This window comes from Streptomyces sp. A1136, assembly GCF_004795055.1.
Lineage (GTDB): Bacteria > Actinomycetota > Actinomycetes > Streptomycetales > Streptomycetaceae > Streptomyces.
The window spans coordinates 1-42,975 of the sequence record NZ_SSBJ01000048.1 but is presented as its reverse complement, the minus strand read 5'-3'; the positions used below and the strand labels follow the sequence as shown (position 1 = coordinate 42,975).

Genomic DNA, 42,975 nt, shown 5'->3' with positions numbered 1-42,975 from the left:
CGGCCCGGGCCAGGAGCGACTCGGACGACAGGGCCTGAGTCCTGTCGGCCCCTGTCGGCCCCTGTCGGGCTCAGTAGTTCCAGCGGGGCTGACTGCCGTCCTGGCGGCAGTAGATGAGGCGGCCGTTCGCGCCGTGCGTCTCGCGGCCGACGTCGGCCTTGCGGCAGAACTGGCCGGCCTTGTAGCAGTTGCCCGAGTTGGAGACGATCTCGCAGGAGGTCTGCGCCGCGTGTGTCGCCTCCCGGGTCGGCTCCTCGGTCGGTTCCCGGGACGGCGGCGGGGGTGGGGCCGGGGCCTTGGTCGTCGGCTTGGCGGAGGGTGTCGCCACGGCGACGCTCGCGGGGGCCGAGGCGGAGACGGACGCCGTGGGCGAGGCCGAGGGGCCGGGGAGCGGGGTGGAGGAGGGCGGCGCGGACGCGACGGCCGAGGGCGTGCCCGGTGCCAGGGACCGCGCCGGGGCGCTCCCGGTGTCGGGCCCGCAGGCGACCGCCACACCGGCCAGCAGCAGGGCCGCCAGCGTCCTTCGGAGCACCGCTCCCGTACGTCTCGCGCGTCTCGCGCCCGTGTCGTCCGCGTTGTCCATGAATACCCCCACCCCTAGCGGTCTGATGCGGGCACATCATATGAACGCCCGGGGGTGTGCCGGAGGCACTTTCCCCGATCCGGCCCCAGACCGCGCGCGCCTTCGTGGATCGACGCCCGCCGCCGGTCGCGACGCGGGGGCACGGCCGCCGGCCCCGCACCATGGGACCGCTGCGCGGAGCGTTCCCCGCCCCGCCCTTCCCCCGTTCCCCGGGCTCCGCCCGGACCCCCGGGCGCGGGCCGCACATTCAGCCCCGCCGGCGTTCGAGGCGCGGGGACCCGGGGCCGGCCCCGGCAACGGAGCCGCACCCGGATGCGGCGGGCTCCCCGACCGGCCCCGGCGCGCGGCGGCTCCGGGCAAGGTCAGCGCCGCCGGCGTTCGAGGCACGAGGCCACAGGGGCGCACATTCAGCCCCGCCGGCGTTCGAGGCGTGGGGCCCGGGGGCCCCGGGGGCCGGCCCCCGCAACGGCGCCGCAGCCCGGCACCGCGAGGCCGGGCGGCCGCATGGTGTTGCATGGGCGTATGACCAGCGACCTCGGCGGCGACGACTTCCGCCGCACCCTGCACTCCCTGCGCGTCTGGGACGTCCCGCTCCCCTCCTTCGACCCGGAGGCGGCGCCCGCCGAGCCGTTGGAGCTGTTCCGGGACTGGTTCACGCACGCCGCCCGCGCCGGGCAGCCGGAGCCGCACACCATGAGCCTGGCGACGGTCGACGCCGACGGCCGCCCCGACGTCCGCACCCTGATGCTGCACGACGCCGACGCCCGCGGCTGGCACTTCGCCTCGCACGCCACCAGCGCGAAGGGCCGCCAACTCGCCGGGCGGCCCGAGGCCGCGCTGGGCTTCTATTGGCCGGCGGTGGGCCGCCAGATCCGCATCCGGGGCCGCGTCACGGCCTGCGGGGCGCGGGAGAGTCGCGAGGACCTCGCGGTGCGCTCTCGGGGGGCGCTGGCGGCGGCCCTGACCGGCCGGCAGAGCGAGGTGCTGGGCTCCCTCACGGAGCTCGCCGAGGCCTCGGCGGCGGCCTGGGCCCGCGCCGGCGCCGACCCCGAGGCGGCGGCGCCGACTTGGACGCGGTACGTCCTGGACGCGGCGGAGGTCGAGTTCTTCCAGGGCGACGCCGCCCGCCGCCACACCCGGCTCCACTACCGGCGCGACCCCGCCGGGGCCTGGACGCGCACCCTCCTGTGGCCGTGAAGCCCGCACAGCACCGCTCCGGCCCCACCCTCCGGCCCGCACCCCACCGGCCCGCGCCTCAGCTCCGCGCGTAGGAGCCGAGCCCGATCAGGCAGTACACGTACTGGTTGATCGGCGCCCCGTTGAGCGTGTAGCTGTACGAGAACGCGTACTCGGTACGCGGCGTGTCGTCGCAGCGGTGCAGGTCCGAGGTGAAGCCGAAGCGCTGGATCACCTTGTAGTGCGCGTCGGACGCCGAGCAGGAGACCTCCTCCACGTTGTCGACGCGCTGCGCGGTCGTGGAGTCGGGCAGTTGCCCGTTCAGGCAGGTGCCCGTGTCGAACGGGCTCGGATCGGCCGTCGTCGGCACGGCGGAGGGGTAGGAGGACGGGTAGGAGGACGGGTAGGAGGAGGGGTACGGGTAGGCGCCGGAGCCGCTGCTCCCCGTGCCGGAGGTGTACGAGGTGTCGGTCGGCAGCGGCGTCGGCGACCAGGGGCTGTACGTCGGCGTCGCAGTGGCCGACGACGAGGCGGTGTGCTTGTCGTCGTCACCGGCGTTCACCACGACCGCCCCGATGATCACCGCCGCGAGGACGCCGAGCGCCGCCAGGCACCCGCCCGCACCGGAGGACTTGGCCGGCCGCGGTTGCCCGGGTACGGCCGAGGCGACGGTCGCCGGCCCCCCGGCGGCGGCGCCGGACCCCGCCGCGGCCGCGACCCGTATGCGGACCAGTACCTCGCTGCCGCCCACCCGGGCCCGTACGAGGTCGCCGTCCCGACAGCCCGCGGGAATCCGCAGGCGCGTCTCCCCGCCGGGCAGGGACACCGGCAGGATCACGCCGTAGGCGGCCTGCTCGGGGGTGATCGTGAGGGGGATCTCCTGCGAGGACACCGGCTGCTCCGAGGGGTGAGGTGGTACGGACCTTCCTGGCGACATCCCAGGATCGCCGGGTTCCGCCGGGGGACGCAGCGGTTCCGCCGGACCGGTGCCCGGCTGTGACATACGGCGTGGGCCTGCGGTGCGCTACGCCGACTCCCCCGCCTCCGCGCCCTGTTGCGGGTCCGAGCGCGGGCCGGGCCGCGGGGCGGGAGCAGGCGCAGGAGCGGGAGCAGGCGCGGGCGCCGACCGCGGGTCCGGGCGGAAGACCGGGACGGCCACGCCCCCGCCGGTCTCGCGGAAGGCGACCCGCAGCGGCATCCCGATGCCCAGCTCCGCCGTTTCGCAGTCCACGAGTTCCGTCATCATCCGCGGCCCCTCCGCCAGGTCCACCACGGCCGCCACGTACGGCACCCGCTCCCCGAAGGGCGGCAGGTCGTTGCGGTGGATCACCGACCAGGTGTAGAGGACGGCCGAGCCGTCGGCCTCCTCCCAGCGCACCCGGTCCTCCCCCGCCCAGCAGAAGGGGCAGAACTCCCTCGGGTAGTGGTGCGCCCGATCGCACCGCGCGCAGCGCCGCAGCAGCAGTCGGCCCCGTGCGGCCGCCTCCCAGTAGGGACGGGTGAAGTCGTCCGCCTCGGGCAGGTCGTACCGCGCCGTCGTCCCGCTCACAGGAAGAGTCCCGTCGCCGCGTCGAGGGACCAGACCTGCCAACCCATGGTGAAGAGCGCGACGACGGAGATGAGCGCCATCATCGCGTTCTGTCCCTGCTCGGCCCAGTCGTGGATCATCAGCACCAGGTACAGCAGGTTCAACAGCAGCCCCCCGACGAGCGCGACGGGGGTGAGCAGGCCGAGGACCAGGCCGAGACCGAGCGCGAGTTCCGCGTACACCACCACGTACGCGATGAGCTTGGGGCGCGGCCGGACGACCCGGTCGAAGCCGCCCTTGACGAAGGCCCAGCGGTGTTCACCCGCCACGTCGGCGGCCCAGGCGATGCCGGTGCCGCGCTCGAACCAGCCCTTCTTGTCCTTGTGCCGCCAGCTCTCCAGCCACCACAGGCCGAGGCCCATCCGGAGCACGGCTGTCCATTCGGCCCCACTGAGCCAGACGGTCCGCATCGGCTGCCCCCATCCTCCACATCTGACGATACGTCAGTTGAACCGATCGGGACCTGTTACCGCAAGGCCCCCGGAGCCGGTCCGTGACCGATCCGCAATCGATTCCCTCCTTGTCCGAGACCCATCAACCCTCCGTGTCGATACGCTCACACCTCATGCCCGGTGCCCCCACGCCCCCCGACCTGACCACCCAGCCGCGCCCCGTGTACGTGATCGGCGCCGGCCCCGGCGGCCTCGCCGTCGCCGCATCGTTGCGCGCCCGCGGCGTCCGCGCCGTGGTGGTCGAGAAGTCCGACGCCGTCGGCGCCTCCTGGCGCGCCCACTACGACCGGCTGCGCCTGCACACCACGCGGCGCCTCTCCGGGCTTCCGGGGCTGGCCGTGCCGCGCCGCTTCGGGCGGTGGGTCGCACGGGCCGACGTCGTGCGCTACCTGGAGAAGTACGCCGAGTTCCACGAGCTGGAACTGGTCACCGGCGTGGAGGTGACCCGGATCGAACGCGCCGCCGACGGCGACGGGTGGACCCTGTACGCCGGCGGCGGCCGCGTGCTGGCCGCGCGGGCCGTCGTCGTGGCGACCGGGTTCAACCACACCCCGGCGCTGCCCGACTGGCCCGGCCGGGAGGGCTACGCCGGCCGGCTGCTGCACGCCGCCGAGTACCGCGACCCCGCCCCGTACGCCGGTCGGGACGTGCTCGTGGTCGGCGTCGGCAACACCGGCGCGGAGATCGCCGTCGACCTCGCCGAGGGCGGGGCCGCACGGGTGCGGCTCGCCGTCCGCACCGCCCCGCACATCGTGCGCCGCTCCAGCCTCGGCTGGCCGGCCCAGCGCAGCGCGATCCTGGTGCGCCGACTTCCCGTAGGGCTCGTGGACCGGCTCGGCGCGCTCGTCGCCAAGGCGACCGTCCCGGACCTGTCGGCGTACGGGCTCCCGCGCCCCACCACCGGGCTCTACAGCAGGGTCCGCGAGGGCGCCATCCCCGTTCAGGACGTCGGGCTGATCCGCGCCGTCCGTCGCGGTGCGGTCGAACCGGTCGCCGCCGTCACCGCCTTCGACGGCGCCGGGGTGGAGCTGGCGGACGGCAGCCGGATCACCCCGGATGTGGTGATCGCGGCCACCGGCTACCGCCGGGCACTGGAGGGACTGGTCGGCCACCTCGGCGTGCTCGACGAGCGCGGCCGCCCCCGCACGCACGGCGCCCGCACCGCCGCCGAGGCCCCGGACCTCTACTTCACCGGGTTCACCAACCCCATCAGCGGGATGTTCCGCGAGATGGCCCTGGACGCGGAGCGGATCGCCAAGGCCGTGACCCGCCGGCGCCGGCGCGAAGGCCGCGACGACCCGCACGGGGGCGGCCCGCTCGAAGGCCGGCGCCGGACCGCCCGCGCCCGCCGCCGGGTCGGCTGAAACCGTCCTGGACCCCCCACGCGGGGATCTGGGACCGTTCCACACACCACCTCCACCATCTTTCCAGCGCAACCCTGTTCCTGACGGCGTGTCAGTTCAGTAATCTGACTGTGCGTCAGCTAGCGAGACTCATGGAGTTCATCGAGCAGGAGCGGGCGGAACGATGCTTGGATCTACTCACGGCACCCTCACCACCGACTTCCGCGCACGGGTCGAGGCCTGCGGCGAGACCCCCCGGACGGCCGTCCATTCCACGACGGCCCCCTCCGCGCAGGACGCGGCCGCACTGGACGTCAGCGGACGGCCGCTGCGCTCAGACGTGCCCGACCTGGACCGGTTCTTCCGACCCGAGTCCGTGGCCGTCATCGGCGCCTCCGACGCCGAGGGCAGACCGAACACCGGCATCACCCGGCAGCTCATCGCCTGGGCGGAGCGCGTCGGGGCCCGCGTCCACCCCGTCCACCCCACCCGCGCCACCGTCTTCGGACTCCCCTGCCACGCCTCCGTGGCCGCCTTGCCCGAACAGGTGGACCTCGCGGTCCTGCTGGTGGCCGACCCGCTCCCGGTGATCGAGGAACTGGCCGAGTCCAAGGTCAGGTTCGCGGTCGCCTTCGCCTCCGGCTTCGCCGAGACCGGTGACGCCGGGGCCGCGGCCCAGGCCCGGCTCTCCGCCGCCGTCCGCCGATCAGGCCTTCGGCTGCTCGGCCCCAACACCAACCTCAACGCCTTCGAGGCGTTCCGCGACGACCTGGACGGCCCGGCCATCGCGCTGATCACCCAGTCCGGTCACCAGGGCCGGCCCGTGTACGCCCTCCAGGAACTCGGCATCCGACTCTCGCACTGGGCCCCCACGGGCAACGAGGCCGATCTGGAGACCGCCGACTTCATCTCCTACTTCGCCGAGCGGCCCGAGGTCGGCGCCATCGCCTGTTACGTGGAAGGACTCAAGGACGGCCGCGCCTTCCTGCTCGCCGCCGACCGGGCCGCGCGGGCCGGGGTGCCCGTCGTCGCCGTCAAGGTCGGCCGCACCGAGACCGGCGCCCGGACGGCGGCCTCCCACACCGGGAAGCTGACCGGCGCCGACGCGGTCGTGGACGCGGCCATGCGCCAGTTCGGGGTGATCCGGGTCGACGGCCTGGACGAGCTCCAGGACACCGCCGCCCTGCTGGCCCGCGCCCGCCGGCCCCGGACGGAAGGGGTCGTCGTGTACTCCATATCCGGCGGCACCGGGGCGCACTTCTCCGACCTGGCGACCGAGGCGGGGCTGACGCTGCCCACCCTCTCGCAGGCCAAGCAGGCCGAGCTGCACCAGTGGATACCGGAGTACCTGAACGTCGCGAACCCCGTGGACAACGGCGGCCACCCCGTCGGCGACTGGCGCGGCCCCAAGATCATCGAGGCGATCCTGGCCGACCCGTCCGTCGGCGTCCTGATCTGCCCGATCACCGGGCCGTTCCCGCCCATAAGCGACAAGCTGGCGCGGGACCTGGTGGACGCCGCCGAGCGGACGGACAAGCTGGTCTGCGTGATCTGGGGCTCCCCCGTCGGCACGGAGGAGGCGTACCGCACCACACTGCTCGGCTCCTCCCGAGTGGCCACCTTCCGCACCTTCGGCAACTGCATCACCGCCGTACGGGCCTACCTCGGCCACCACCGCTTCACCGCCTCCTACCGCTCGCCCTTCGACGACGCCCCGCGGACGCCCTCCCCCTCGTACCGCAAGGCGCAGGCCCTGATGCGCCCGGGCCGGCAGCTCAGCGAGCACGCGGCGAAGCAGCTCCTGCGGGCGTACGGGATACGGGTCCCGCGCGAGCAGTTGGTGACCAGCGCGGCGGCGGCGGTGCGGGCGGCGGGGCTGGTCGGGTACCCGGTCGTCATGAAGGCCTCGGGGCCGCAGTTGGGGCACAAGACGGAGCTGGGTCTGGTCAAGATCGGCCTGACCTCGGCGAGCCAGATCCGTGACGCCTACCGGGAGCTGACGGACATCGCCCGCTACGAGAACGTCCCCCTGGACGGCATCCTCGTCTGCCAGATGGTCGAGCGGGGCGTCGAGATGGTCGTCGGCGTGACCCGGGACGACCTCTTCGGCCCGACGGTGACGGTGGGCCTGGGCGGGGTGCTGGTGGAGGTCCTGCGCGACGCCGCGGTGCGGGTGCCGCCGTTCGGGGAGGACCAGGCGCGGGCGATGCTGACCGAACTGCGCGGGCACGCGTTGCTGGAGGGCGTACGGGGTGCACCGCCGGCGGACGTGGACGCGCTGGTGGAGGTAGTCCTACGGGTCCAGCGGATGGCCCTGGAGCTGGGCGACACCCTCTCCGAGCTGGACGTGAACCCGCTCATGGTCCTCCCCCGCGGCCAGGGCGCGGTGGCCCTGGACGCCCTGGCCGTCTGCCGATGACGCCGCCCCCGCCCGCCACGAAGGGAGTCCGGCCATGACCCGCGCCCCGCAGGACGACGTGCTGCACCGCGTCGAGGACGGCGTCTCGTGGATCACGCTGAACCGGCCCGAGGCCATGAACGCCGTCACCCCGGAGCAGCGGGAGCGGGTCATCGCGTTGCTCGCGCGGGCGTCCGGGGACCCCGGCGTGCGGGCCGTCGTCCTCACCGCCTCCGGGAAGGGGTTCTGCGCGGGCGCCGACCTGCGCGGGGGGCCGGCCGCCGGTGAGCGCGTCGCGGGGGACGTGGCCCGCGTGATCCGGCTCGGCGCCCAGCGTCTGATCACCGCGGTCCTCGACTGCGAGAAGCCGGTCATCGCCGCGGTCAACGGCACCGCGGCCGGTATCGGCGCCCATCTGGCCCTCGCCTGCGACCTGGTCATCGCGGCCGAAGCGGCGCGCTTCATCGAGGTGTTCGTGCGCCGGGGCCTGGTGCCGGACGGCGGTGGGGCGTACCTCCTGCCCCGCCTGCTCGGGCCGCAGAAGGCCAAGGAGTTGATGTTCTTCGGCGACGCCGTCCCCGCCGTCGAGGCCGCACGCCTGGGGCTGGTCAACGCGGTGGTTCCGGCCGAGGCCCTGGAGGCGACCGCCCGCGGCTGGGCGGAGCGCCTGGCCCAGGGCCCGACCCGAGCCCTGGCCCTGACGAAACAGCTGGTCAACGCCTCGCTGGACGGTGACCGGGCGGCCGCGCTCGCCGCCGAGGCCGCCGCCCAGGAGATCAACATGACCACCGCCGACGCCAATGAGGGCGTCGCGAGTTTCGTTGAGCGTCGCACCCCCAAGTACCTCGGCCGCTGACCGCGCGGGGCGGCGGCCCGCGTACGGCGCCGCCGAGCGGCCCTACATCCGGGGGTTGGGCTTCAGCAGCGCGAACGTCGCCCCGAACGGGTCCGCCACCCAGGCGATCCGGCCGACGTCCGGCACGTCCGCCGCCGGCATGAGCACCGAGCCGCCCTTGCCCTGCACGGTGTCCGCGGTGGCGTCCGTGTCCGTGACGTGGAAGTAGGGGACCCAGCTCGGCCCCGGGCCGCCGTCACCCAGCGGCGCGACCCCGCCGAAGGACGCCTCGCGCTGGTCGCCGTCCGCGGTGCTCAGGACCCGGTACGTCATCCCGGGCACCTGCATCTCCTCGCCGCGCCAGCCGAACACCCCGGTGTAGAAGGAGACGGCCGCGAGCGGGTCCGGCGCGTGCAGCTCCACCCAGACCAGCGAGTTCTCGGCCGAGGCCACCTCCAGGCCGGCGGTCTTCCCGGGCTGCCACGAGGCGAACTGGGCACCCTGCGGGTCGGTGAACTGGGCGAGCCACCCCTCCCCCATGACGTCCATCGGCTCCATCCGGACGGTGCCGCCGCCGTCCCGGACGGCCTGGGCGGTGGCCCGCACGTCCGGGCTCATGAAGTGGACCATCCAGGCGGACTTGGCGCCCTCCTCGGTGAGCGGGCCGATCGCGGCGACGGTCTTGCCGCCCTGCCGGAAGAAGCCGTACCCGCCGGCCTCGGGGCCGGCGGAGACGAAGTCCCAGCCGAAGACGCCGCGGTAGAAGGCGACGGCGGCGTCGACGTCGGGGCTCCCGAGGTCCAGCCAGTTGGGTGAGCCGGTACGGAAATCGGTGCCGAGCATGGGGTCTCTCCCGGGTGTCTGCGGTGGTCCGGCGTACGGCGGCACGCCGGTCCCCGCCACCATGCCGAGCCCGCGCGCGGCTGCCCGGCGTACGGGTCGGGGCGGGCCGGGGTTTCACCCGACCGGGGTAGAGCGGGCCCCTCGGCCCGGGCCGTCCCACCCCTTCACATCTGACGAACCGTCAGCTTCAATCGAAGGGTGATGGGACACGCAGGGATGGCGGCCACCGTCGTCCGATACCTCAGGTCGGTCGGCTCCCCCACCTCCGCCGCGGCGGAGCCCGATCCGCTGCCGGGCGACGCGCTGCCGCGCCCCGACCTGCGGGCCGTACGGGAGGACGAGCGGGCGCCGGTCGCCCCCGCCGAGTTCCGGGCCGTCCTCGGGAACTTCGCCAGCGGGGTCACCGTCATCACCGCCCCGGCCACCGACGGCGCGGACGGGCCGGCCGGCTTCGCCTGCCAGTCGTTCGCCTCGCTGTCCCTGGAACCGCCGCTGGTCACCTTCATGGTGGCGCGGACCTCGACCACCTGGCCCCGGATCGCCCGGGCGGGGGTGTTCTGCGTCAACATCCTGGGCGCCGAACAGGGAGCGCTGTGCCGGTCCTTCGCGGTCAGCGGCGCCGACAAGTTCGCGGGCGTCGCGCACGGCCCCTCCCCCGCGACCGGGTCACCCCTGCTCGACGCCGTGCCGGCGTGGATCGACTGCCGTGTCCACGCCGTCCACACGGGCGGGGACCACCTCATCGTGGTGGGCCGCGTCGAGGCCCTGGGCGCGGCCGGCGAAGGCGACCCGCTCCTGTTCCACCGGGGCAGGTTCGGCCGCTTCGCCCCCTGACCGCCCGATCGGGGCCCCTCTTCCCGGGGACGCCGTCCGGGAAGAGGGGGCCCCGGACGGCGTCAGAAGGTGAGCACCCCGCGCGCGACGCGCCCGTGCCGGGCGTCGTCCACCGCCTTCGCGAAGTCCTCCACCGGGTAGACCTCCGTCACCAGCTCGTCCAGCAGCAGCTTCCCCTGCCGGTACAGCTCGGCGTACAGCGCGATGTCGCGTTGCGGCCGGGAGGACCCGTACCGGCAACCCATGATCGTCTTGTCCAGGTACAGGGACGACACCTGGAAGGACGCCTCCTCCTTGAAGCCGGGCACGCCCAGCAGGACCGCCTGTCCGTGCCGGTCGAGGAGGTCGACGGCCTGCCGGATGAGCCGTACGTGGCCCACGCACTCGAAGGCGTGGTCCGCGCCGGTCGGCAGGATCTCGCGGACCGCCGCGGAGGTGTCGCCGGCGGCCGAGGCGTCGATGAAGTGGGTGGCGCCGAACTGCCGCGCCACCGCCTCCTTCGCCGGGTTGGCGTCCACCGCGACGACGGTCCCGGCCCCCGCGATCCGGGCGCCCTGGAGCACGTTCAACCCGATGCCGCCCGCGCCGATGACGACCACCGACTCTCCGTGGCCCACCCGCGCCCGGTTCAGGACCGCCCCCACCCCGGTCAGGACGCCGCACCCGATCAGCGCGGCCGACGTCGCCGGGATGTCCTCGGGGATCTTCACGGCCTGTACGGCCTTGACGATCGTCCGCTCGGCGAAGGCCGAGTTGGCGGCGAACTGGAACAGCGGCGTCCCGGCGCGCGAGAAGGGTCGCCCCGGCATGCCGATCGCCTTGCGGCACATCGTGGGCCGGCCCCGGTCGCAGTCGGCGCACGCCCCGCAGTTGGCGAGGGTGGACAGCGACACGTGGTCCCCGGCCTCCACGTGGGTGACGCCGGGTCCCACGGCCTCCACCACCCCCGCGCCCTCGTGCCCCAGTACCACCGGCGGCGGGAACGGGATGGTCCCGTCGATCACCGAGAGGTCGCTGTGGCACAGCCCGGCCGCCGATATCGCGACCAGCACCTCCCCCGGCCCCGGGTCGCGGACCTCCAGATCGTCGACCACCCGGGCCTGCTTGCCGTCGAACACGACGCCTCGCATCTCGTCACCGCGTCTCTCTGGGCAGGCCGAGCACGCGCTCGGCGATGATGTTCCGCTGGATCTCGTCCGAGCCGCCGTAGATGGTGTCGGCCCGGCTGAACAGGAAGAGGCGCTGTTCCTCGTCGAGCCCGTGTTCGTACGGGCTCTGCCGGTCCCAGTCGGCCGGTCCGGCGGTGGCCGCCGCGCCGCGCACCGCGACGGCCAGCTCGCCGAGCCGCCGGTGCCAGCCGCCCCACAGGAGCTTCGCGACGCTCGGCGCGCCCTGGTCCGCCCGGCCCCCCAGGGTGCGCAGGGCGTTCCACCGCATGGTGCGCAGCTCGGCCCACTGGCGCACCAGCCGCTCCCGCAGGACGGGATCGTCCGCGCCGGAGGCGGCATGGGCGGCCAGGACCCGTTCCAGCTCGGCCGCGAAGCCGATCTGCTGCACGAGGGTGGACACGCCCCGCTCCAGGGCGAGCAGGCCCATGGCCACGGTCCAGCCGTCGCCTTCACCGCCGACGGCCTCGGCGGCGACCGCCCCGTCGAAGAACACCTCGTTGAACTCGCTGGTCCCGGTCAGCTGGCGGATGGGCCGGACCTCGACGCGGTCCGGCTGGTCCATCGGAACCAGCAGGAAGGTCAGGCCCCGGTGGCGGCGGGAGCCGGGTTCGGTGCGGGCCAGGACGAAGCACCAGTCGGCGTCCCGGGCGAGGGAGGTCCAGATCTTCTGCCCGGTGATCCGGTAGCGCCCGTCGGCGGGGTCGCGGACGGCGGCCGTACGGATCGCGGCGAGGTCGGAGCCGGCGCCGGGCTCGCTGTAACCCTGGCACCACAGCTCCTCGCCTCGGGCGATGCCCGGCAGGTAGCGGTCCCGCTGCCGCCGGGTCCCGTAGGCGACGAGGGTGGGCGCGAGGAGGTTCTCCCCGATGTGGCCGACCCGCCCGGGGGCGCGCAGCGCGGCGTACTCCTCCGCCCACACCACCTGCCCCGTCAGGGAGAGCCGGCGCTGTCCGTAGGCGCCGTCGGGGACGTCCCAGCCCTGGCCGATCCAGCCGCCGCGGCCCAGCTCGCGCTCCCAGGCCCGCCGGGCCCCGATCCCCTCGTGTTCGCTGCCGGGCCCACCGAGCCCGCGGGCGTGCGCGTACGGGCCGACGAGGTGCTCGCCCAGCCACGACCGGGCGTGGCCGCGCAGTTCCTCGTCCGCGGGCCCGAAGCCGAAGTCCATGGTTCCCCTCACGCGTTGGGGCGGTCCTTGGCGGCCGCCGCCCTGGCCATGGCCTCCAGCTGCGCGAGCATCGGCATCGGGTCGGTGCCCACCGTCCCGGGCAGGAAGTCGGCGATCTTCTCGGGGGTCCAGGAGCCGTCGGCGTACGCGGCGCGCAGTTCGCGCGGCTGCGCCCAGACGGCGATCTTCGGGCCGGCGACGGTGTACACCTGGCCGGTGATCTCCGCCGCCTTCGCCCGGTCGCTGAGCAGGTACGTCACGAGCGCCGCGACGTCCTCGGGTTCGCCGATCTCCTTGAGTTCCACGGGGACGTTGGCGGACATCCGGGTCCGGGCGACGGGGGCGACGGCGTTGGCGGTGACCCCGTACTTGGCCAGGCCCAGGGCGGCCGAGCGGACGAGGGAGATGATCCCGCCCTTGGCGGCGCTGTAGTTGGCCTGGGCGACCGAGCCCTGGTGGTTGCCGCTGGTGAAACCGATGAGCGTGCCGGAACCCTGCCCGCGCATGACGGCGGAGGCGGCGCGGAAGACGGTGAAGGTCCCCTTGAGGTGGGTGGCGACCACGGGGTCCCACTCCTGCTCGGACATGTTGAACAGCATCCGCTCGCGCAGGATGCCGGCGACGCAGACGACCCCGTCGACGCGCCCGTACCGGGCGAGGGCGGTGTCGACGACGCGCTGTCCGCCCGCCATGGTGGAGACGTCGTCGGCGACGGCGACGGCCTCGCCGCCCGAGGCCTCGATCTCCTCGACCACGGACGCGGCGATCTCGCTGGTGGGCTCGCCGCCCTCGATGCCCACGCCGTAGTCGTTGACGACGACCTTGGCCCCCTCGGCGGCCGCGGCGAGCGCCACGGCCCGTCCGATGCCCCGGCCCGCCCCGGTGACGGCGACGACCTTGCCTGCCAGGAAGTTCCCCACGCCCGACCCCTTTCCGCAGTTTGTGACGGACCGTTAGATTTTAGGGGCCATCCGATACCGCAGCACAAGCCCCGGGAGTTGATGAGGCCATGACCCTGCCGGCCGAGTTCCACGACATCGCCAAGCGCGTCAACAACTGGGGCCGCTGGGGCGCGGCGGACGAGATCGGGACCCTGAACCTGATCACCGACGCGGTGGTGCGCGCAGCGGCCGCCGAGGTCCGCGCGGGCCTCCGGATACCGCTGGCGCTCCCGCTCAAGGAGGACGGGGTGCAAGCCGGCCTGGTCCCCGGGCGGATCAACCCGCTGCACACGATGGTGCAGATCAACCAGGAGCTGTTCGGTCCGGGCACGGTGGCGTGCAGCGACGACGCCGTGACGATGGGGCTCCAGGCCGGGACCCACTGGGACGCGCTCACCCACGTCTCGCACTCGGGCCGGATCTACAACGGCCGCCCGGCCTCCACGATCACCGCGCATTCCCGCGCCGAGTTCAGCGGCATCGACAAGGCCGGCGCGGTCGTCTCGCGGGGCGTCCTGCTGGACGTGGCCCGCGCCAAGGGTGTGGACCGCCTGCCGGGCGACCATGCCGTGACGCCGGAGGACCTTACGGAGGCGGAGGAGTTCGGCCGGGTCGAGGTCCGGTCGGGCGATGTCGTCCTGGTCCGCACGGGCCAGATCGGGGTGTACCTCGCCGGCGACAAGCACGGCTACGGATTCCCCTCGCCCGGCCTGTCCGTCCGCACCCCGGAGTGGTTCCACGCCCGGGACGTGGCGGCCGTCGCCAACGACACCCTGACCTTCGAGATCTTCCCGCCGGAGATCGACAACCTGTGGCTTCCGGTGCACGCGCTCGACCTGGTCGAGATGGGCATGCTCCAGGGCCAGAACTGGAATCTCGAAAAGTTGTCCACAGCCTGTGCGGAAGAAGGCCGGTACGCGTTCCTGCTCTCCGCGATGCCGGAACCCTTCGTCGGCGGCACCGGCACGCCGGTGGCCCCGGTCGCCGTCCTGTGACTCCTCCACCCCGCCGCCTCACCGTTCCGACAGGAGCGTGAACCAGACGACCTTGACGCAGGCACCCTGCGCCACCACCGCCCAGTCGTCGGCGCAGGCGGCGACGAGCGCGAGCCCCCGCCCACCGGTGGCCAGGAGCGGCGGGCCGCCTCCGGCCGGGGGCCGGAGCCCGAGTTCGGGCGCGCGGTCGTACACGTACACCGTCACCCGCTCGTCGCGGAGCGCCACTTCGACGGCGATTTCCGCGGAATCGGTGTGTCGGTAGGCGTTGGTGACGACCTCCGACGCGCACAACCGGGCGCGCTCCGCCGCTTCGGCCCACCCGGCCGCGCACAGGACGGAGACCACCCAGTCCCGGGCGATCCTCACCGTCCCGGCCCGACTCGGCGCCACCATCCGGTAGGTCGCCCCCCGCCCCGGCCCCTCGTCGGCGGCCGGTAAGGCGTTCGTGTTCGTCATCGCGATCGTCTCCCTGGACGGTACGGGTCCGCGCACGCCTGCCCTCCGTGGCATCGGCCGCCTCAACATGACGCCCCCTCAAGGCGACTGTCAGCGACTGCACTTCGGTCCAACGGGCCTGCGACGCGGTGCAGTGGGGACGACAGTAGCGGATCGGTATCAAGCTTGATACCGACATCCACAAAAGATGGGACGGGTAGACCCTGCGGTGAACCACGGGCCACACTGAGACCCGACAGGAAGGGAGCCGATGCCACCGAGGAAGGCACCGACCGCGCGCCAGCGCCGATTGGGTTCCGAGTTGCGGAAAATCCGTGAGCACGCGGGGATTTCACTGACCGACGCGGCGGCGCAGCTCAGTACCGACCGGACCACCATGAGCAGCATCGAGAGCGGTCGCTTCGGCGTGAGCAGCGAACGCGTGCGGACGTGGGCCGGCCACTACGGGTGTCCGGACGCGGACTACGTCGACGCCCTCGCGGCCATCGCCGAGGAGAGGGGACGCGGTTGGTGGGACGAGTACCGCGACGATCTCTCCGCCGGCGCGCTCGACCTCGCCGAACTCGAACACCACGCCGTCGCAATCCGAGCGGTGCAGATCATGCATATGCCCGGCCTGCTCCAGACCGAGGACTACGCCCGCGCGGTGTTCGAGGAGGCGGTGCCGGCCCTGCGTCCGATCGACCTCCGCCGCCGCCTCTCGCACCGCATGCGACGACGCGACGTCCTCGACCGGGCGGACGCCCCCGCCTTCACCTTCCTGATCCACGAGGCGGCGCTGCGGATGAGGTTCGGCAACCGGAGGATCACCGCCAACCAGCTCGACTACCTCCTGAAGCAGTCGGAGCGGGACAACGTCACCGTACGAGTGATCGCGTTCGAGGTGGGCGGTTTCCCGAACGCGGGGAGCTCGACACTTTACGCACACGGTCCGGTGCCTCAGTTGGACACCGTCCAGACGGACACCCCGACCGGCCCCGCGTTCCTCGACGCCGAGACGAGGCTCGCCAACTACCGGGCCGTGCTGGACCGGACCGAGGAGCGGGCGTACGACCCAGAACGGTCTCGCGACGTCATTCGCGAGATGGCGCAACAAGTGTGAAGGCGTGAGAACAGTGGAAATTCAGTGGCGCAAGTCTTCGAAGTCGACCGACGCCGAGGGCAACTGCCTGGAGGTCGCGATGCAGGATGGCGAGATCCTGATGCGCGAGAGCGATCACCCCGGCGTCATCATCAGGACGTCCCGAGCCAAGCTCCGGGCCTTCATCGACGGAGCCGCCGCAGGCGAGTTTGACGACCTCGCCTGAGCCTCCGACAACGCGGTTCCCGCAGCCCCTTGCCCGCGACGGGCAGGGGGCTGCGGCGCGCGTACCACGGCTTGGCATATTCCGTCTCACCCGTTAGACGTCAAACGGTTGATACGCGTCTGTAGCCACCGCTACCGTCAAAGCGCGCCCTCCGGCTCGGCCCGCGCGGCGCGACTCCCCCTGCCCTTGCGCCGGTCGGGGGAGGTCACCGTTGCCCCCTCACCGCTGCTCGTCACAGCCCTGAGGGGGCAACCCGGCCACGGCAGGAGCGCCCGCACATGCCCGCGAAACGTCAGCCCTCGCCCAGCACCCGAACACATCGGGACTGTACGGTCGCGCTCCGCACCGGATATTGGTTCGAGGCGCTCTGCTATCGCGACGCCTACGCAACCGTGCCCGAATTGCTCGACCGGCTCATGCTGGACACCCCCGAAGAGGCCGTCCGCCTGATCCGGACGCAGATCCGGACCACCCGCCCCTTCGCCCTGGCCCCCGCCGAGGTGGATCGGGCGCTCGCCTGGGCCGACGGCGGCGGCCGCTTGCAGGCCCTCGCCGCCCTCCACCGGGGTGAACCCGCCGGCTTCAGCATCGTCCTGCGTAGCGGCCTGCGCCCCGAATGGCGCGTACGCCCCGTCGACTACCTCCTGATGACGCTCGCCCACTGACGCAGCCACCGGCGCGGCCATGGACGGCCCCCGGAGGGGACCTACTGGGTGGCGGCGTACGCGCATGCACGCCCCGAGCGCGGCACGGCAGCCGCCACCCCACGACCCGCACTCGTCAAGGCAGGACCCTTGGCGTCCCCTCGCGACGAATCGCTCCACACCAGAGTGATCAACGCGTGACGAACCGTCAACACCTCGTTAGAGGTACACGCGGGGTTCCCGGATCGGGGCAAAGAATTCGGCAGACCTTTCCGGGGCGCCCTCGGCGCGGTCGGCGCCCGCTTCCCGCGCCCGGTCGATCTCGCACCAGATCCGCTTCCCCGCGCCCTCGCGCTGCCAGCCCCAGCGGTCCGCGAGACCGTCGACCAGCTCCAGGCCGCGCCCGCCGGTGTCGTCGCCGGCGGCCCGCCGCCGGGCGGGCGCCCGGTCGCTGGCGTCCGCGACCTCGACCCGCACCCCGGGCCCCCCGAACAGCATCCGCAGCACGGCGGGACAGCCGGTGTGCACGACCGCGTTGGTGACCAGCTCCGAGATCAGCAGGATCAGCGTCTCGGCGAGCGGCTCGTCGTCCCCTATCCCGGAACCCGCCAGCCGCGAGCGCGCCCATCGGCGCGCCCGGCCGACCTCGGCGGGGTCCGCTCCTACCTCAAGCTGAACCTGAAGCACCTGCACCGCTCACACCATCCGAACCGGCGGACACTTCGCCTCACGACGGAACGGGGTCACGGCCAGTGACCCCCTTGCGTAGCAGCATGGTTGACATACAGTCACCACAACAAGCGCTTCGGGCATATTCCAGCGCGAAGAAGTAGGCGTGGTGCATACTGTGCGACGCTCACGCCGCGGGGCCGCTCGCATTCGTGGGAGCGTACCGGAGCGCACCCCCGACTCCGGTCCGTAAGGGGGCGAGCGAAGGACACAAACCGATATCAACTCTGTGTAATCGGACATGAGTCCCGCCTCGTTCCCCCGTGCCTCACGCGGACGACCCCAACAGGTCCGCCGCCAACAGCTCCTCCGCCCGCGCCGCCGTCCGCCACTGCTCCGCGCGGACCCACGCCCGCTTCAGGTGCAGGTGCACGTCCGCCTCCCAGGTGAAGCCCATCCCGCCGTACACCTGGAGGCAGTCGCGGGCCCCCCGCACCGCCGCCTCATCGGCCAGCAGCTTCGCCGCCGCGATCTCGGCGCCGTCGCCCGTCACGGCCGCCGCGTACACCGCCACACGGGCCACCTCCGCCCGCACCAGCATGCCCGCGCACAGGTGCTTGACCGCCTGGAACGCCCCGATCGGCTGCCCGAACTGCTCCCGCCCGCGCGCGTGGTCCGCGGCCAGCTCCACCGTGCGCAGGGCGCTCCCGAGCTGGAGCGCGGCCGTCAGCAGCGCGCCCTCGTCCCGGTACCGGCCCGCCCGCCCCGGCCGGGTCACCCGGTGCAGCGGCGTCAGCGGGTCCACCGAACGCACTGGCTCGCCCCCGGGCGGCTCGGGCGCCCCGAGGACCGCGTCGGCCTCCCCCAGGTGGGCCACCAAGGGCCCCTCCAGGTCGTACGCCGTCACCACCGTCGTCCCGGTCGCGGCGCCCGGCACCACCCCGGCCGCCAGGAACGTGGCCACCAGCGGCCCCGGCAGCAGGGCCCGCCCGGCCTCCTCGAAGACGACGACGGCCTCCGCGAGCCCGAGCCCGACCCCGCCCTCGGCCTCCGGCAGGCGCAGCGCGAAGAACCCGGCGTCGCCCAGCTCCCGCCACAGCCGGCGGTCCACCGCGACGCCCGCCTCCACCGAGGCCCGCAGCGCCTCGCGCCCGTACCGCCCGGCGAGGAGGTCCCGTACGCCCGCCCGCAGGTCGCGTTGGACCCGGCTCGGCTGGAAGTCCACGCCCCTCACCGCCCCTTCGGCAGGCCGAGGACGCGCTCGGCGACGATGTTCCGCTGGATCTGGGAGGTGCCCGCGGCGATGGTGTACGACAGGGACGAGAGCCGGTCCAGGACCCACTCCTCCTCCAGCGCGAGCGAGCCCGCGCCGAGCACCTGCGCCGCGGCGTCGTACAGCTCCTGCCGCGCGTGGGAGTACGCCAGCTTGAAGACGCTGCCACCCGTGCCGGGGACGCCGCCCGAGCGCTCCGATTCGCTGACGTTCCACTGCGTCAGCCTCCAGAGTGCGCCGAATTCCCCGTGGAGTCGTCCCAGGGTGCGACGTAGGACGGGATCGTCCCAGCGCCCGTTCTCCTTCGCGGCGCGGGCCAGCAGGGCGAGCGTGCGGCGGCAGGCCACCACCTCGCCGACGAAGGCGGTACCCCGCTCGAAGGACAGCGTCACCATCGTGACCCGCCACCCGTCGTTCTCCGCCCCCACCCGGTTCGCCACCGGCACCCGCACCTCGTCCAGGAACACCTCCGCGAACTCCGCCGATCCCGCGAGGGTGCGCAGCGGCCGCACGGTGATCCCGGGGGCGTCCATCGGCATGGCCAGCCAGCTGATGCCCTTGTGTTTGGGGGCCCCGGGGTCGGTGCGGACCAGCAGTTCGCACCAGTCGGCGACCTCCGCGTGCGAGGTCCAGATCTTGGAACCGGTGATCACGTAGTCGTCGCCGTCGCGGACCGCGCGGGTCCGCAGTGATGCCAGGTCCGAGCCGGCGTCCGGCTCGCTGAACCCCTGGCACCACATCTCGTCGCCGCGCAGCACCGGCGGCAGCCAGCGCGCCCGCTGCTCGGCGCTGCCCTCGGCGGCGATGGTGGGCCCGGCGTGCAGGAGTCCGACGAAGTTCGCGCCGACGTACGGGGCGCCGGCCCGTTCCGTCTCCTCCAGGAAGATCAGGTGCTGGGTGGGGGTCGCGCCGCGCCCGCCCGCGTCGCGGGGCCAGTGCAGGCCCGCGTACCCGGCGTCGTACAGCCGGCGCTGCCAGCCCGCGTCGTAGGCGCGGCGGGCCGGCCAGTCGTCCGGGGACGGTTTGGGGGGCAGCGTGGGCAGCTCCTGGGCGAGCCACTCGCGCAGCCGGGCCCGGAACTCCCGCTCCTCCTCGGTGGGGGTCAGGTCCACTGGCGGTCCCCGCGCCGGCGGTCGAGGTCCAGGCCCAGCATGCGGATGGCGTTGCCCCGCATCAGCTTGTAGACGGTCTCGTCGTCGAGGCCCTTCACGTGGTCGAGGGCGACGTCCTTGGTGTGCGGGAAGGTCGAGTCGACGTGCGGGTAGTCGGTCTCGAAGGTCGCGTTGTCGCGTCCGACGACGTCGAGCGAGGCGATGCCGTGCTTGTCGCGGAAGAAGCAGCAGAACATCTGCCGGTAGTAGTAGGCGGACGGCGGCTCGGGGATCAGGTCGCGGACCCCGCCCCATGCGCGGTGCTCGCGCCACACGTCGTCGGCGCGTTCCAGGGCGTACGGGATCCAACCCATCTGGCCTTCGCTGTAGGCCAGCTTGAGCGTCGGGAAGCGCACCAGCACCCCGCTGAAGAGGAAGTCCATCATCGAGGCCATCGCGTTGTTGAAGCTGAGCGCGGCCTGCACGGCGGGCGGCGCGTCCGGGGACGCGGCGGGCATCTGAGAGGAGGAGCCGATGTGCATGTTGACGACGGTGCCGGTCTCCTGGCAGACGGCGAAGAAGGGGTCCCAGTACCCGGAGTGGATGGACGGCAGGCCGAGGTAGGTCGGGATCTCGGAGAAGGTGACGGCGCGCACGCCCCGCGCGGCGTTGCGCCGGACCTCCGCCACCGCCAGGTCGATGTCCCAGAGCGGGACGATGCACAGCGGGATCAACCGGCCGCCGCTGTCACCGCACCATTCCTCGACCATCCAGTCGTTGTAGGCGCGCACGCAGGCCAGGGCCACTTCCTTGTCGTGCGCCTCGGCGAAGGTCTGACCACAGAACCGGGGGAAGGTCGGGAAGCACAGGGAGGCCTCGACGTGGTTGAGGTCCATGTCCGCCAGCCGGGCCGCGGGGTCCCAGCAGCCGCGGCGCATCTCCTCGCGGGTGATGCCCTCCAGGGTCATGTCGTCGCGGTCGAAGCCGACGGCGGCGATGTTGCGCTTGTACGGGAACTTCAGGTCCTCGTAGATCCACCAGTCGGTCGGCGGTCCCTCGGGGTCCATGGAGATCACGTACTTGCCGCCGGTGTAGACCAGCTCGCCGATGCCCGCGGTGAGCGCCTTGGGACCGCGGTCGCGGTACTTGGCCGGCAGCCACACGTCGAAGAGGTGGGCGGGTTCGATCACGTGGTCGTCGACGCTGATGATCCGTGGCAGTTCCGTGTCCATGTGTCCGGTGTCCCCTCGCCGTATCTGATGGACCGTCAGAAACAAGCTAGCGCCGCCCGCTCTGGACCGGCAAGCGTCGGAGCCCTACGCTCTCGCCTGATCTGACACATCGTCAGCCAGGGGCGGAGCGAGGGGGAGGATTCGGGATGACGAGGAAGGACCGGACGACGGACTCCGAAACGGCGGTGGAGACGGCGCGGGGTCTCGGCGGCTCCCGCACCCTCTGGGAGCTCGTCGCCCGCCGGGCCGCCCTCAGCCCCACCACCCCCGTGCTGATCGAGGCCGCCCCGGACCCGGCCGACGACCGCACCCTCACCTTCGGCGCGCTCCACGACCGCGCGGAACGGGTCGCGGCGGGCCTGTACGCGATGGGCGTCCGGCTGGGCACGGTCGTCGCCTGGCAACTGCCGACCCGGATCGAGACGGTGCTGCTCTCCCTCGCGCTGGCCCGGCTCGGCGCCGTCCAATCACCCGTCATCCCCTTCTACCGGGACCGGGAGGCGGGCTTCGCGCTGCGGGAGTCGGGGGCGGAGTTCTTCGCCGTCCCCGGGGAGTGGCGCGGCTTCGACCACGCGGCGATGGCGGCCCGACTGGGGGCGCGGGGGGTGTTCGGGGCCTACGAGGACCTCCCGACCGGCGACCCGGCCATCCTGCCCGCGCCGCCCGCCTCGGGGACGGACGTCCGCTGGATCTACTGGACCTCCGGCACGACCTCCGACCCCAAGGGCGTGCTGCACACCGACCGGTCCCTGATCGCCGGCGGCTCCTGCCTGGCGGACGCCCTGCGGCCGGTGCCGGGGGACGTCGGCTCGGTGGCGTTCCCGTACGCGCACATAGGCGGCCCCGACTACCTGGTGATGCTGCTGCTGTACGGGTTCCCGGCGGTCCTGTTCGAGAAGTTCGCGATGCCGGACGCCCTGGAGGGGTACCGCCGTCACGGGGTCACCATCGCCGGCGGCTCCACCGCCTTCTACTCCATGTTCCTCACCGAGCAGCGCAAGGCCCCGGGCACGAAGCTCGTCCCGAGCCTGCGCCTGTTGGCGGGCGGAGGCGCCCCGAAGCCGCCGGAGATCTACCACGCGGTCGTCCGCGAACTGGGCTGCGGGCTCACCCACGGCTACGGCATGACCGAGGTCCCGATGATCACGATGGGGGACCCGGACGACACGGACGAGAACCTCGCGACCACCGAGGGCCGGCCCCCGAAGGGCATGTCGATCCGCATCACGACCCCTGAGGGCACCCCGCTGCCGCCGTCCGTCGACGGGGAGGTCCGCCTGCGGGGCGAGGCGGTCTGCCGGGGCTACCTGAACCCCGACCGGACGGCGGAGGCCTTCGACGCCGACGGCTACCTGATCACCGGCGATCTCGGTCACCTCACCCCCGACGGGCACCTGGTCCTGACCGGCCGCAGCAAGGACGTCATCATCCGCAAGGGGGAGAACATCTCGGCGAAGGAGATCGAGGACCTGCTCCACCTGCTCCCCGATGTCGCCGACGCCGCCGTCATCGGCCTCCCGGACCCGGAGCGCGGCGAACGCGTCTGCGCGGTGGTCGAGCAACCCCCGGGGGCGCCCGCGTTGACGCTGTCCGGTGTCACGGCCCACCTGCGCGCCCAGGGACTGTCCCCGCACAAGCTCCCGGAGCAACTGGAGCTGGTGGAAGCCCTGCCGCGCAACGACGCCCTGCGCAAGGTGCTCAAGTACAAACTCCGCGAGCGCTACGCCTGAGGGCGAACGCGGCGCGCCGGCCTCCGAGACGAGGGTGGGGGACTCGGAGACCGGCGGGAGCGCTTGCGCGGTGAGGGTTAGATGTTCTTCAGGTAACCGCTCTTGAACCCGTAGGCGTTGGCGACGACCTGCTGGCGCTTGTCGATCTCGACGCCGAAGCCCTTGTAGATGATCGAGCCCTCCCAGACGACCTGGCCGATGGCGTTGCCGTCGGCGAGCTGGGCCTTCGGGACGCCGTGGCCGATGGAGACGGCGCCGTTGAAGTTGCGCTTGCCGCAGTCGGCGTGGTCGACCTTGTCGATCTTGGAGCCGTTGGTGTGGTAGTTCACCCACACACTCAGCTTGGTGATGGTGATGCCGAAGATCTTCTGCCGGACGGTGTAGGTGGTGTCCCACCAGCCGGCGTGCAGCTTGCCCGCTGCGGAGACACCGGAGAGGTCGCCGGCGTCGGGGGTGAAGGTGGCCTCGCTGTCACCGGCGATCTGGACGTCGCCGTTCTTGAGGTTCACCAGCGAGTGCGAGGGCGTGCCGTCGGTGGGGACGTCGGCGACCTCTTCGAGCAGCGCCTTGAGGTTCTCGGGGTCCTCGGCGTAGTTGAGGAACTTCACCTGCTTGTCGTGACCCAGGGCGTCGAAGTCCCGCAGGGCGTCGGCCGCGCCCTCTTCGGTGCTGCTCTTGAGGGAGTTCTGGTAGGCGGCGATGCGCGCGCCGTCCTGCGAGATGAGCGAGGCGCTGGCGTTGCCGGTGCCCAGCAGCGCGGTGGAGGCGAGGACGGCGAGAACGGCTGCGGTGCGGCGGGGGGTTATGACCTTGGACATGGCTGAGCGGAAGCCCTTCACGTTGGGGGGTGGCTTGCGAAACTCAGCTAACCAGCGGAACAAACCGTTCCCGCTCAACAGATGCTCAGATCTTGGATCTTGCTCGTGCCGTGATGCGCACAAGCGGTAAATGCCGTTTCACGGGCGGCAGTTGGACTAAATGACGCGCGGCCCTCCAACCCATCGTGATCGGGGGACAGCCGACCCTTGCGGCGCGCCGACACCGGGTTCTCTCGGGCCTCGACGGGCGGGGAGAGGCGCACGGCGTACCAGACCATAGGGGCCCGGTCAGCCCCGGACCGCGTCGAGTCCTACCGGGACCGGTGGGACGCCGGAGGTCGTCGTCTCCGCCGGCCGGCCACCCCCGCTTCCCTCTCCCGGAGCGGCGAGTTGTGCGGCTAGGCCGCCTGCGAGCCCGTACGTCGCACCGGCGGTGGGAGCGCCCGAGCCCGGCGGGCACCGGCGCCGGCGGTCACGTGGCCTGTCCGGCGCCCTCGGTTAGCGCGTCACCGACTCGATGAAGGCGGCCGCCTCGTGTTCGGAGACGGGGACGTGGTCGATGTCGTCGTGGCCGAGCGCGTAGAGCGTGAGGTACTCGGTCGGCTCGGAAACGGCGGAGCGGGGCGCCCCCCTGGGGGTGCCCCGCTCCGGCGGAAGGGTCAGGCGTCCGGCGCGGCCACGCCGCAGTAGCCGGCGAAGGCCGTGAGGATCTCCTCCTCCGAGATCCGTCCGTCGCCGTCCGCGTCGAGGCCCGTGGCGATCTGCGCCGCCAACTCCGGCGGGGTGCCGAGTACGCGCAGGACGCGGGTGGCGGCCGCCGGGGAGGCGCCGGCCGCCGAGCCGTCGTCGGAGGCCGCCGCGATCACCGCGCGCAGGAACGGCCGGGCGATCTCCGCGAAGCGCTCCGGGTTGTCGCGCAGCCGCTTCACCGCACCCGTCACGAACTCCTCGCGCGACACCCGCTGGTCGCCGTCGACGTCCGCGATGCCCGCCATTCCCTGCCAGAACGCCTCGGCGCCGGCGAAGACGGACTGACCCTTGTCCGATCGTGCCCGGACCCCGAATTCGGCCAGCACCGCCCGCGCGGCGACGCTGAAATCCTCGCGGTCGATGTAGCCGGACCCGTCCTGGTCGAAGGTGGCGAATCGGGAGGCGATCTTGCGCTCGTACTCTGCGCTGTCCATATTCGGCGTTCCGCCTTCACATGTGCGTGTGGGTGCAGTTCAGGTGCGGTCAGGAAACGCGGCCGTGGGGTGCCGTCAAGCACCTCACGAGGAGCGGTTCAAGACAAGGCAGGAGCGTACGGCCTCGGTGGCCCGCACGTTAAGCCGAGCCGTCGGGGAGATGGCCGCATCGAACCCGCGCACGGGAAGCGCGGCGGGGCGCGTACAGATGTGCCTATGCGGGCGTCATGTTCCTTTCGCGCGGCGTCGGTGCCCGTACCACGACGGGCACACTTCCCGGGCGGGCTTCGCCCAAAGACGGGCGCGTCCCACCGTGTGCCGACTACATTCGTCGGGTCGACACACGGCTGGGAGCTGGAGGCTGGGGGCCACTATGCCGAAGGACGTACCACCGCGCTGGGACCGCCGCATGCAGCAACGCCTCGCCCGCGGCGAGGCCGCCGCGCTCGGCGAGCTGTACGACCGCTTTGCCTCGCTCGTGCACAGCCTCGCGCACCGGGTGCTGGGTGACGAGACGGCCGCGGACCGGATCACCCGTGAGGTGTTCGGGTACATCTGGGAGAACCCGGACGCCTACGACCCCAAGCAGGGCTCCCTGCGCTCCTGGGTAGCCCGGATCACCCAGGGCCAGGCGGTGGCGCGGCTGCGCCAGGCCGAGTTGGGCCGCGGCTCCCGCGAGGAGCTGGAGCAGAAGGTGCGCAGCGCCAACGCCGCCGCCCGCGCGGACTACATCGTCACCTCGATGCCGGCGCCGCTGCGCTCCGCGCTGGAACTCGCCTACTTCAAGCGGCGCGATTACCGGCAGGCCGCCGCCGACCTCCAGATCAGCGAGGACGAGGCGCGGCGCCGGCTGCGGCTCGGGCTCCAGTTGCTGTCGACCGCCAACGCCCTCCCCCGGGAGGACACCGCCCCGCCCGGATACGGCCCGCCCGGATATGGAACGCCCCGATGACCGGACCCGCCGAAGAGGTGCCCGACGACGGTTACGAGCGGCCCGTGGGCGGTGCGGCGCGGATACCGGGCCCGCGCGGGGCCGCCGACGACCTCGACCCGCTGCCGGACCCGCGGCCCGCGTCGCAACCCGCGGCGGCGCCCGAGACCGCGGCCGGGATCGCGGCGGAGACCGCGGCGGAGAGCGCGGCCGCGCCGGAACCGCCGCCCACGCACGCCGTACTGAAGTCCCTGCTGGGGGCGTGGGCGCTGGCCGCCTGCTCCGCCGCGGAGACCCAGGCGGTGGAGGACCACCTGACCGAGTGCGCGCCCTGCGCGGAGGAGGCGCTGCGGCTGCGGGACGCCGTGGGCCTGCTGCACCCGGAGGAGAGCCTGGACCTCAAGCCGCTGCTGCGCTCCCGGGTGCTGGAGGACTGCCTGGGCAAGCGCCCGGCCCGTATTCCCGTCCCGGCGTGGGCGACCCCGTACGACACGGAGACCGCGCGGCTCGACGCCCTGCTGCGGGACTTCGGCGACTCGGAGTGGCACACCCCCGTACGGCTCAAATGGTTCGAGGAGGAGCGGCGCCTGTCGCGGCGCACCACGGTGGCGGGCGTGATCGGCCATCTGCTGACGGTGGACGGGCTCGTCGCGACGGCGCTCGGCCTGGACGACCCGCTGGGCCCGCAGGCACCGCAGGGCGGCACGACGGAACGTACCGAGTTCTTCTGGGACTCCGCGCGGCACCCGACCACCCGGCAGGTCCGCGAGCCCTGGCGGGAGCAGGGTCACACCCTGGTCCGTACGGTCTCCTTCGCGGGCCACGGCGTGGCCGAGCTCGCGGTCGACTACGGGGGCTTCGCCCTGCCGCTGGGGGACGCGTTCCTGGAGCGGGCCTTCGAGTGCTGGGTGCACGCGTGGGACATCGCGGACGCGGTGGACTACCCGTACGAGCCGCCGTCCGGGGCGCACCTGCACCGCATGATCGACCTGGCGGCGCGGCTGCTGCCGGGCGCGCTGGCCGAGCGGCGCCGCGCCGGTCTGGCGGGGCCGGCGCACGGCCTGGTCGCGGCGGGCGCCCCGGGCCGGACCCTGCACCTGGAGATCGAGGGCGCGGGCGGCGGCGGTTGGGACATCGCGCTGGATTCGCCGGCGGCGAAGCCGTCGTCGGAGCACACGGTCGCGGAGATCGCGCTGGACGGCCTGGAGTTCTGCCAACTGGCCGCCGGGCACATCTCCCCGGAGGACGCGGCGGCCGGCCAGCACGGCGACCGCGAGGCCATCCGCGACGTCCTGTTCGCGGCGGCGTCCCTCAGCCGTCTGTAGCGCGGCCGCCCGTTGCTCGCCGTCCGTGGCGCCGTAATCCGGCGGCGCCACGGACGGACGGCTGAACAGCCCACGCCCCGGGCCCCAGGCCCCAGGCCGCCTCAGCCGCTCAGGCGAAGACGACCGTGCGGGTGCCGTTCAGCAGCACCCGGTGTTCGCTGTGCCACTTCACCGCGCGGGCGAGGGCCTGGCACTCCACGTCCCGGCCGATGGCCACCAGCTGTTCCGGGGTCACCTCGTGGCCCACCCGCTCGACCTCCTGCTCGATGATCGGCCCCTCGTCCAGGTCGGCCGTCACGTAGTGCGCGGTCGCGCCGATCAGCTTCACGCCCCGCGCGTGCGCCTGGTGGTACGGCTTCGCGCCCTTGAAGCTCGGCAGGAAGGAGTGGTGGATGTTGATGATCCGCCCGCTCAGTTCCTTGCAGAGGGTGTCCGACAGCACCTGCATGTACCGGGCCAACACCACCAGCTCGACGTTCTGCGCGCGCACCAGCTCCAGCAGCTCCGCCTCGGCGGCCTCCTTCGTGTCCTTCGTCACCGGGATGTGCACGAAGGGGATGTCGTAGGAGCCGACCAGCTCCGCGAAGTCGGTGTGGTTGGAGACCACCGCCGCGATCTCCACCGGCAGCGCCCCGATCCGGGACCGGAACAGCAGGTCGTTCAGGCAGTGGCCGAACTTCGACACCATCAGGACGATCCGCATCCGCTCGTCCGAGCGGTGGATCTGCCAGTCCATTTCGAAGGAGTCCCCGATCGCGGCGAAGCTGGCCCGCAGCTTCTCCACGGTGACCGGCGCGTCCGCCTCGAAGTGCACCCGCATGAAGAACAGACCGGTGTCGCGGTCGCCGAACTGCCGGCTGTCCTCGATGTTGCATCCGGTCATGAACAGGTAACTGGACACGGCGTGCACAATGCCCTTTTTATCCGGGCAGGAGAGGGTCAGGACGTACTGCTGCGGCTGCGCCTGGCGCTGCGGGTCATCGCTCATGACGGCAAAGCCTTTCACACCGCGCGGGTGAGGATTCTCAGCAACTCCAGGGAGCGGGGCGCGGCGTCCGGATCGTCCCCGTCCGCCGTGGCGAGCCGTACGTGGGCCTCGCGCGCCGCGCGCACCGCCTCGGGCCAGGCGTGGTGCTCCAGGTACGCGGAGACCGGCGCGTCCGGGCCGACCTGGTGCAGGATGCGCAGCACGCGCAGGACCGCGAGGTCGACGAGGGCGGCCTCGCCGGAGTCGCGGAAGATGGTGCCGACGTACTTCTCGGCCGACCAGCTGTCGAGCCAGGTGTCCTCGACGAGCCGGTACACGGCGTCGGTGACGTCGCCGTACCCTTCGACGCCGGCCTGCCAGACCTCCTCCTGGAACAGCGGGTCGGAAAGCATGTGCAGCGCCGAGCGCACGTTGCTGCGCCAGCGCCACCACGGCATGTCGTTGAGGGGCATGCCGCCCATGGTGGAGGAGCGGCCGCCGCGGCGGGAAGAGTTCTTCGAACCTTGGGCGAATGTCACGCTTTCGATCGTACGTTCCCCCCTGGCGCGATCTTGAAGCACCTGTGCGCGCCCGCGCCCCCGCAATTCACCTCCCGGTCACCGGATGTTGTGTACACCTCATGCCCACGTTCCCCGTGGGGCGGAATGGTGCGTGGACATGACCGACCGGCTACGCACGACCTCCCTCTCCCGCACCTTCCTGGCCACGGCGATGGGTGCGTGTCTCATCGCCGGTTGCGGGTTGGTCCCCGGGGGCTCGGGGGGCTCCGGGGGCACCATCACCGTGATGACCTTCGCCCCGATGGGGACCAAGGCGACCAACATGCCCGGCATGGTGGGCATGGCGAAGGCCTACGAACGCTGGGTGAACGCCAAGGGCGGCATCAACGGCCACAAGCTGCGCGTCCTGACCTGCAACGAGCAGAACACCCCGACCGGCGCCGCCGACTGCGCGCGCAAGGCGGTCGCCGAGAAGGCCGTCGCGGTCGTCGGCTCGTACAGCCAGCACGGCCGCGCGTTCATGGCCCCGCTGGAGTCCGAGGGCATCCCCTTCATCGGCGGCTACGGGGTGTCCTCCGAGGAGTTCGTGAGCACCCTCTCCTACCCGGTCAACGGGGGGCAGCCCGTCCTCCTCGCCGGCGCCGGGCACCAGCTCGGCAAGGCGTGCAGCCAGGTCGCCCTGGTCCGCCCCGACACCCTCGCGGGCGACTCGATGCCCGTACTGCTGAACGCCGGGCTGCAGACCAACAAGGTGCCGGAGGCCGCGGACATCCGGGCCGCCGAGGACAGCGCCGACTACACGTCCCAGGCCCGCGAGGCACTGGCCGACACCACCGGCCCCGCCGCCAAGGAGCGGGGCTGCGTGACGGCGGTGCTCGGCGAGCGCACGGAGACCTTCCTCGACGCCTTCCGCCGCACCGACGAGAAGCACAGGAAGCCGCAGATCGCCTCCGTCCTCGGCAGCGTCAGCCAGGCGCTGGTCGACCGCACCGGCGGCCGGGAGAGCCCCTTCGAGGGCGCGTACCTCACCAGCTGGTACCCGGTGGCCGGCGACCCGCTGTGGGAGCCGATGCGCAAGGTGATCTCCGACCAGGCCTTCGGGGACGACAGCGTGGATCCCGACGACAGCGGGACGCAGACCACCTGGATCGCCTACACCGTGCTGAGCCAGGTCGTCGGGCGGCTCAAGGCCGACGAGGAAGTGACCGCGCGCAAGGTCGCCAAGACCCTCAACCAGACCGGGGGCGTCCAGACCGGCGGTCTCACCCCCGAGCTGAGCTGGCGCCACCAGGACGTACGGGCCGTCGCCGGGTTCCCGCGCATCTCCAACGGGCGGGTGACCTTCCAGGTCGTCCGGCAGGGGCGGCTGGTCGCCCAGCCGGGCGAGGAGCCCCAGGACATGACGCCGACCCTGGAGCAGGCGCCCCGCGCGGCGTGACGCCCCTCGGCCCGGGCCGTCACGCCCGCGCGGCGTGACCGGCCCCGGCCGTCACAGCTCGGTCTTGTCCCGTCGGGTGAGGCCGTACTTGGCGGCGATCGAGTTCCACATGGTCGCGGCCGACTCCTTCGCCCGCGTCGCCTCGCCGCTGGCCTTGTTGCCGGCGGCGGCGCTGTCGGTGGACTTGGCCTTGCCGTCCTTGCACTTGCCCTTGTCGTGGCCGACGTCGTCCGCCCAGCCCGCGTAGCTGCGGTCGGCGGCGGCCGAGGACTTCCAGGCCTTGTTGAGGGCGGCGGCGAGCTTCACGTGGTCCGGCAGCTGGTCCATCTTCAGGTCCTGGAGCCGGGTGACCAGGTCCTCGCGTTGGCTGGCCGCGGCACGCAGGTCCAGGGCCGCCTGGTCGAGGTTGCGGCAGCTCTTGATGTCGTCGACCGCCTTGATGACCGCCGCGCGGCTGCCGTTGCTGTCCGCGAGCACCTTGTCGAGCTGGACGGCCTGCGGGCGGGCGGGGTCGACCTGGGCGTCGTCGGCCGCCACCGCCGAAGAGCCGGTCGGGGCGGGCGCCTCGGCGCCCGGGTCGCTGTTGGCGGCCTTGCCGCCGTCTCCGAGCAACGAACCGACGCCGAGCCCGGCCACGGCGAGACCGATGACGGTGGCGGCGATCACCCCGGCCGAGACCTTGCGCGCGGGCGCCGGCGGCGGGGGCGCGTACTGCTGCTGCGGCGCGTACTGCTGCGCGGGCGGTAGGGGACCGGCGGGAGGGCCTACGGGGCCCCGGGCGCGCGGTGCCCGGGGCAGCACCGGCTCCTGGATCTGCGGCAACTGTTGGGTGCTGCCGGCGCTGTCGTCGCTGCGGAACAGACCGTCGAAACCCTGCACGGCGGGGTCCGCGGGGGCCGCCGGGACCGGCGGGATGTACTGCGTCGCGGCCTCGTGGTGGGCCGGCCCGTCCACCACCGGCGGGATATACCGCGTCGCCGCCTCGTGATGCCCCGGCGCCGCCGGGACCGGCGGCATGTACTGCGTCGCCGCCTCGTGGTGGGCCGGCCCGTCCACCACCGGCGGGATGTACTGGGTGGCCGCCTCGTGATGCCCCGGCGCCGCCGGGACCGGCGGCATGTACTGCGTCGCCGCCTCGTGGTGGGCCGGCCCGTCCACCACCGGCGGGATGTACTGGGTGGCCGCCTCGACCGGGCCCGGAGCGCCCGGTATGGGCGGGATGTACTGGGTCGCCGCCTCCGGCAGCGGGGGGTATCCGTAGCCGTGCGGGTCCCCGGGCCCCTCGAAGCCCGGGCCGATCACGTGCCCCGGCCGCGGGTACCCGTACCCCGGCCGGCCGGCGTACTCGGGCGACGCCTGCGCCGGGTAGCCGTAGGCGGGACCGCCCGGGGTGCCGGGCTCCTGCGCCCCGTACCCCGGGTACTCGTCCTGCTCGGGCCGCGGCTGCGGAGAGCCCTGCCCGGGCCGCGCCCCGTACCCGCCCCGCGACGCCTCTTGTCCGGGGTCCGGGCCCCACGGCGCACCGGCCTGCGGGGCGGCCTCATGACCGCTCCCCTGTCCGCTCTCCGTCACCGGGAACTCCTTCACCGACCTGCCCGCACGTACGGAACCGTCGGCCCACGCTACCCGGTCACCGGCCGCCCCGGTCGGTTACCTCCGCAGCCGTACCACGCCTCACACCGCCGCCACCTCCAGCCGAGCCGTGAACTCCCGCACCGCCGACTCCTCGCGGTACGGCTCCAGCCGGGTCCGGAAATCCTCCAGGTACTCCGCCCCGCGCCGGGTCCGCAGCGAGTCCAACAGATCGGCGGCCTTCGCCGCCGTCTGGCAGGCCTGCTCCACCTCCCGCTGCTGGACCCGGGCCGCCGCCAGCAGCAGCAGCCCGATCGCCCTGCGTCGCGCCTTCGTCTCGGGCAGGCCCCGCAGGGCCTCCTCGGCGCGCCTGGCCGCGGCGTCGGCCTGGCCCAGGTCCCGGTGGCAGTGGGCCAGCTCGTCCGCGAGGTAGGCCTCGTCGAAGTGGCGGATCCACACCGGGTCGTCGCCGGCCTCGGGCTCCGCCCGCTCCAGCGCGGTCACCGCCCGCCCCGACAGCACCGCCGTGGCGCGGGCGTCGCCCAGCAGCGCGTGCCCGCGCGCCTCGGCGGCGTAGAACATCGCCTCCACCCTCGGGGTGACCTGCCCGCGCGTGCCCTCCTGGGCGGCCCGCGCCAGTTGCGCGATCTCCCTGGGGTTGCCGAGTTCGGCGGCGAGGTGGCTCATGGACGCGGCCAGGACGTAACCGCCGTACGCGCGGTCGCCGGCCGCCTGGGCCAGCCGGAGCGCCTGGATGTAGTAGCGCTGGGCCAGGCCGGGCTGGCCCGTGTCCACCGCCATGTAGCCGGCCAGTTCCGTCAGCCGGGCCACGGCCGCGAACAGGGCCCGCCCGACCGGCTCCCGGTAGGAGCCGCCGATCAGCCCGGACACCACGGAGTTGAGGTAGTGCACCACCACCGGGCGCACGTGCCCGCTGCCGAAGCGGTGGTCCAGCTCCTTGAGCGCCTCGGTGGTCGCCCGTACCGCTTCGACGTCGGGCATGCCGACGCGCGAGCCGCTGTTGCGCGCCACCTGCGGGTCGGCGCCGGTGATCAACCAGTCCCGGCTGGGTTCGACGAGGGCGGAGGCGGCCACGCTGGAGCCGGAGAGGAAGTCGCGGCGACCGACGTCGCTCCGCCACAACTCGCTGACCTGCTCGATGGCGCCGATGACCGTCGGGGAGAACTGGAGGCCGACGCCGGAGGCGAGGTTCTTGCCGTTGGCCATGCCGATCTCGTCGATGGTGACGGTACGGCCGAGTTTGCGCCCGATCGCCTCGGCGATGATGCCCGGCGCCCGGCCGCGCGGCTGCTGACCGCGCAGCCACCGGGCCACGGAGGTCTTGTCGTAGCGGAGATCGAGGCCGTGCTCGGCCCCGCACATGTTCACGCGCCGGGCGAGCCCGGCGTTGGAGCACCCGGCTTCCTGGATGAGCGCCTGCAGCCGTTCGTTCGGCTGGCGGGCGAGGAGAGGCCTGGCTGCCATGAAAACCCCCTGAAGCCGCGGGAGAGCGATGGAATGATCACTTCCCGCCTGATGTGCGGAGAATCTTCCTCTCTGCGTGGTGTCGCTACCCACGGACCGCGCTCCGGGCTCCTACGCGCCCCCGTACATGCTTCCGTGCGCCCCATGTGCAGGATCGATGCTCCGCCCACGGGCCGGTTTACGCCCGTAACCCCGGATGGGTGCGGGAGTTGTGAAGGGCGTGGAAGAGACCATCGGAGTCACGGAGACCGCACCCATCCCCAAGCAGCGCGGCGAGCAGCTGTTGGACCATGCCGTGCGGTACGCGGAAGAACGGCACTGGGATGTCTTCGCGGGCACCTGGCTGGAGGCCGGCGACGGCCGGGAGGTGTGCTCCTGCGGGGACCCGGAGTGCGCGGCGCCCGGCGCCCACCCGGCGGTGAAGGACTGGGCGGCGCTGGCCACCGGCAGCGCGGTACAGGTGCGCCGGATCTGGGCGAAGCAGCCCGGCGCGTCCATCCTGCTGCCGACGGGCCGGACCTTCGACGCCATCGACGTGCCCTCCGCCGCCGGCATCCACGCGGTGGCGCGGCTGGAGCGCATGCAGCGCACCCTCGGCCCGGTCACCCTCACCCCCGACCACCGGATGCTGTTCTTCGTCCTGCCCGGGGCCGGGGCGAAGATGCCCGACCTGGTACGGAAGTTGGGCTGGTCGGCGTCCGCGATCGACATGGTCGCGCGGGGCGAGGGCGAGTACGTCGCCGCGCCGCCCACCCGCTTCGGCGGCCGGGGCCCGGTGCAGTGGGCGTGCAAGCCCACCCCGGCCAACCGGTGGCTGCCGGACACCGAGGAGCTGATCGACGCGCTGGCCTACGCGTGCGGCAGCCAGGCGGCCGCGACCCGCGTCGGCAGGGGCGTCGACACGGCCGTCGGCACGGCCGTCGGCGCGGCCCACCCGTCCTGAGGTCGGGTACATGACACCGGGTTCATGACATACGTAACTGCTGCCGCCTGCCCCCTTCCTCCTATGGTGAGGAACGTACGACCACGGGGATCAGAACGAGAGGCAGGCGCATGCCGGACCAGGGTGATGCGACGGGCGGGACGCACGACGGAACGGGTGGCGCGCGATCCGCGCCGCCCGCCGCCGTGCGGATAGAGGGACTGTGGAAGCGCTTCGGCGAGCAGGTGGCCGTGGCCGGCATCGACCTGGAGATCCCGGCGGGCCGGTTCATCGGGCTCGTGGGGCCGAACGGCGCGGGCAAGACGACGACGCTGTCGATGGTGACCGGGCTGCTGCGCCCCGACATGGGGCGCGTGTACGTCGCCGGGCACGACGTGTGGGCGGACCCGACCGAGGTGAAGTCGCGGATCGGCGTCCTGCCCGAGGGGCTGAGGCTGTTCGAGCGTCTCTCCGGGCGGGAGTTGCTCGGCTACATGGGCCGGCTGCGCGGCCTGCCGGGCGAGGAGACCGACAAGCGGACGACGCAGCTGCTGGACGTGCTGGACCTCGCGGGCTCCCAGCACAAGCTGGTCGTCGACTACTCGACGGGCATGCGCAAGAAGATCGGCCTGGCGGCGGCGCTGCTGCACAACCCGGAAGTCCTCTTCCTGGACGAGCCCTTCGAAGGCGTCGACCCGGTGTCCGCGCAGACCATCCGCGGAGTGCTGGAACGTTACACCGCGTCGGGGGCCACCGTCGTGTTCTCCTCCCACGTGATGGAGCTCGTCGAGTCGCTGTGCGACTGGGTGGCCGTCATGGCCGGCGGCCACATCCGCGCGGCGGGCCCGCTGGCCGACGTACGGGGCGACGCGCCCTCCCTCCAGAACGCGTTCCTCGAACTCGTCGGAGCACGGGACCTGGCCGGCGGCGACTCCCTGGACTGGCTGGGCGGCGCCCGATGAGCGCCCCGGTCACCACCGCCGGCCGGGCGGCGCCCGTCACCGTGGCCCCGCCCGTCTCCCTGATGCCGCTCTTCGTCCGCCTCAAGCTGTCGCTGCTCAAGAACGGCCTCAGGGGCTCCTCCAAGCGCAAGGCGGCCTGGTTCGGCACCCTCGTGCTGGCGCTCGTGGTGGGCTTCTTCGCCACGCTCGGGCTGGCCGTGCTGCACGGCAACGCGCACGCGGGAACGGTCGTCGTGATCCTCGCGGCGGTGCTGGCGCTCGCCTGGAGCTTCATGCCGCTGTTCTTCCCGAGCGGCGACGAGACGCTCGACCCGAGCCGGCTGGTGATGCTGCCGCTGCGCCCGCGTCCGCTGGTGCGGGCCCTCCTGGCGTCGTCGCTGGTCGGCATCGGGCCGCTGTTCACGCTCTGCCTGGCCGTCGGCTCGGTGGTGGCGGTGGCGCACGGCGCGGCCGGGACGGTGTTCGCCGTCCTCGCCGTTCCGCTGCTGCTGCTGTTCTACGTGAGCCTGGCGCGGGCCGTGGCCACCGCCAACGTACGGCTGCTGTCCAGCCGCAAGGGGCGCGACCTCGCACTACTGAGCGGGCTGGTGATCGCGGTCGGCGCCCAGGTGGCCAACTTCGCCAGTCAGCGCCTGTTCCAGCCGGGCGGACTGGCCCACCTGGAGCCGGCGGAGGCGGTGGTCCGTTGGCTGCCGCCCGCGACGGCGGTGGGCATGGTGGACTCAGCGAGCAACGGCGACTACGCGGTCGCCGCTGCCCAACTGGTGATCACCCTCACCGCCCTGGCCGGGCTCGTGTGGTTCTGGGAGCGCAGCCTGACCAAACTGATGGTCACTCCGGACGGTTCGACCCTCGCGGCCGCCGCGCCCCGCAAGGACCGCGACTCGGGCACGGGCTTCTGGGCCCTGCTGCCCGGCGGCCGCACGGGCGCCGCGATGCAGCGCACCCTGCGGTACGTGATGCGCGACCCGAAGACGAAGTCGGCCTGGGTGACGGCGCTGGCCGTGGGCCTGATCGTGCCGGTGTTCAACGCCCTCCAGGGGACCGGCTCCCTCTACCTCGCCTGCTTCGGCTCGGGCATGCTCGGCATCCAGATGTACAACCAGTTCGGGCAGGACACCTCCGCGTTCTGGATGGTCGCGCAGACCCTGTCGAGCCCGCGCGACGTTTTCGTGGAGATGCGGGCCCGTGCCGGGGCGCTGGCCCTGGTCACCGTCCCGTACACGGTCCTGGTCACGGCGGTCACCGCCGGGCTGGTCGGCAACTGGGCCTACTTCCCCGCGGCCCTGGGCCTGGCGCTGGCCCTGCTGGGCGCCATGCTGTGCACGGGCGCGCTGGCCTCGGTCCGTTTCCCGTACTCGATCCCCACGGACGGCGCGTTCAAGAACGTGGCGCCGGGCCAGGGCGGGCTCGCCTGGCTGGGCATCTTCGGCGGCATGCTCGCCTCGGCGGTGATCTCCGCCCCGGTGATCACGGTGACGGTCTACTTCGCCACCACCCCGGAGCAGCAGTCCCTCGCCTGGACGGTCCTGCCTCTGGGCATCGTCTGGGCCGCCCTGGCGGCCTGGGCGGGCCTGCGCCTGGCGGCCCCCGTGGCGGCCCGCCGCATCCCCGAGATCCTGACGGCGGTCAGCAAGGGCTGACGGCCCGAAGCCCGGCCCGCGCTCCCCCGGGGGAGCGCGGGCCGGGCTTCCGCGTATCCCGATCAGACGGTGGGGAGCTTGGCCGTGAAGGCGGTCGGGACGCTGATCACGTCGTTGAAGCTGAGCCTGCCCTCGCCGAACTGGTCGGCGGTCGACAGCGTCCGCAACAGCCAGACCACGGTGGCCTACGCGGCGTGGCTCGGCGAACTCGGCGGGGAGGTGCGGACCGCTCCGGAGCTGCCCACCCGGCTGATGATCTTCGACCGGTCGACGGCCGTCATCCCGGTCAGCAGCGACGACAGCGCGGCGGGCGCGGTGGTGCTGACCGGTCAGGGCACGCTGATGGCGCTGTGCGCGCTCTTCGACAACGTCTGGGGCGCCGCGCGGCCACTGGGGACGGCCGAGACGGTCCGTGACGAGGGCGGCCTCAACCCGCAGGAGACCACCGTCATCCGGTTGCTGGCCCAAGGCCTGACCGACGAGGCGATAGCGAAGCGGCTGGCGGTCTCCCCGCGCACCGCCCGCCGGTTGGCCACGGACCTGATGGACCGGCTGAACGCCCGCAGCCGTTTCGAGTTCGGCGTGCGGGCGGTCCAGCGCGGCTGGCTGCCGCACTCGGCGGACTGAGCCCGACCTCCCTGGAGTCGCCCGGGAGTCGGCCTAGGAGTCGGCCTCGATGCCGGCGAGGTCCAGGGAGGCCAGGCGGTCCGGGTTGCCGATGGCGGTGATGTCGACGATCAGGCCGCCGGTGACGGTGAAGGCCATGACCGAGAGCGGGCGGCCCTTCTCGGAGACGACGACACCCGCCGTGCCGTTGACGAGCGCCGGGCGGACGAACGGCGAGAGCCCGCTGAACATGAGGGCCTGGGAGGCCACCGTGCCGGCGCCGCCCAGGACGACCGTGCGGCGGGTGCGGCCCGCGCCGCCGTCGGAACGCAGGACGATGTCGGGGTGCAGCACCGAGACGAGGGCGTCGAAGTCCCCTTCGCGCGCGGCGGCGAAGAACGCGTCGACCACCCGCCGCTGCTCGCTCAGGTCGGGGTCGGGGACCGGGGCCCGGCCCCGCACCCGGCGGCGGGCGCGGCTGGCCAACTGCCGCACGGCGACCGGGGTCTTGTCCAGCAGCGGGGCGATCTCGTCGAAGGGCACGGCGAACATGTCGTGCAGGACGAACGAGAGCCGCTCGGCGGGTGACAGCGACTCCAGCACCACCATCAGGGCCAGCCCGACCGAGTCGGCCAGCATCGCCCGCTGCTCGGGGTCGGTGACCGCCTCACGGCTGACGACAGGGTCGGGGATGAAGGTCTCCAGCGGGTCTTCCCGCCGGGTGGCACGCGAGCGCAGGGCGTCCAGGCACAGCCGCGACACCACGGTCGTCAACCACCCGCCCAGGTTCTCCACCGCGCCGACGTCGCTGCGCCCGAGCCGCAGCCAGGCTTCCTGTACGGCGTCCTCGGCCTCGCCGAGGGAGCCCAGCATCCGGTAGGCCACGGCCTTGAGGTGGCCCCGGTGCTCCTCGAACCGTCCGGCCAGCAGTTCGTCCTCGTCCACGTCTCGCCTTCCCCCCTCCTGCACGCCCCGCCCGCGGGAGCCACGTCCACGCATCCTCGGCCCCGCCGCGCCGAAACACCCAAGCGGTTTCCGCGAGTCCGTCAGGAAGCGGCCCGGACGCCGTCCAGGAAGGGCTCCAGCACCGCGCGCCAGGCGGCCGGCTGGTCGTAGTGCAGGTAGTGGCCGGCGTCCGGGATCTCGGCGTACCGGCCGGCCGGGAGGACGCGGACCATCTCCTGGGCTTCGGCGCGACCCAACTCGCCGTCGAGTCCGCGCACCACCAGGGTGGGGCAGCGGACCTGGGCCAGTTCCTCCCAGTGCGCGTCGTGGACCCAGGTCTCCCGGGCCGTCAGCATCTGCCGCCGGGAGAAGAGGGGGCGCCAGCCGTCCTCGGCCTGGTGCATGACCTCGGCGAAGAACGCGCCCCGGCCGGGGTCGGGGCGGTCCACCCGGGGATCGTCCTCGCCGAACCAGCGACGGGCCGCGTCCTGGGTGGGGAAGGGCAGCGGCCAGCGACGAAACCAGTCCTCCCAGTCGCGCTGCGAGGCCTCGCCGAGGGCGGAGGCGCGCATGTCGCAGATGACCAGGGCCTCCACCAGATCCGGGCGGCGGGCCGCGAGCTGCCAGGCGGTGAGGGCGCCCATGGAGTGGCCGATCAGGGTGACGGGGGCGAGGCCGAGCTGCTCGACGGCGGCCTCGGCATCGGCGACGAACGCGTCGCGCCCGAACGCCGTCTGCGTGTCCGGGGCGTCGCGGGCGGCCGGTGGGCGACCGCTCTGACCGTGCCCGCGCTGGTCGAGCGCGACGACCCGGTGGTGCTCGGCGAGCCAGCGGGCAGTGCCGGCCCAGTGCAGGGCGCGGCCCATCAGGCCGTGGAGTAACAGGACCGCGGGCCGCTCGGGTTCGTCGGGCGCGCGGTGTTCCCCACGGGTCTCACGGCCCGCTGCGAGGAACTCCCAGGCGACCAGGCGTACGCCGTCGGCCCCCGTGACATCGATGCGCTGTACCACCGCAGATGCACCCCCTTCGATCCCCGCCAGGGTATCGAACCCGTATTCGAAAACAGCCCTCTCGCCGACAACACCGCTCTTTCGAGTGACCTTGCTCAAGGATTGGCCGCCGTTGCCGATGGAGATCCTTTCAACAGGGAGGCGGGCCGCTCGGGGAAGACGGTCCGAAGGGGATGACCTTGAGAGCTCGGGGCTCCAGGTCAGTCAGGGGAGGATCGGTCCCGGCGCCGAAAGGCGCCGGGACCGTTTCATTACCGCTCCGGTGCCCGCGTCGCCGGCATCGACACGCGGCCGTCGACCGTAATTCCCGATCAACGCCCCGGCCCGCCCCGAAGCCCGCCCGCCGGGGCGCCCCGGCCGCCCCGGCCGCCCCGGCCGCCTCAGCGCTTGGCGACGAACACGTGCGAGGCGACCTCCGCGCCCAACTCCGCCGCCTCGCCGCCGCTGCCGACCAGCACCCCGCCCGGGGACTCCGTCACGCTCACCACCGAGCCGGGCTGTACGCCCGCCCGCCGCAGCGTGTACATCAACTGGGCGTCCGTCTGGATCGGCTCGCCGATCCGGCGCACCACCACGGTCTTGCCCTCGCTGCCCGGGTCCAGCTCCGACAGGCTGACCATGCCGGCCTCCAGGAACGGGTCCGCCTCGGCCTTCTCGCCCAGCTCCTCCAGTCCCGGGATCGGGTTCCCGTACGGCGACTCCGTCGGGTGGCGCAGCAGCTCCAGGACCCGCCGCTCCACCGCCTCGCTCATCACGTGCTCCCAGCGGCAGGCCTCGGCGTGCACCTGCTCCCACTCCAGGCCGATGACGTCGACGAGCAGGCACTCGGCCAGCCGGTGCTTGCGCATCACGCGCGTCGCCAGCCGCCGCCCCTCCTCCGTCAGCTCCAGGTGTCGGTCGCTGGCCACGGCCACCAGACCGTCCCGCTCCATCCTGGCGACCGTCTGGCTCACCGTCGGGCCGCTCTGATCGAGCCGCTCGGCGATCCGGGCGCGCATGGGGACCACGCCTTCCTCTTCCAGCTCGAGGATGGTGCGGAGGTACATCTCCGTGGTGTCGATCAGTCCGGACATTCGTGCCCCTCGGATTGCGTGCGCTGGCCCTGCCCCAATTCTGACGCATCGGGCCGACAACCGTCCCGTACGAACGTCAAGGCCGATGCGGGACGTACGTCCGGGGCCCGCCCCGGCCGCCGGGGGCCTTTCGTCCGCTGGTTGACGTTCGTATTGACACGCCCTTGGTACAGACCGCACGGTGAGCGGCGGACAACGGAAGCAACCCACCGCACCCCGCCCCTGGAAGGGCCTTCGGCGTATGAGCGAGAGCAAGCTGGCCGGGCAGTTCTTCGACGCCGCCATCGGCCTGCTGGAGCGGGTGCGGGACGAGGAAGCCGGGCCGATCGGCGCGGCGGGGGCCGTCGTCGCCGATGCCGTCGCCGCGGGGAACCGGCTCTTCGCCTTCGGCGCCGGGCACTCCTCGCTGCCCGCCCAGGACGTGGTCTACCGGGCCGGCGGGCTGGCCCTGATGAACTTCCTGGCCGTCCCGGGCACCGCGGGCATCGACGTCATGCCGGCCACCCTCGGCAGCGCCCTGGAGCGGGTCGACGGCCTCGCCGCCGCCGTCCTGGACAGCAGCCCGGCGGCCGAGGGGGACGTCCTCGTGATCATCTCCCTCTCGGGGCGCAACGCCCTGCCGGTCGAGATGGCCATGAACGCCCGCGCGATCGGACTCAAGGTCATCGGCGTGACCTCCGTGGCGTACACGACGGAGACCCGGTCGCGGCACGCGTCGGGCACCTTCCTGAAGGACCACTGCGACATCGTCCTCGACAGCAAGATCGCGGTCGGCGACGCCGAGCTGAGCCTCGACGGCATCGAGGCGCCGTTCGCGCCCGCCTCCACCGTCGTGACCTGCGCGATCATGCAGGCCGTGATGGCGGCGGCGGCCGGCGAGCTGGCCGCGCGCGGGGTGGAGCCGCCGCTGCTGCGCTCGGGCAACGTGGACGGCGGCCACGAGTGGAACGGCCGAGTCATGCGGGAGTACGGCGACCGGATCTTCTTCCGCCACTAGGGGGTGTCTGATGGATCAGGGTCGGGTGGCACCAGGCGGGCCGGACCCGGCCATGATCCGTCAGACACCCCCTAGCGGGCCACGGGCCCGGCCCGGCGGACCGGCCCGGGGGCCCGCCCGGGCCGGTCCGCCGGCCACCGCGCCCCCGCCGCCCCGCTCAGAGGTCCGCCGGGCGGATCACCGTGCGTCGGGCCAGGTCCAGGTCGGCCGCCACGCGTGAGGCCACCTCCTCCGCGTACAGGGCGTCCGCGCGCTCGAAGGCGGGCCGCGACGGGCCCCGGAGGAAGGTCAGCGCCCCCAGGGTCCGGCCCCGGCTGCGCAGCACCGTGCACAGCGCGTGCGCCGCGTCCGGGGGCCAGTGCCGCGCCCGCGCCCACTGCTCCGAGGGCTCTCCCGCCGGGGCACTGGCCCGCACCGGGCCGATCCGGTCGAGGGCCTGCAACGCCGGGTGCGTCCCCGCGTACCGGACCGGGATCGCGCCCGGCGCCGGCAGCAGCAGGGTCTGCCCCGACGCCGAGACGGCCGAGCGGACGAGCCGCCTGCGCCGCCCCGGGGCGGCGGGCCCCGGGTCCGGGTCCGCGTCGGGCGGGCCGTCGAGGTCGTCGAGTACGTCCACCAGCGCGTGCTCGGCGAAGCCGGCCAAGGCGAAGTCCAGCCGTACGGCGGCGGCCTCCGCCGGGTCATCGCACTCCGCGGCGGCCCGCCCCGCGCGGTAGAGCTGGTTGGACCGGAACCGCAGTTGCCCGGTGTCCAGCTCGGCCCGCCTGGCCTCGGTGATGTCCTGGAACAGCCAACCGACCCCGAGCGGCACCGGTTCCTCCGCCAGCGGCGAGGCCAGCCGCAGGAACCCGGAGCGCCAGCAGCGCCGTCTCGCCCCCTCGGGCGTACGGACGGTCACCCACAGCTCCACGGGCGCCGGCGGGGCGCCCTCCGCCAGCACGTGCTGGAGCGCGCCCTCCAGCTCCTCGACGCCCTGCGCCAGCAGTTCCCCGAGCGGCCGCCCCAGCAGCGCGGTGCGCCCGGAGCCGAAGGCGCGGGCGGCGTGCAGGTTCACGACCGCCGGGCGTAAATCGACGTCGACCAGGACGACCCCCCAGGAGGCGTCCTCCAGCAGCGCCTCGCTCAGCGCGATGGAACGCTCCAGGTCGATCTGCGCGTGCACCTCGCTGAACGCGCAGTAGACGCCGGCGGGCTTGCCGTCGGCGCCCGGCACACCGGCGGACTGGGTCCGCACGAGGACCCGGCCGCCGTCCTTGGTCAACAGCGCGAACTCGTGGACGTGCCGGCCCGGCGCGTCCTGGGCGGACATCAGCCGCTCCTCCACGTCGTGCGCGTCGGCGGCGCGCACCGCCCACCCGGCGAACCCGCGCCGACCGACGGCCTCGGCCGCGGTCCAGCCCAGGATGCGCTCGGCCTCGCGGTTCCAATGGGTGATCACACCATCGGCGTCGAACGCGCACAGAGCCGCGTCCATCCCGTCCAGCAGCGCTGCGAGCAGGTCGTCGGTCGTCTCGTCACGTCCGGAAACACTCACCTGGCACCCCCTGCAGGTGTTCGCGTATGCGGCACGTCAGATCATTGAACTGGAACGTGACGCAGCCCACACCCCCTTCCCGGAATCGTCCCGTTTTTTCCGTTCCGACCGCCGGACGAAGCCCGTCGGACAAATGGCTTGAGCGACCGGGGACGGGCTCGTAGGCTCTGCGGTACACGAGAAGGGAGGTGGTTCCCGAAATGTACGGAAACCGGACGCGTGAGGTGGCTGCGGGCTAAAGCGCCCGTCGTCGCACGCACCCAGTGCGGTGCCCGGCGGGAACGCCAGGCGCCAATCCCAAGCAGTCACCCGACC

At 73.1% G+C, this 42,975-nt stretch carries 40 protein-coding genes and 1 pseudogene; 18 read left to right on the top strand and 23 right to left on the bottom strand.

Annotation, left to right across the window (positions count from 1 at the left end):
* Window positions 1-70 precede the first annotated feature (70 nt).
* Complete coding sequence (locus tag E6R62_RS32435; protein ID WP_136217057.1) at window positions 71-583, bottom strand: hypothetical protein; 513 nt, start codon at window positions 581-583, stop codon at window positions 71-73.
* 522 nt (window positions 584-1,105) lie between these two features.
* On the opposite strand from E6R62_RS32435, the gene E6R62_RS32430 reads away from it, so the two are divergent.
* Window positions 1,106-1,780: a pyridoxal 5'-phosphate synthase gene (locus tag E6R62_RS32430; protein WP_136217056.1), complete on the top strand. Its 675-nt coding sequence runs from the start codon at window positions 1,106-1,108 to the stop codon at window positions 1,778-1,780.
* Between the two features lie 58 nt (window positions 1,781-1,838).
* On the opposite strand, the gene E6R62_RS32425 is transcribed toward E6R62_RS32430, so the two are convergent.
* The 3 genes from E6R62_RS32425 to E6R62_RS32415 all read right to left on the bottom strand — a co-directional run bounded on the left by E6R62_RS32425 (window position 1,839) and on the right by E6R62_RS32415 (window position 3,757).
* Window positions 1,839-2,651 carry a hypothetical protein gene (locus E6R62_RS32425; protein ID WP_136217055.1) on the bottom strand — a complete coding sequence of 271 codons (813 nt, stop codon included), beginning with the start codon at window positions 2,649-2,651 and terminating at the stop codon, window positions 1,839-1,841.
* A gap of 132 nt (window positions 2,652-2,783) precedes the next feature.
* A complete protein-coding gene (locus tag E6R62_RS32420; RefSeq protein ID WP_206308914.1) occupies window positions 2,784-3,308 on the bottom strand; it encodes a Zn-ribbon domain-containing OB-fold protein in 525 nt (174 codons plus the stop codon).
* On the bottom strand, window positions 3,305-3,757 hold the full coding sequence (locus E6R62_RS32415; protein WP_136217053.1) for a DoxX family membrane protein: 453 nt from the start codon (window positions 3,755-3,757) through the stop codon (window positions 3,305-3,307). Before E6R62_RS32415 ends, E6R62_RS32420 begins: the two co-directional genes overlap by 4 nt.
* A 155-nt stretch (window positions 3,758-3,912) precedes the next feature.
* On the opposite strand from E6R62_RS32415, the gene E6R62_RS32410 reads away from it, so the two are divergent.
* The 3 genes from E6R62_RS32410 to E6R62_RS32400 all read left to right on the top strand — a co-directional run bounded on the left by E6R62_RS32410 (window position 3,913) and on the right by E6R62_RS32400 (window position 8,396).
* Window positions 3,913-5,163, top strand: coding sequence for an NAD(P)/FAD-dependent oxidoreductase (locus tag E6R62_RS32410; protein ID WP_136217052.1), 1,251 nt, complete (start codon window positions 3,913-3,915; stop codon window positions 5,161-5,163).
* 163 nt (window positions 5,164-5,326) lie between these two features.
* A complete protein-coding gene (locus E6R62_RS32405; protein WP_136217051.1) occupies window positions 5,327-7,561 on the top strand; it encodes an acetate--CoA ligase family protein in 2,235 nt (744 codons plus the stop codon).
* Window positions 7,562-7,595: 34 nt separating this feature from the next.
* Window positions 7,596-8,396 carry an enoyl-CoA hydratase/isomerase family protein gene (locus E6R62_RS32400; RefSeq protein WP_136217050.1) on the top strand — a complete coding sequence of 267 codons (801 nt, stop codon included), beginning with the start codon at window positions 7,596-7,598 and terminating at the stop codon, window positions 8,394-8,396.
* A gap of 42 nt (window positions 8,397-8,438) precedes the next feature.
* Here the strand turns inward: E6R62_RS32400 and E6R62_RS32395 are convergent, their stop codons facing one another.
* Window positions 8,439-9,218: a VOC family protein gene (locus tag E6R62_RS32395; RefSeq protein ID WP_136217049.1), complete on the bottom strand. Its 780-nt coding sequence runs from the start codon at window positions 9,216-9,218 to the stop codon at window positions 8,439-8,441.
* A gap of 216 nt (window positions 9,219-9,434) precedes the next feature.
* Between E6R62_RS32395 and E6R62_RS32390 the strand changes: the two genes are divergently transcribed.
* Entirely contained in the window at window positions 9,435-10,052 is a 618-nt protein-coding gene (locus E6R62_RS32390) for a flavin reductase family protein (RefSeq protein WP_136217061.1), read from the top strand.
* A gap of 62 nt (window positions 10,053-10,114) precedes the next feature.
* On the opposite strand, the gene E6R62_RS32385 is transcribed toward E6R62_RS32390, so the two are convergent.
* Genes E6R62_RS32385 through E6R62_RS32375 form a run of 3 tightly spaced genes read right to left on the bottom strand, consistent with a single transcriptional unit; the run spans window position 10,115 to window position 13,306 of the window.
* Entirely contained in the window at window positions 10,115-11,182 is a 1,068-nt protein-coding gene (locus tag E6R62_RS32385) for a Zn-dependent alcohol dehydrogenase (RefSeq protein WP_136217048.1), read from the bottom strand.
* Window positions 11,183-11,186: 4 nt separating this feature from the next.
* Window positions 11,187-12,386 (bottom strand): acyl-CoA dehydrogenase family protein, encoded by a 1,200-nt coding sequence (locus E6R62_RS32380; protein WP_136217060.1) that lies wholly within the window; start codon window positions 12,384-12,386, stop codon window positions 11,187-11,189.
* Window positions 12,387-12,394: 8 nt separating this feature from the next.
* Window positions 12,395-13,306 carry an SDR family NAD(P)-dependent oxidoreductase gene (locus E6R62_RS32375; RefSeq protein ID WP_136217047.1) on the bottom strand — a complete coding sequence of 304 codons (912 nt, stop codon included), beginning with the start codon at window positions 13,304-13,306 and terminating at the stop codon, window positions 12,395-12,397.
* 89 nt (window positions 13,307-13,395) lie between these two features.
* Here E6R62_RS32375 and E6R62_RS32370 point away from each other — a divergent pair, with 89 nt between their 5' ends.
* Window positions 13,396-14,322 carry a cyclase family protein gene (locus E6R62_RS32370; protein WP_136217046.1) on the top strand — a complete coding sequence of 309 codons (927 nt, stop codon included), beginning with the start codon at window positions 13,396-13,398 and terminating at the stop codon, window positions 14,320-14,322.
* A gap of 18 nt (window positions 14,323-14,340) precedes the next feature.
* Here E6R62_RS32370 and E6R62_RS32365 read toward each other — a convergent pair whose 3' ends face one another.
* Window positions 14,341-14,781 carry an ATP-binding protein gene (locus tag E6R62_RS32365; RefSeq protein ID WP_168714251.1) on the bottom strand — a complete coding sequence of 147 codons (441 nt, stop codon included), beginning with the start codon at window positions 14,779-14,781 and terminating at the stop codon, window positions 14,341-14,343.
* Window positions 14,782-15,031: 250 nt separating this feature from the next.
* Between E6R62_RS32365 and E6R62_RS32360 the strand changes: the two genes are divergently transcribed.
* The 3 genes from E6R62_RS32360 to E6R62_RS32350 all read left to right on the top strand — a co-directional run bounded on the left by E6R62_RS32360 (window position 15,032) and on the right by E6R62_RS32350 (window position 16,753).
* Window positions 15,032-15,883, top strand: coding sequence for a Scr1 family TA system antitoxin-like transcriptional regulator (locus tag E6R62_RS32360; RefSeq protein WP_136217044.1), 852 nt, complete (start codon window positions 15,032-15,034; stop codon window positions 15,881-15,883).
* A gap of 13 nt (window positions 15,884-15,896) precedes the next feature.
* Window positions 15,897-16,088 carry a DUF397 domain-containing protein gene (locus E6R62_RS32355; RefSeq protein ID WP_168714250.1) on the top strand — a complete coding sequence of 64 codons (192 nt, stop codon included), beginning with the start codon at window positions 15,897-15,899 and terminating at the stop codon, window positions 16,086-16,088.
* A gap of 278 nt (window positions 16,089-16,366) precedes the next feature.
* Window positions 16,367-16,753, top strand: coding sequence for a hypothetical protein (locus E6R62_RS32350; RefSeq protein ID WP_136217042.1), 387 nt, complete (start codon window positions 16,367-16,369; stop codon window positions 16,751-16,753).
* A gap of 198 nt (window positions 16,754-16,951) precedes the next feature.
* On the opposite strand, the gene E6R62_RS32345 is transcribed toward E6R62_RS32350, so the two are convergent.
* The 4 genes from E6R62_RS32345 to E6R62_RS32330 all read right to left on the bottom strand — a co-directional run bounded on the left by E6R62_RS32345 (window position 16,952) and on the right by E6R62_RS32330 (window position 20,997).
* Window positions 16,952-17,425: an ATP-binding protein gene (locus E6R62_RS32345; RefSeq protein ID WP_136217041.1), complete on the bottom strand. Its 474-nt coding sequence runs from the start codon at window positions 17,423-17,425 to the stop codon at window positions 16,952-16,954.
* 304 nt (window positions 17,426-17,729) lie between these two features.
* Window positions 17,730-18,626, bottom strand: a complete 897-nt coding sequence (locus E6R62_RS32340; RefSeq protein WP_136217040.1) for an acyl-CoA dehydrogenase family protein — start codon at window positions 18,624-18,626, stop codon at window positions 17,730-17,732.
* A gap of 5 nt (window positions 18,627-18,631) precedes the next feature.
* Window positions 18,632-19,786 carry an acyl-CoA dehydrogenase gene (locus E6R62_RS32335; protein WP_136217039.1) on the bottom strand — a complete coding sequence of 385 codons (1,155 nt, stop codon included), beginning with the start codon at window positions 19,784-19,786 and terminating at the stop codon, window positions 18,632-18,634.
* Window positions 19,777-20,997, bottom strand: a complete 1,221-nt coding sequence (locus E6R62_RS32330; protein ID WP_136217038.1) for an amidohydrolase family protein — start codon at window positions 20,995-20,997, stop codon at window positions 19,777-19,779. The genes E6R62_RS32335 and E6R62_RS32330 overlap by 10 nt, the downstream gene beginning before the upstream one ends.
* A 146-nt stretch (window positions 20,998-21,143) precedes the next feature.
* Between E6R62_RS32330 and E6R62_RS32325 the strand changes: the two genes are divergently transcribed.
* Window positions 21,144-22,727, top strand: coding sequence for a class I adenylate-forming enzyme family protein (locus tag E6R62_RS32325; protein WP_136217037.1), 1,584 nt, complete (start codon window positions 21,144-21,146; stop codon window positions 22,725-22,727).
* Between the two features lie 77 nt (window positions 22,728-22,804).
* Here the strand turns inward: E6R62_RS32325 and E6R62_RS32320 are convergent, their stop codons facing one another.
* Window positions 22,805-23,545: a hypothetical protein gene (locus E6R62_RS32320; RefSeq protein ID WP_136217036.1), complete on the bottom strand. Its 741-nt coding sequence runs from the start codon at window positions 23,543-23,545 to the stop codon at window positions 22,805-22,807.
* 659 nt (window positions 23,546-24,204) lie between these two features.
* On the bottom strand, window positions 24,205-24,729 hold the full coding sequence (locus E6R62_RS32315; RefSeq protein WP_136217035.1) for an EF-hand domain-containing protein: 525 nt from the start codon (window positions 24,727-24,729) through the stop codon (window positions 24,205-24,207).
* Between the two features lie 373 nt (window positions 24,730-25,102).
* On the opposite strand from E6R62_RS32315, the gene E6R62_RS32310 reads away from it, so the two are divergent.
* The gene (locus E6R62_RS32310) at window positions 25,103-25,681 is read left to right on the top strand and encodes a sigma-70 family RNA polymerase sigma factor (RefSeq protein ID WP_136217034.1); all 579 of its coding nucleotides are present in this window, start codon (window positions 25,103-25,105) and stop codon (window positions 25,679-25,681) included.
* Window positions 25,678-26,985 carry a maleylpyruvate isomerase N-terminal domain-containing protein gene (locus E6R62_RS32305; RefSeq protein WP_136217033.1) on the top strand — a complete coding sequence of 436 codons (1,308 nt, stop codon included), beginning with the start codon at window positions 25,678-25,680 and terminating at the stop codon, window positions 26,983-26,985. Before E6R62_RS32310 ends, E6R62_RS32305 begins: the two co-directional genes overlap by 4 nt.
* Window positions 26,986-27,094: 109 nt before the next feature.
* Here the strand turns inward: E6R62_RS32305 and purU are convergent, their stop codons facing one another.
* On the bottom strand, window positions 27,095-27,973 hold the full coding sequence (gene purU, locus E6R62_RS32300) for a formyltetrahydrofolate deformylase (RefSeq protein WP_136217032.1): 879 nt from the start codon (window positions 27,971-27,973) through the stop codon (window positions 27,095-27,097).
* Between the two features lie 14 nt (window positions 27,974-27,987).
* A complete protein-coding gene (locus tag E6R62_RS32295) occupies window positions 27,988-28,434 on the bottom strand; it encodes a hypothetical protein (protein ID WP_136217059.1) in 447 nt (148 codons plus the stop codon).
* 196 nt (window positions 28,435-28,630) lie between these two features.
* Here E6R62_RS32295 and E6R62_RS32290 point away from each other — a divergent pair, with 196 nt between their 5' ends.
* Window positions 28,631-29,911 carry an ABC transporter substrate-binding protein gene (locus tag E6R62_RS32290; RefSeq protein ID WP_136217031.1) on the top strand — a complete coding sequence of 427 codons (1,281 nt, stop codon included), beginning with the start codon at window positions 28,631-28,633 and terminating at the stop codon, window positions 29,909-29,911.
* Window positions 29,912-29,962: 51 nt separating this feature from the next.
* On the opposite strand, the gene E6R62_RS32285 is transcribed toward E6R62_RS32290, so the two are convergent.
* Both E6R62_RS32285 and E6R62_RS32280 read right to left on the bottom strand, forming a co-directional pair.
* The gene (locus E6R62_RS32285) at window positions 29,963-31,483 is read right to left on the bottom strand and encodes a hypothetical protein (RefSeq protein ID WP_240802025.1); all 1,521 of its coding nucleotides are present in this window, start codon (window positions 31,481-31,483) and stop codon (window positions 29,963-29,965) included.
* A gap of 102 nt (window positions 31,484-31,585) precedes the next feature.
* Window positions 31,586-32,968 carry a transcriptional regulator gene (locus E6R62_RS32280; protein WP_136217030.1) on the bottom strand — a complete coding sequence of 461 codons (1,383 nt, stop codon included), beginning with the start codon at window positions 32,966-32,968 and terminating at the stop codon, window positions 31,586-31,588.
* A gap of 220 nt (window positions 32,969-33,188) precedes the next feature.
* On the opposite strand from E6R62_RS32280, the gene E6R62_RS32275 reads away from it, so the two are divergent.
* The 4 genes and pseudogenes from E6R62_RS32275 to E6R62_RS32260 form a co-directional block, all read left to right on the top strand.
* Window positions 33,189-33,911 carry a bifunctional DNA primase/polymerase gene (locus tag E6R62_RS32275; protein ID WP_136217029.1) on the top strand — a complete coding sequence of 241 codons (723 nt, stop codon included), beginning with the start codon at window positions 33,189-33,191 and terminating at the stop codon, window positions 33,909-33,911.
* A 110-nt stretch (window positions 33,912-34,021) separates the two neighbouring features.
* Window positions 34,022-34,852 (top strand): ABC transporter ATP-binding protein, encoded by an 831-nt coding sequence (locus tag E6R62_RS32270; RefSeq protein ID WP_136217028.1) that lies wholly within the window; start codon window positions 34,022-34,024, stop codon window positions 34,850-34,852.
* Entirely contained in the window at window positions 34,849-36,495 is a 1,647-nt protein-coding gene (locus tag E6R62_RS32265) for a transporter (RefSeq protein WP_136217027.1), read from the top strand. The genes E6R62_RS32270 and E6R62_RS32265 overlap by 4 nt, the downstream gene beginning before the upstream one ends.
* A 150-nt stretch (window positions 36,496-36,645) precedes the next feature.
* Window positions 36,646-37,122, top strand: a pseudogene (locus E6R62_RS32260) (LuxR C-terminal-related transcriptional regulator); the annotation flags it as partial.
* A gap of 33 nt (window positions 37,123-37,155) precedes the next feature.
* Here the strand turns inward: E6R62_RS32260 and sigJ are convergent.
* The 3 genes from sigJ to E6R62_RS32245 all read right to left on the bottom strand — a co-directional run bounded on the left by sigJ (window position 37,156) and on the right by E6R62_RS32245 (window position 40,129).
* Entirely contained in the window at window positions 37,156-38,046 is an 891-nt protein-coding gene (gene sigJ / locus E6R62_RS32255; RefSeq protein ID WP_206308913.1) for an RNA polymerase sigma factor SigJ, read from the bottom strand.
* Between the two features lie 101 nt (window positions 38,047-38,147).
* Complete coding sequence (locus E6R62_RS32250) at window positions 38,148-39,056, bottom strand: alpha/beta fold hydrolase (RefSeq protein WP_136217025.1); 909 nt, start codon at window positions 39,054-39,056, stop codon at window positions 38,148-38,150.
* A gap of 380 nt (window positions 39,057-39,436) precedes the next feature.
* Window positions 39,437-40,129 carry a metal-dependent transcriptional regulator gene (locus tag E6R62_RS32245; RefSeq protein WP_136217024.1) on the bottom strand — a complete coding sequence of 231 codons (693 nt, stop codon included), beginning with the start codon at window positions 40,127-40,129 and terminating at the stop codon, window positions 39,437-39,439.
* 241 nt (window positions 40,130-40,370) lie between these two features.
* On the opposite strand from E6R62_RS32245, the gene E6R62_RS32240 reads away from it, so the two are divergent.
* A complete protein-coding gene (locus E6R62_RS32240) occupies window positions 40,371-41,126 on the top strand; it encodes an SIS domain-containing protein (RefSeq protein ID WP_136217023.1) in 756 nt (251 codons plus the stop codon).
* 157 nt (window positions 41,127-41,283) lie between these two features.
* On the opposite strand, the gene E6R62_RS32235 is transcribed toward E6R62_RS32240, so the two are convergent.
* A complete protein-coding gene (locus E6R62_RS32235; RefSeq protein WP_136217022.1) occupies window positions 41,284-42,660 on the bottom strand; it encodes a PAS domain-containing protein in 1,377 nt (458 codons plus the stop codon).
* Window positions 42,661-42,975: the final 315 nt, after the last annotated feature.

Excerpts from the sequence above, each read along its gene's own strand:
- E6R62_RS32435 (WP_136217057.1), bottom strand. The coding sequence starts at position 583 with ATGGACAACGCGGACGACACGGGCGCGAGACGCGCGAGACGTACGGGA.
- E6R62_RS32430 (WP_136217056.1), top strand. The coding sequence starts at position 1,106 with ATGACCAGCGACCTCGGCGGCGACGACTTCCGCCGCACCCTGCACTCC.
- E6R62_RS32415 (WP_136217053.1), bottom strand. The coding sequence starts at position 3,757 with ATGCGGACCGTCTGGCTCAGTGGGGCCGAATGGACAGCCGTGCTCCGG.
- E6R62_RS32410 (WP_136217052.1), top strand. The coding sequence starts at position 3,913 with ATGCCCGGTGCCCCCACGCCCCCCGACCTGACCACCCAGCCGCGCCCC.
- E6R62_RS32405 (WP_136217051.1), top strand. The coding sequence starts at position 5,327 with ATGCTTGGATCTACTCACGGCACCCTCACCACCGACTTCCGCGCACGG.
- E6R62_RS32400 (WP_136217050.1), top strand. The coding sequence starts at position 7,596 with ATGACCCGCGCCCCGCAGGACGACGTGCTGCACCGCGTCGAGGACGGC.
- E6R62_RS32395 (WP_136217049.1), bottom strand. The coding sequence starts at position 9,218 with ATGCTCGGCACCGATTTCCGTACCGGCTCACCCAACTGGCTGGACCTC.
- E6R62_RS32390 (WP_136217061.1), top strand. The coding sequence starts at position 9,435 with ATGGCGGCCACCGTCGTCCGATACCTCAGGTCGGTCGGCTCCCCCACC.
- E6R62_RS32385 (WP_136217048.1), bottom strand. The coding sequence starts at position 11,182 with ATGCGAGGCGTCGTGTTCGACGGCAAGCAGGCCCGGGTGGTCGACGAT.
- E6R62_RS32380 (WP_136217060.1), bottom strand. The coding sequence starts at position 12,386 with ATGGACTTCGGCTTCGGGCCCGCGGACGAGGAACTGCGCGGCCACGCC.
- E6R62_RS32370 (WP_136217046.1), top strand. The coding sequence starts at position 13,396 with ATGACCCTGCCGGCCGAGTTCCACGACATCGCCAAGCGCGTCAACAAC.
- E6R62_RS32365 (WP_168714251.1), bottom strand. The coding sequence starts at position 14,781 with ATGACGAACACGAACGCCTTACCGGCCGCCGACGAGGGGCCGGGGCGG.
- E6R62_RS32360 (WP_136217044.1), top strand. The coding sequence starts at position 15,032 with ATGCCACCGAGGAAGGCACCGACCGCGCGCCAGCGCCGATTGGGTTCC.
- E6R62_RS32350 (WP_136217042.1), top strand. The coding sequence starts at position 16,367 with ATGCCCGCGAAACGTCAGCCCTCGCCCAGCACCCGAACACATCGGGAC.
- E6R62_RS32330 (WP_136217038.1), bottom strand. The coding sequence starts at position 20,997 with ATGGACACGGAACTGCCACGGATCATCAGCGTCGACGACCACGTGATC.
- E6R62_RS32325 (WP_136217037.1), top strand. The coding sequence starts at position 21,144 with ATGACGAGGAAGGACCGGACGACGGACTCCGAAACGGCGGTGGAGACG.
- E6R62_RS32320 (WP_136217036.1), bottom strand. The coding sequence starts at position 23,545 with ATGTCCAAGGTCATAACCCCCCGCCGCACCGCAGCCGTTCTCGCCGTC.
- E6R62_RS32315 (WP_136217035.1), bottom strand. The coding sequence starts at position 24,729 with ATGGACAGCGCAGAGTACGAGCGCAAGATCGCCTCCCGATTCGCCACC.
- E6R62_RS32310 (WP_136217034.1), top strand. The coding sequence starts at position 25,103 with ATGCCGAAGGACGTACCACCGCGCTGGGACCGCCGCATGCAGCAACGC.
- E6R62_RS32305 (WP_136217033.1), top strand. The coding sequence starts at position 25,678 with ATGACCGGACCCGCCGAAGAGGTGCCCGACGACGGTTACGAGCGGCCC.
- purU (WP_136217032.1), bottom strand. The coding sequence starts at position 27,973 with ATGAGCGATGACCCGCAGCGCCAGGCGCAGCCGCAGCAGTACGTCCTG.
- E6R62_RS32295 (WP_136217059.1), bottom strand. The coding sequence starts at position 28,434 with ATGGGCGGCATGCCCCTCAACGACATGCCGTGGTGGCGCTGGCGCAGC.
- E6R62_RS32290 (WP_136217031.1), top strand. The coding sequence starts at position 28,631 with ATGACCGACCGGCTACGCACGACCTCCCTCTCCCGCACCTTCCTGGCC.
- E6R62_RS32280 (WP_136217030.1), bottom strand. The coding sequence starts at position 32,968 with ATGGCAGCCAGGCCTCTCCTCGCCCGCCAGCCGAACGAACGGCTGCAG.
- E6R62_RS32270 (WP_136217028.1), top strand. The coding sequence starts at position 34,022 with ATGCCGGACCAGGGTGATGCGACGGGCGGGACGCACGACGGAACGGGT.
- E6R62_RS32265 (WP_136217027.1), top strand. The coding sequence starts at position 34,849 with ATGAGCGCCCCGGTCACCACCGCCGGCCGGGCGGCGCCCGTCACCGTG.
- E6R62_RS32245 (WP_136217024.1), bottom strand. The coding sequence starts at position 40,129 with ATGTCCGGACTGATCGACACCACGGAGATGTACCTCCGCACCATCCTC.
- E6R62_RS32240 (WP_136217023.1), top strand. The coding sequence starts at position 40,371 with ATGAGCGAGAGCAAGCTGGCCGGGCAGTTCTTCGACGCCGCCATCGGC.